Raw genomic sequence first — 57671 nt, forward strand, 5'->3', positions numbered from 1 at the left:
TCGTTTAGGATTGCAATGCGGCTGTCAATATAGAAAAAAGAAAAAAAGCCGAAAACATGCTTCGGCTTTTAAAATGGCGGGCTATCTTTTCCTACTCTCGAACCACTCTCATTTTTATAACTTTGATGATTAGATGACTCATCTTCAAAAGACCAGTCTTCTTCAAAGTCATTTGGATGTACTGTAATCATTACTTTCGTTTCTCCAATTACTTCTGCAACCAGTTCCCGTTCTACTTTAATTAAGAACTTTTCCTGACAGTCTGAAATAATCGCTTCTGTACAGTTTGGCTGCTGCAAGACTTCAACTCGAATCTCTTCTTTTGATGAAGAGGGTTCATCTCGGTAGCGAAGACTTATTTTGTCTTTGTACGTCACCGTCTCTGTGAACACTGAAGTCTTTGAATGATCGTGATGAGAGTACCAAACGTTGACATCGAATTTCCCTGTCACTTCAATGGAAGACCCAGTCTTTTTGGCACTGTGAGTGTGGTTAATAACCCAGCAGCCAAGAATACTGGACGGACGATTGGGCGGGATCAGCTGTACTTCTTTCTCTGTACGCTGCTTCCCTTTTGCAATTACTGCCTTCGTAACGACTTGTCGTAGATTCTTCAGTTTTCTTCCTCCTTCGTGGACTTCTATACATCCTATGCAACAGAAGCCCAGAAAGTGAAAAAAATCGAAGGAGAATTTATCTCCTCCGACTAAATAGTTAGGTTAATGGCTTAGGCTGGGTACTTTGAACGTAAGAACCAGTTTGTCCTTTTAAGACATCTCCGCCAGTAGATTCAATGATTTCGTCAGTAACACGATTGGAAATCGTATTTGAAACCAGCTGCAATAAGTCGTTCACATCATTTTGTGATTGTTTAAATTCGATTACTAATGGAATTTCGTTAATTTCATTTTCAATCTGTTCAATTTTCTTTTCAATAATTCCGAGTGCACGCTCTTTATCGTACTCTTGGAAGTTTACTGCTTGTTTTTGTAAAGATTTCAAGCTTGCTATCTTTTCACGTACTTTCGTATTTTCGTTAATATGAGATTCTGTCTTTTTAAATAATTCTACTTGCTCTGTATTCGCGATCATGTGGGCAATCTCTCTTGCCTTATCAATAATATCTTGTTTCGTATATACTTTTTCCATTATGACATCACCTTTTCCTCTTCTTGTACTCCGATATACTCCCCGTCTAATGACCAAGTTTTCGCCTCTACTACGCGAACTTGAACAATTTTACCAATTACACTGGCAGGTGCTCGGAAGTTTACTAACTTACTTTTCTCTGTGTAACCAGAGAGTACATCTTTATTTCGTTTACTTTCACCTTCAACCAATACGTTCACAACTTTCCCTTGATACGGCTTCATAGCCTCTGCGGAAAAATCATTCACTACTTTGTTCAATTTCTGAAGACGTTCTTTTTTCACTTGCATTGGTACATTATCCTGCATCTTTGCAGCAGGTGTTCCTTCTCTTGGAGAATAAATGTAAGTGAAGGCCATGTCAAATCCTACTTCTTTATAAAGCGAAATAGTTTCTTCAAATTGTTCATCTGTCTCATTTGGGAATCCAACAATTATATCCGTAGTAAGTGTCACATTCGGGATTGCCCGCTTAATTTTTGAGACAAGTTCCAAATAGTGTTCCCGTGTATATTTCCTAGACATAATTTTCAAGATTTCACTAGAGCCTGATTGAACAGGAAGATGGATATGATCGACTAAATTCCCGCCCTTAGCAAGTACTTCAATCAAATGATCATCGAAGTCACGAGGATGACTAGTGGTAAAACGAATGCGTGGGATATCTATTTTGCGCAAATCATCCATTAGGTCACCTAAACGGTAATCACCGTCCTCAAAGTCTTTCCCGTATGCATTCACGTTCTGCCCTAATAAGGTGATTTCCTGATAACCAGCAGCTGCTAATTGCCGGACCTCTTGAATGATATCCTCGGGCCGTCGACTACGTTCCTTACCGCGCGTATAAGGCACGATACAATACGTACAGAATTTGTCACATCCATACATGATGTTGACCCAGCCTTTTATATTGCCTTTACGGACTCTTGGCAGGTTTTCAATGATATCTCCTTCTTTAGACCATACTTCTACGACCATTTCTTTTGATAAGTAAGCTTCTCTCAAGATTTCAGGCAACCGATGAATATTATGTGTCCCAAATACCATATCGACTTGATCGTAAGTCTTTAAGATTTTGTTTACAACAGATTCTTCCTGAGACATGCAGCCACAAACACCAATTAGCATATCAGGACGCTCGAGCTTTAACGGCTTTAAATGCCCCAGTTCACCGAATACTTTATTCTCAGCATTTTCTCGAATTGCACATGTATTAAGTAAAACGATATCTGCATTATCCACAGTCTCTGTTGGTTCATAACCAAGCCCCACTAATATTCCCGCAATTACTTCCGTGTCATGTTCGTTCATTTGACAACCGTAAGTACGTATGTAAAATGTTCTGCCTTGTCCCATACCACGAAATTGTTCATCTATTGAAAAGTCGTCGTGGTAGGATATTTCTTCACGCCCGCGTTTCTTCGCATTCTTTAAGGATGGAGGCGTGTAAACTGATTGGAAATACTGACTATAATCTTTTTCTTTAGTTGTAGGTGCTTGACCTGCAAGGCGTTGCTCTTCATTCATATGATTTTCCCCTCTCTTGATTCTTTCATGCTTGCCGAAACCAAACAGTAGGTAACCTCTATTATACTGAAGCAATTCACGTCTGTATATCAAGATAAGGGATTGTCCCCCATTTGTCACAGAAAAAAACTGCAGAGAGAACACCTCTGCAGTTTTTAGATTCATAAAGATTGCTGTCTTGTTCTTTTTTCAACAAATAATTTGAGAGCAGTGCGACCCTCTCCATTAATTTCAATATCTGCAAAAGCCGGTGCACAGATTAAATCACTTCCGCTTGGAGCTACAAATCCACGAGCAATTGCGACTGCTTTTACCGCTTGATTTAAGGCTCCTGCCCCCACCGCCTGCATTTCAGCAAACCCCTGATCTCTAATCACTGCAACAAGAGCGCCTGCTACTGAGTTAGGATTCGAGCGAGAAGATACTTTTAATGGATTCATGATTCTTCCTCCTTGTTTAATATGGTGTATGGAATGCAGTTCTCCATGCACCATCCTATGAAGGTAAGACAACAATTAGACGCTGGAATTATGGTCTAAAAGGAGAATCTTCATTGATCATGATTCGTTCAATCGAACTTGCGCGTCCTGTTTGGTCATTGATGTCAATAATAACGCCATTCAGTTGGGCTCTTCCTTGTTTAGGCACTTGAAAACGAACAGGCATATTTGTTTGAAAACGGTAGATGACATCTTCTTTCTTCATCCCGAGAATTGCATCGTATGGCCCTGTCATACCAACGTCTGTAATGTAGGCAGTACCTTCAGGTAAAATGCGGCTATCCGCTGTTTGCACATGTGTGTGTGTACCGACAACTCCTGAAGCACGACCATCTAAATGCCAGCCCATTGCAATTTTCTCGCTTGTCGCCTCTGCATGAAAGTCAACAAAAACGAGAGGAGTTCTTTCTTTAGCTTCTTTAATAAGTTCGTCTGCTTTCTTAAAAGGATCGTCATGGGGAGGTAAAAATGTTCTGCCATGTAAGTTAAGTACGGCTAATGTAACACCACCACGATCTATATACGTCATTCCCTGACCAGGTGCTTCGTCTGAAAAGTTTGCAGGACGTATGAGTGAATCGGTTTCGTCGATAAAATCATATATTTCTTTATGATCCCACGTATGATTTCCCATCGTCACAACATCTACCCCCGCCCGAAGTAAATCATCAAAAATCGCCTTTGTGATTCCCCTTCCAGAAGCCGCATTTTCTCCGTTCACTATGACAGCATCCGGTTGATACTTGCGTTTCAAACGCGGTAAATAGTCAAACACCATGTCTCTCCCAGGTGAACCAACGATATCTCCAATAAACAAAATCTTCATCTTTATTCCTCGTTTCCAAAAGAAAAAGGCTCCCGGCAATTAGCAGGAGCCCTTTTTCCTTATTTTGCGTACTCAACCGCCCGTGTTTCACGCAGAACGGTAATCTTGATATGACCAGGATAATCCAATTCCTCTTCAATCCGCTTTCGGATATCGCGTGCTAATCGATGAGCCGTAATGTCGTCAATGACATCAGGCCGTACTATGATTCGTACTTCGCGACCTGCTTGAATCGCAAATGATTTTTCAACGCCTTCATAAGACTCAGAGATTTCCTCTAGTTTTTGGAGACGTCGGATGTAGTTTTCAAGTGTCTCGCTGCGTGCCCCTGGGCGAGCAGCTGATAGTGCGTCTGCTGCTGCAACGAGCACTGCAATTACAGACGTCGCTTCTTCGTCACCATGATGTGACGCAATACTATTAATCACTACAGGATGCTCTTTGTACTTGACTGCAAGTTCTTTACCAATTTGGACGTGACTGCCTTCTACTTCATGGTCAATTGCCTTACCGATATCGTGAAGTAAACCAGCACGACGCGCTAATGTGACGTCTTCGCCAAGCTCTGCTGCTAATAAGCCAGCCAGGTAAGCAACCTCTGTCGAGTGTTTAAGAACATTTTGGCCATAGCTTGTACGGAACTTCAAGCGACCTAAAATCTTAATAAGGTCTGGATGTAAATTGTGAACACCGATGTCAAATGTCGTTTGTTCTCCAGTTTCCCGGATCAGCTCATCGACTTCCCGTCTAGCCTTGTCCACCATCTCTTCAATTCGAGCTGGATGAATGCGTCCATCTGCTACCAGTTTTTCAAGAGCTAGTCTCGCAATCTCACGTCGAACTGGATCGAAACCAGACAGAATAACTGCTTCAGGAGTATCATCAATGATTAGATCGATTCCTGTTAATGTTTCCAGCGTACGGATATTCCGTCCTTCACGACCTATGATACGGCCTTTCATTTCATCATTTGGCAGATTGACGACGGATACAGTCGTTTCTGCAACATGATCTGCTGCAAACCGTTGAACGGCAAGAGATAGAATTTCACGTGCTTTCTTTTCTGATTCTTCTTTTGCACGTTGTTCGGATTCTTTTGTCATCACTGCGATATCTGTAGAAAGTTCTCTTTCCACATCATCGAGGATTAGATGTTTCGCCTCATCACGCGTCAAAGCTGAAATTTTCTCAAGCTCTGTCTGCTGTTTGGCAACAAGTTCTTCCGCCTTGCGCTCCATCTCTTCAATATGCTGTTGTCTTCCGGATAGCGCATCGTCTTTACGCTCCAGACTTGCTTCTCGTTTGTTGAGAGAGTCATCTTTACGGTCCATATTTTCTTCCCGCTGCAAAATACGGTTTTCCTGTTTCTGAAGTTCTGATCTTCGTTCACGGATTTCCGTTTCTGCCTCAACACGCAATTTGTGATTTTCATCTTTCGCTTCAAGAAGTGCTTCTTTTTTCATTGCCTCCGCTTCGCGCTTCGCCTCATCAATAATTGTTTCAGCGGAGTGCTTTGCACCTGTCACTTTTGATTCATTCACGTTTTTGTTGTAGAAAAACATAACAACTGCACCGACGATGAGACCGAGCAAAGCGGAGATGATATAAATACCCATTCAGGTCACCTCCTCTTGCTTATTTTTTTCATTTTCAGTCGGCTTGTACATCAGCTAGCAATATACTGCCAAATTCTTTTCAAATGGTGAGAATTATACAATTCTAATTGTATCGGTGTCATATTCCCATGTCAAGACGGGAGAAGAGATGATTCTTCCATTCTAACCAGGTTCAAGGAAGAGCCAAATAAAAGTAGATTTCACTTAAAAACCAGCATCCCTTTTCAGAGAATGCTGGTTTTAGTATCGCTCGTATTAAATTATTCTTTTTCGTCAAAAAGTTCTAATTCATCTTCATCGTCATCATGCGCAGCAATCACATAGTTATCGCTCGTCAAGCCATAGCTGCTACGGATCTTGTCGGAAATTTCAGATCGGATTGCAGTATTTTCTTTAAGGAATTGTTTTGCGTTTTCGCGGCCTTGACCCATACGCTCACCTTCATAAGAATACCAAGCACCGCTCTTCTGGACGACTTCTACCTCGACACCTAAGTCAACGATCTCGCCTTCTTTTGAAATTCCTTCTCCATACATAATGTCGACTTCAGCTGTCCGGAAGGGCGGAGCCACTTTATTTTTAACAACACGAATACGCGTTTTGTTACCCATTATTTCATTTCCGTGTTTAATTGCTTCACCACGGCGAACTTCTAAACGTACAGAAGAATAGAATTTAAGCGCACGCCCACCCGGTGTAACTTCAGGATTTCCGAACATGACGCCTACTTTTTCTCGGATCTGGTTAATGAAGATTGCAATCGTTTTGGACTTATTGATAGCACCAGATAATTTACGTAACGCTTGTGACATTAAGCGTGCTTGTAAACCAACGTGCGAATCTCCCATTTCGCCTTCGATTTCCGCTTTTGGTACAAGAGCAGCTACAGAGTCAATAACAATCATCTCGACAGCGCCGCTTCGTACGAGTGCCTCGGCAATTTCAAGAGCCTGCTCTCCTGTGTCTGGCTGTGACAATAGAAGTTCATCGATATCCACGCCAAGCTTTTGTGCATAGACAGGATCCAATGCGTGCTCTGCGTCGATAAATGCAGCTGTACCGCCGTTAGCTTGTACTTCTGCAATCGCATGAAGTGCAACAGTTGTTTTACCTGAACTTTCAGGCCCGTATATTTCAATAACGCGCCCTCTAGGATATCCGCCAACTCCAAGTGCGGAATCTAATGCGAGTGAACCAGTAGAGGAAGTCGCGATTTCCCTATCCGTCTTTTCGCCAAGTTTCATAACTGAACCTTTACCAAACTGTTTTTCTATTTGTTTAAGTGCCTGATCTAATGCTGATTTACGATCGCTCAAAAAAATTCCTCCTTCAAGGTGTTTTCTAACTATCTCTAGTATACTCTTTTCGAGAAAAAGAAACAAGAAAAAAGCGAACGAGTATTCGATTTTTTAATTGAATTCTAGTTTTAATTGAGAATTTCACCTGAATTCGAATTTTAATTGAGAATAAGTGATAAAATCCGTATTTTTAAATTGAGTTAGATTCTAAGTCGCGAATGAGATAGTAGAGAGCGTAATTAGCTGCCCGTAACCGATTGGAATTTCGTGATCCCGATAATCTAAGCTGGAAAGACTTTGAGTGTCCATTTTTAGCAACACCTATCCAAACGGTACCAGCTGCAGCTCCATCATGCTGATCTGGCCCGGCTGCACCTGTCAGTCCAATTCCTATGTCAGTTTGAAAACGTTCCCTAACCTTTTCTGCCAACGCTTCCGCACATTCTGAACTAACCACTCCATGCTCATCGAGTAATTTTTCATCGATACCCAGCTGATTAACTTTCGCTTCGCGCGTGTATACAATCATCCCGCCCTTTAAGGAAGAACTGATACCAGGCTCATCACCAAGCAGTGCAGTAAAAAGACCAGCAGTTAAACTTTCCGCAGCTGAGATAGTTAGGCGCATTTCGGTTAACAGAGAAGCCGCTTTAGAAGACAGTGTATCTTCGTCTGTCCCGTAGATGTATTGCCCCACTTGTGAGTATAGTTCAGCTAGAACTGGTTCTATTAATTGCTGAGCCGCGTCCGCAGTATTCGCTTTAGCAGTTAATCGCAATGTGACAGCGTCTTTAGAGGCTAGAGGTGCGATTGTTGGATTCGTTTGTGCTTCCAATAGTTTTTGTACTCGATGTTCAAGTTCAGCTTCACCGATTCCATAGAACTTAACGACCTTTGATACAATTATATCTTGGCTGCCTATAGCATGTTGCAAAAACGGGATAGCCTCATTCCTAAACATCGGCTCCATTTCGTGAGGAGGCCCCGGAAGCAATATGTATGTTTTATCATTTGCTTTGGCTGCCATTCCCGGTGCCATTCCGAACCGATTTTCAAGTACAGTCGAACCTGAAAGAACAAGTGCTTGCTTTTTATTGTTCTCTGTCATTTCCCTGCCTGTCCGTTCAAAATAAGCTTGAATGGACTGCAGCGCATGTTCGTTTGAAATAAGTTCGGCACCTATGTGTTTCGCGATGGTCTCTTTAGTCAGGTCATCTTTAGTTGGGCCGAGTCCTCCCGAAAAGATAATTAGATCGGCTCTATCCTCCGCTATGCGAATCGCATTTTCTAATCTTTGTGGATTATCTCCCACAACTGTCTGATAATGAACATCAATTCCATTGTCAGCAAGTAAAGCCGAGATGAATTTAGCGTTTGTATTTGTAATTTGACCGAGTAACAATTCTGATCCTACTGCTATGATTTCAGCACGCATAGAAATAATCTCCCTTACATGGACTTCGTTAATACATTTTTGTTTTTCATGAAATAATCAGCACCTGACCAAACTGTAAAGAATAGACAAATATATAACATGATTGTACCAAACGGAACATGGATAGCTTCAAAGAAAACATTATTTAACAACAAAGAAGAAATTGCTAATATTTGAGTTACTGTTTTAATTTTACCTAGTTGGTTAGCAGCCACTACTTCACCTTCACCTGCTAACAACAAACGTAACCCCGTAACTGCGAACTCGCGGCTTATGATAATTATCACAACCCAAGAAGGTGCTAATCCAAATTCAACCAAGATGATAAAAGCAGCAGAGACTAATAACTTATCTGCCAGGGGATCCAAAAACTTACCCATGTTTGTAACTAAATTATACTTGCGGGCAATATATCCATCTAACCAATCGGTAACTGAAGCGAAGATGAACAGCAGTCCGCCAATGAATTGTTCAACCGATAACTCCGTCCCTCCGATTGAAAGTTTCCCCATTCCAAAGTCAGCTAGCATGAACACGATAAATACCGGAATTAGTAAGACACGTGAAACTGTAATTTTATTAGGTAAGTTCATAAGACAACGCTCCTTTAAAGTAAATTTACTCTTTGAAAAATCCTGCTGAACAGCAGGACTTAAAGAAAATAGTCATCTTGGCAGATGACTATTTCATTTTTTATATTCAATAATAATATTTTGAGTAACAGCGTCATTCGGATAAGCAAGTGGCTGTCCGTTTACAAGGATCTCTGTAAACTGTGTGCGACCGACTCGAATTCTGGCAGATTGTTGGTCTGACAGGTCCAGTTCTTCTGCTTCACCATTTTTCATAACCCGAGCACCTTGTTTAAGAAGTTCTTGGCCACTTGGATTTGTGACGCCAATCCAAGATTCTCCGCCTTCTTTCACTTTAACAGATAATTTGAAGGCATCAGCACTTTCTAAAGTGAAAGTCGTTGTTGCACCATTGACAGCTGCTTGGGTAAGCTTTTGTTCTGGCTTTTCTTCTTTCGATTCCTCTGCAGGTTCTTCAGGTTTTTCTGCATCTTCTGCTGAATTTGCATCTTCACCATCTGTATCCGAACTTTCCCCTGCATTTTGATCATCTGGTTTCTGATCAACTGTGATTTCATTGGATGTTTCAGCTTCATCATTGTTTTGAGTATCTGCTTGATGTTTGTAAAGGAAAATAACGACAACAAGAATGACGATAATGAACAAAGCAGCGATAATTTTCGGCAAGACTTCATTAAAACCGCTAGATTTCATGTAACTCGGCTTCTGAGATATTTGCGGAGCACTGCGTTGAACTTCTTCCTCCCTCATTTGTACTGAGGATTCGTTCTCACGATAAAGTGACAACATTTCTTGTGCATCAAGACCAACAGCTTCGGCATATTGTTTGATGAATGCCCGAACATAAAATGATCCTGGCATGATGCTGTAATCTTCATTTTCAATACCAGCTAAATACCGTTTCTGAATCTTCGTAATTGCTTGTAAGTCATCCAAGGTGTAGCCTTTTGCATTTCTCGCCTCTTTTAGACGATTGCCTAATTCGGACAACTTTATCACCTGCCTGTTTTAAAAATTGAACATCCCAAAGCCGCCTGCGCCATCACGGCCAGAATTCATCTCGTTTTTCTCGATGACTTCATATGTAATCTCTTGTTCTGGGGTATTACGCAGTTCGATAATATAATCAAAGTCTTCAATAGAATATTCTGAGTGCTGAACGAACATATCTGGATGCTCTACAACTTTTGTAGAAGGAAGTCGCATCATTTCGCGAACTAATTGCATATGTCGTTCGTCTTCAGCTTTTCTCGTTACAATTCCGTCTAAAATAAAGATATTATCCTTTGAAAATTCATCGCCCATCAAACTGTTTCGGACTGTCTGCTTTATCATCGTAGAAGATAGAAAAATCCATTTCTTATTCGCACAGACACTGGCAGCCACAACTGATTCTGTTTTACCAACTCTAGGCATACCTCGTATGCCTATCAGCTTATGACCATCTTGTTTGAAGATTTCTGCCATGAAGTCGACTAAAATACCTAATTCACTACGCAAGAATCGAAATGTTTTGCGCTCCTCCGAATTCCGATGAATGTATCGTCCATGTCGAACTGCAAGAACGTCGCGCAGCTTAGGTTCTCTGATTTTACGAATCTCAATTTGCTCCATAGTAGAAGCAATCAGCTCAAATCTTCTAATCTGATCATCGTCTTCTGTTCGTACTAGCATACCACGGGTATTTCCATCTACTCCGTTGATGGTGACAATGTTGACTCGGAGCATTCCTAACAAAGAAGCAATATCCCCCAAAAGTCCGGGACGATTCACTTGTAGATTATATTCCAGATACCACTCACCCAATGGAATCCCTCCTTAGTCTATACACCATTCATTGGACAGGACGTAAAACAAACAGCTTAGTTTCTATAATAGCTGAATTGGAGCTTGAGTGAAAGTGAAAACTAAAACAAGGAGATCCATTTGAACCAGAACTGGTCATATATACCAGCCGCCATTCAACTTTAGGACCTCCCCAGTCATATAGTCAGCTTTTCCACTTGTTAAGAAAGAGACAAAATCAGCAACTTGCTCGGGATGACCCGGAACCATTAATGGTATTTCCTGCATAACTAATTCTCTCTCGGCGTCTGGGATTTCTTCATTCATTCGGGTCTCAATCCAGCCAGGTGCTATCGCATTTACCCTGACGCCGCCATATGCAGCTTCTTTTGCATAGGCCTTCACAAACGCATGTTGCGCCCCTTTTACAGCAGAGTACAACACTTCGCCTGCAGCACCCGTATTGCCCCAGATAGAGCCTATGAACACAACGTACGACGCAGTGAACGACCTTAAGTCACCAGAAAGTAAACTAATCAGCCGAATTGGACCTTGAACATGGACCCGCCACAGTGATTCCATATCCGCTTCTGATGTTTCTGTCAGTAGTTTCATCATCGATTGACCATTCGCTACGATAATCGCTTGTATTCCTTTTATCTGATCTGCAAGAGTCTCCGCTGCACCTAATTCCTCAAAATTACAATGCATACATTTGAACATCGATTCAGGATACTTTTTGATAAGCTTATCCTGAAGCATTTTCACTTTTTTTTCACCATGATTATAATGCATATACAATGACCAGCCTTCAGAAGCTAACTTCGTGCATATAGCTTCTCCAATTCCTCCAGATGCACCGAGCACAAGGGCCCGGCGTTCTGTACTCACTTGGACTGCTCCGTTGGACGAATTGTCATGACAGTCTGTCCATCTTCGTAGTAAAAATCATTAAAGGCTTCTTTTAATTGGTCAAGCGTCAGTCCTTCTAAAACTGGGACTACGTCAAATAAATTCATGTCATTGAAATTGTAGTGCGTAAACTGATTGGCAATGTATTCAGGTGAATTAAGAGCCCGCATGAATAACCCGATTCTCTTTTTACGTATTCTTTCAAGTTGCTCTTCTGTGATTGCCCAATTATTTTTCGCATCATTCAAAACACTCAAAATGAGCTCTTCCAACTGTTCTGGTTTTTCAGTATCTGATCCAATCGCTGCGAATCCGAATCCATTTTCAAGATTGAATTCATAAGAAAAAGATTCATCAATTAAGCCCTGATTATATGCTTCCGTAAAGAAGTCAGAAGACCTGCCGAACAATATATCCAATGTAACATCCGATGCCAATTCACGAATAAGCATGTTTTTTCCAGACATGTTTGTATTTCTACATTTGGAACCAATCATTAGTTTAGGTTTAGATACATCCATGAAAAGTTCTTTGCGCTTTTCATCCGAGTGATCCGGTTCTTCGGGGAAACTGCGGACAATCGGTTCTGGATCTTCAAAACTTTTTACTAGCTGGTCTTGTTCCACAAACTTCAGCATTTCTTCAGGATCTACATTACCTACAGCGAAAAACACCATATTTGAGGGATGGTAAAATGTTTCATAACACTGATATAAATGATCTGCTGTTATATCTTGTATTGTCTCAACTGTGCCAGCAATGTCTATTCGTACAGGATGGTTTTCAAATAAGTTTTCAATCGTTCCGAAGTATTGACGCCAATCCGCCTGATCATCATACATTGTGATTTCTTGTGCGATGATTCCTTTTTCCTTTTCAACTGTTTTTTCAGTGAAGTAAGGCTGCTGAACAAAATCCAGTAATGTCTTCGTATTTTCATACAGTTCTGTTGTTGAAGAGAACAAATAGGATGTGCGTGTGAAAGAAGTAAATGCATTTGCGGCTGCCGCATTTTCACTAAACTTTTGGAACACATCGCCTTCTTCTTTCTCAAACATCTTATGCTCTAAAAAATGCGCAATTCCATCGGGAACCGTAACCAGCTCATTTCCACCGCGCGGAATGAAAGTTCTGTCCACTGAACCATACTTCGTTGTAAATGTAACGTAGGTTTTCGAAAACCCTTCTTTAGGAAGTACGTATACGTTTAAACCATTCGCGAGTTGCTTATGATACAACGTTTCCTGCAACTGTTCAAAGTGAATTTTATTCATGATCGATTGCCTCCCGTCCAGAAAGAAGATACGTGATTTCTTTCGTCAATGTTGACGCCATATTTTGAATATCTTCTTTTGTAACCATTTTCCACTTTTCAATAAGTTGATTTGCAGAGAAATCTTCATCCAACAACTTATATTGATCGTATATTTCAATTTGCCCTTTTGCAGAGTCAAATGCACTGCGGATACTGTTAGATAGAAGAGACAACGTTTGATGGATTTCCAAGTCAGTGATAGATCCTTCTCGGATTGCATCAATTTGTTCTTCGATCAGTTTCGCAGTCTTTTCCTCTTCATTTGCGTCGATCCCTGACATAATGTAGAGCAACCCATATTGAGAGGCATAAGAACTAGAGCAATAGTAAGCGAGACTTTCTTTTTCTCTAACATTGATAAACAGTTTACTGTGAGCAAAGCCGCCAAGTACGCCGTTCATCATCTGCATTTTAGGATAATCGGGATGCTTGAAAGTTACCGGTGTGCTATATGCCAAATTCAGCTTTCCTTGTTTCATGTCTTGCTTTTCACGAATATGTTTTGGGACTACATTGCCTTTTCCTTCAGAACTTTTTAAATCTGACACTGTTTTACGTGAGCCCGACGCGAAAGGTAATAATGTGTGTGCACGGTCAGTCAACTGATCCGTATCAACATCTCCCAGGATATAAATATCGATTGTATCTTCTTTCAACATCCGGTCATATGTGTCCTTAAGTGATTTGCCGGTTACAGTTGAAACGGACTGTTCTGTCCCATAGGCAGATTGAGAAGCCGGTTCTCCAGAACGAATGAGTTCAAGCATCCGCTTATTCGCAAATCGCGTTTTGTCGTTATAAACAGATCCGATACGATCTATGACAGTTTGTTTTTCTCTTTCCACTATCGCTTGGTCAAACTCCCCGTTCACTAAGTTGGGGGCAAATAAGCTTTCTGTTACTAAAGACAACAGCTGTTCAAAAACGGCTGCATCTGGATTGCGCAAATACTCTTCGTTGACACACTCTGCATAAACCGTCAGGATATGTTCATTTCCACGTTTTCCTGTATCTGTATAGAATACAGCTCCATACAGTTCTTCTAACGCTTGACGAAGCTTGGTGCGCGTTGGATACTGAGCGGTTGAATCTTCAAGTACATTGGCAAGCACGGTGCGTGCTGCTGCGGTTTCTTCAGTTAATGGTGCCGTGAATTTAATCGCTAGACTCACTGTTTTAAACTGTGCAGTCTGTCGCGTATATAAATTCACACCAGACTGAAGTTCTGTTTTTTGGAACATACAAAAACACCTCAATCTATAGGATACGTACATTAGGTTTCTCAAGCTGCAAGAGCCCTTTATTAGTATGCTTCTTTCCAACTTCACTATACATTTCCAAACGTTTTCATACAAGTGAATGGATTTAAAAACCCGCTTGGAATGTCTTCAGATACAGACATTCCAAGCGGGTTATGATTATCGTGATCCTTTGATGTACGGATCCCCAATTGCTTTCGGTCCATTGGCTTTTCCGATGAATCCGGCCAGAGCAATAATCGTAAGCGCATAGGGTAAAATATACAAGAATACAGAAGGTACATTTTCCATAAACGGTATCCCAGAAGAACTGATTGCCAACGCTTGAGCAAAGCCGAAGAACAAGGCAGCACCCATGGCTCCAATTGGATGCCATTTACCAAAAATCATAGCGGCTAATGCCATGAAACCTTGACCGTTTATCGTTGCATGACCAAAGTCATTTGTGAACGTTTGTGCATAGACAGCCCCGCCAATACCCGCAAGACCACCAGATATAACTACAGCAAGATAACGAATTCGGTTAACTTTAATTCCCATTGTATCTGCGGCCATTGGGTGTTCCCCAACAGAACGAAGACGCAATCCGAATGGAGTCTTAAAAATGACAAACCATGCAAGTATAGCAACTGCAATCGCTAAAATTGAAGATCCATAAACTGTTTTGAAAAACATAGGTCCTAATACCGGTATATCCTCTAGATAAGGAATGTTAAACCGGGGAATCTTCTTTTGGATGAAATCCGTTTGTCCTTTTCCAAAAATCATTTTCACTGAGAAAAGTGCAATCGCGATACCTAGTAAATTGATCGCTACACCAGATACAACCTGATCTGCACGAAAAGTAATGGATGCGACTGCATGCATTAGCGAGAATATCGCCGAAACAAGCATTGCTGCTAATATTGATATCCATGGCGTCCATGCGCCAAATGTATCAGCAAAAAATAAGTTAAAAACAATTCCTACGAACGCACCCATTACCATAAGCCCTTCTAATCCGATGTTAATAACACCAGACCGCTCAGAGAACACACCACCGATAGCGGTGAAAATCAGAGGCGCAGCATACGCAATTGATAAAGGCACGATGATATACAAAACTCCAAGTATAGTACTCATCTTACTTCGCCTCCTTTTTCTTACCTAGACGTTGCAATCCAACACGAATTATATAACCGGATGCTACAAAGAAGATAATGAGCGCAATGACGATTGATACGATCTCAATTGGTATATTCGCAGCGTTCGGCATGTTGTTTGCACCGTATTTTAGAGATCCGAACAAAGTTGCTCCAAATACAACACCAAGCGGAGTATTGGCACCTAGAAGGGCAACCGCAATTCCGTCAAATCCGATACCTGTAAATCCACCACGAGAAGACATATTACCAAATGTCCCTAGTGCTTCCATTGCACCCCCAAGACCTGCGAATGCTCCTGAGATCACCATAGCCATAATGATGTTTTTCTTAACGTTCATCCCAGCGTACTGTGCCGCATTCTCGTTAAATCCAACAGATTTAAGTTCATATCCCAGTTTCATTCTCTCAAGGATGAACCACATGATGAATACCATGAATAATGCAATAAAGATACCATAATGCAGTGTTGAAAAGTCTGTAATTTCGGACAAGAAATCCGATCTTAATGATGCTGTATCATGAATTTTATCGGTTTTGAATCCGCCTTTCGCCACTACTTTTATGAGTGCGTTAACAAGATGTAAAGCGATATAGTTCATCATAATTGTAACGATTACTTCGTGAACTTTTAAAGTTGCTTTAAGCAAACCTGGTATTAGTCCCCATAATGCACCAGCAGCCGCGGCTGCGAGCAATGCGAGCGGTAAATGAATGATTTTCGGTAACTCTACTGCCATTCCTACATATGCAGCTGCAAACCATCCTACAATTAGCTGACCTTCAACACCAATGTTGAAAAGTCCTGTACGGAATGCAAAGGCAACCGCTAGACCAGCAAGAATATACGGACTGATTTGTCGAATTGTTTCACCAATTGCATAAGTATCTCCAAAAATACCATTCCATAGTGCAATATACCCTGCAACAGGATCGTATCCACTCACGAGCATGACTACTGCTCCGACGAGTAACCCGAGAATAATTGAAATTACGGGTACAAGAATATTGATTAATCGATTAGACATGATCGTCTTCACCTTCTTTCAATACAGCACCTTCACTGCCTTCAACAATTTCATTTTTATTATGCCCTGCCATGAACAGACCTAGTTCTTGCTCTGTAGTTTCAGCTGGAATCACTGTATCCACAATTGCACCATCATAAATGACAGCAATTTGATCGGATACATTCATTACTTCATCAAGTTCAAACGAAATAAGAAGAACAGCTTTTCCTTGATCGCGTTGTTCAATCAGTCTCTTGTGAATAAATTCGATTGCACCAACATCTAGCCCTCGAGTAGGTAGTGCAGCTATTAAAAGGTCAGGATTCCGATCCACTTCGCGTCCAATAATAAGCTTTTGCTGATTTCCACCTGAAAGAGCGCGTGCAAGCTCATGCTCACCTTGTGTACGAACATCGAAGTCTTCAATTAATTTGTTTGCATGTTTTGTCACTTCTTTGTAATTCATAAGACCATTAGAAGAGTATGGCTTTTGATAATAGGACTGCAGCGCTGCGTTGTATCCAACACTAAAGTCTAAGATCAGTCCGTGTTTATGACGGTCTTGCGGGATATGTCCTAAACCTGTTTCAGTAATTTGTCTTGGCTTTTTATTGGTGACGTCTTTATCACCTAAAATAATTTCCCCTGACTTCACTTTACGCAGACCTGTAATGGCTTCAATCAGTTCAGATTGTCCATTGCCGTCAATTCCAGCCAGACCGACAATTTCGCCTCTGCGAACAGACAAGTTCAACTTCTTCACTTTTTCGATTCCGCGATAATCTGTTACGACTAAATCTTGGATCTTCAAAATTTCCTCTGTAGGATGAGAAGGACCTTTTTCTGTTTTAAATGTTACTTGACGACCCACCATTAAAGTCGCAAGTTCTTCAGGATTAGATTCCGCTGTTGTAACCGTTCCGATTCCTTCACCTTTACGGATTACAGTTACACGGTCAGACACAGACATAATTTCTTGAAGTTTATGAGTGATAAGAATAATAGATTTTCCTTCTTCAATCAGTCTGTGCATTATTCTGATTAATTCATCTATTTCCTGTGGTGTTAACGATGCAGTCGGCTCATCAAAAATTAGAATTTCCGCACCACGATAAAGCGTTTTCAGAATTTCCACTCGTTGTTGCATTCCAACTGAGATATCCTCAATCTTTGCGTAGGGATCTACATTTAAGCCATATAGCTTTGAGATTTCTGCAACTTCTTTAGCAGAATCTTTAATGTTGATCATACCCATCTTTGTGGGTTCGCTTCCGAGAATAATATTTTCAGTAACTGTAAGATTCTCGACTAACATGAAGTGCTGGTGAACCATTCCAATGCCTAGATTATTTGCAACATTAGGGTCTGTGATATTCACACTTTTCCCGTTAACTTTAATTTCCCCGCCGTCAGGCTGATAAAGGCCAAATAATACGTTCATCAGTGTCGATTTCCCTGCACCATTCTCGCCGAGCAGCGCATGAATTTCGCCTTTTTTCAACTGAAGAGTAATGTTGTTATTGGCATAGAAAGTACCGAATTTCTTTTGTATATTCAGCATCTCGATGACGTAATCCACTGATCTCACTTCCTTGCTTATAATTTCGTATCTCTTGATTAGTTAAATTGACACAATAAAAGGTTCAATTATGAACCTTTTAGTCTATCAACTTAGGTTTTACACGCATATAAAAACAACGAAGGCCGGAATTAACCGGCCCTCATCTATCATTTACAAGATTGTCTTACTTTTCACCTGGTACTTCGATTTCACCATCTGAAATCTTTTTGTCATACTCATCGATTTTAGCAAGTACGTCTTCAGGAATTGCACCGCGAGAATCTGCAAGCGCTACACCTTCGTCATGTAAACCGTAAACTTTTGTTTCACCGCCAGGGAATTTACCTTCCATAGCCAACTTAGCGATATCATTTACAGCATTGTCAACACGCTTCAACATTGAAGTCAATGTAATGTTGTCATCGCCAACTTGTCCTTCATCATACTGGTCAGAGTCAACTCCGATTACCCATACATACGCATCTTTGTCAGCTGTTTTGCGTTCCTTCGCTTCACTGAATACTCCGTTACCAGTTCCGCCAGCTGCGTGGAAGATGATGTCTACGCCTTCAGAATACATACGGTTTGCAGTAGCTTTACCAAGCTCTGCCTTATCAAAAGCACCTGTGTATTGAACGTCTACTTTAAGATCTGGCTTTACTGCTTTAACACCTTCAAGGAATCCAACTTCAAAACGTTCGATAACTGGAATCTCCATACCGCCAACAAAACCGATTTTATCGGACTTAGTCATTAGAGCTGCGGCAACACCTGCAAGGTACGCTCCCTCTTGTTCTTTAAAGAGAATACTTGCAACGTTTGGCTGATCAACAACTCCATCGATAATTGCGAACTCTGTATCTTTTTGTTGAGTAGCAATTGAATCAATTGCATCTTCCATAAGGAATCCTACGCCGAATACTAAGTTGAAATCACGACGTGCAAGAGCGTTCAGGTTTGTTGTATAATCTGCATCACTCTGAGATTGCAAATAGTCAAAACCGCCATCGCCTTTTTTCAAGTCGTTTTCTTCACCAAACTCCTGGATTCCTTTCCAAGCTGATTGGTTGAATGATTTGTCGTCGATACCGCCGACATCAGTAACCATAGCGAGAGAGAAATCAGATGTATTGCCTCCGTCAGAAGATGAACCTTTGTCACTTCCGTTGCTTTCTTCTTTGTCTGAACCACAAGCTCCCAATACCGTACCTGCAGCAAGTACAAGGGATAGTGCAAGACCAAATCTGCGTTTACTCATTTTGTGACCTCCCTATTTATATGTTGGTATGATTATGGCGAGATTCGCCTTATACCCGTTTTCGGACTACATGGAAACTGAATTTGTCTGCGCGAAAGTAGTTCTTAGAAAGCAGAACCATTTCACCATTTTCCGTGTAGTGTTTTTGCAGTAATACAAGCAATGGTACATCTACCCCACACCGCAGTATGGAAGACGCTTCTTGATCATATCCTACTGGTTCAATATGCGCAATCGCCTGGGTAATATGTATCCTACCGTCTTTTTCAAGCGCATCAAAAATTGAGTTCTTCATAAGCCCAGTTGTGTCCGACTGAATATTTAGAGCATTCACTTGATCAATGCAGTAAACAACGGGTTCACCATCTGCCGTTCTAACTCTTTTTATTGTAACAATGGAATCCTGTTCGTTGCAACCAAACTTTTCAATACTATCTTCCGTAGCGATTGAATTTGATACTTCCAAAAAAATAGTGCCCGGCTCCATACCAGCCTTTCGTATCATGGAAGAGACGCTGGATAGCTCCTCAATACCTGAAGAAAATAATGGTCGCGCTTTCAAAAACGTTCCTACCCCATGTTTTCGGATGATCACTTTCTCTTCTTCCAAAACCCGGAGAGCTTCACGTAATGTTGCACGGCTTACACCAAGCGTTCTAGCCAGTTCAAACTCCGAAGGGAATTTTTCGTTTTCTTTAATTATCCCGGCTTCAATGTCTTGCTTAATATGCTCGATGACTTGGACATATAAATGTCGCTGGTCTGCCTTTATCATCAACCCATCTCCCTCCGGTCGAGGTCAGACCTCTGATGTGTAACAACGTTCGTTTCACACATACTATAACATTACCGGAGGAGAAAATAAACATACTTTTAGAAATAAATATTTTCATATAGGCTTGGATTGTCCTATTTCTGACAAATTTGTACGTTATAATTCTGTTGATTCTTTACCTACCAACACTTGTCGAGGCTTGCTGCCTTCAGGCGGGCCAACGACCCCACGCATTTCCATCTGATCTACAATGCGGGCTGCTCTTGAATAACCTACCCGAAAACGTCTTTGCAACAAAGATACTGAAGCTGTTTGCATTTCAACTACTAAATTGACAGCATCGTCATATAATTCGTCTGTTTCTTCAAGTTGTGAAACCTCTTCAACTTCAGTAGGAATCATCTCTTCTTGATACTGCGCTTTTTGTTGTTGAATAACGAAGTCCACAACAGACTCAACTTCTCGATCTGATACAAATGCCCCTTGGACTCGCGTAGGTTTGGAAGCACCCGCCGGCAGGAATAGCATATCTCCTCTGCCCAGTAATTTTTCTGCTCCTCCGCTATCCAAAATGGTGCGGGAGTCGACAGCTGATGAAACTGCGAATGCGATACGGGATGGAATATTAGCTTTAATAATTCCGGTAATGACATCCACACTCGGACGCTGAGTAGCGATAATCAAGTGAATTCCCGCCGCTCGTGCCATTTGAGCAAGTCTGGTAATAGCATCTTCCACTTCATTCGATGCGACCATCATCAAATCTGCAAGCTCATCGACAATGACAACGATGTAAGGCATTTTAGGATGCTTTTCATCGTTTTCTTCGTTCCACACATCGATATGTTCATTATATCCTTCAATATTCCGAGTGCCCGTATGTGAAAAGAGTTCGTATCGACGCTCCATCTCAGCAACAACTTTCTTCAATGCCTGTGCTGCTTTCCTAGGATCCGTAACAACAGGAGCAAGCAGATGAGGAATCCCGTTATACACGTTTAATTCAACCATTTTTGGATCAATCATCATCATTTTCACTTCATGCGGTTTTGCTCGCATGATAATACTAATAATAATTCCGTTTACGCAAACACTTTTACCACTGCCTGTAGCACCAGCAATTAAGACGTGTGGCATTTTGTTCAGCTCAGACAGCATCGCTTCTCCTGTAACATCTCTACCCAGTGCAATCAGAAGCTTAGAATCCGGTCGATTATTTTCTTTCGCTTCCAATACTTCACGCAAGCTCACAACAGCTACTGCAGTATTAGGTACTTCAATTCCTACTGCAGACTTGCCTGGAATAGGTGCTTCGATTCGTATACCGCTTGCTGCAAGTGCTAATGCTATATCATCTGCTAAACTGACAATGCGGCTTACTTTTACACCAGTATCAGGCAGCACTTCATACTTAGTGACAGCTGGCCCTAAATGCACCTGCGTTACACGTGCCTTCACACCGAAACTGTGGAATGTTCTTTCCAGCTTTTGTGCATTTGCCTGTATTGCATTGTATTCACCCGATTGGTCATTCTCAGGTGGTTGTTTTAATAAATTAAATGAAGGCAGCTGATAAGACTCATTCTCTTCCTCACCAGAAACACCTTGATACGTATTATTTTCTGTCTCAGTCGGGATAATTTCCTCTTCGGAAGGTTTCACTGACTTTTTAGTATCCTCATGTATTGCCGGCGCCGGTTCAGTCCGTTCATTAAATGCCGAAATAATAGGCTGCACGTAAGGTTCTTCTGGCATAATCCCCGTTGGAATTGTCTCGTTATCTGACTTAATAGCATCAGCTGATGTATTCTTATGTTTACTTGAACGAGTTGCCGGTGTAGTTTTAGGTTTTTTTGCCGGAATTGCTTTTGGTTTTGAACGGAAGTCTATATTCGATATTTTATTTTTAACGCTCGAAAATACAGAGGGAAACCACTCAGCTAGGTAAGGAGCTAAAGCTTTCCCCGTAACAAGAATAAGACCGGTCAGCAATAACAGGACACCTGCAACTGCGGCTCCTGCAGAATCGAATAACGAATAAAACATTGCAAAAAGAACAGCTCCGATAAATCCACCGCCTAGTGATCCACTTCTGGTACTAATGCCGCCATTTGAAATGAGAACTTTCCATGTTTCCTTTAAAGCGGAATCAGATAAAAGCACTCTGCTCGAATAGAGCTCCTTGAACAATAGAATATGACTGAACAAAAGCAAACTGCCTAGTATACACAGACACCCGCCTACAATACGATTTTTCCAGCCAAGTTCCCCACGTTTCACCATAAACAGTACCGCTTGGAGAATGAGCATAAGCGGAAAAGCACCATGCCAATTACCAAACAAAAGCCTGCTGAAGGAACCTAGACCCCGGCCTACTGGACCGAATTCAAACATGATAATAACAGCAAGTGCCAGCATAGTTAAGCCAATCACTTCAAAGAGTAAAGGATTTAAGGGGCTTTTCCCTTTCCCTTTTTTCTTGGATGCATTGCGTTTCTTTTTCTTTTTGGAGACTTTCTTAGACATGCTTTTCCTCCTTTCTGCCAAAAAAGGATTTCCTGCCTGAAGGCACGGAAATCCTTAAGAAGATGCATTCGATCAATACTCCATAATAATTGGGATAATCATTGGACGCCTCTTTGTTTGTTGATACAAATAGGAACTAAGCGTATCCCGGATCTCTTGTTTAATGTTTGTCCATTCAAACGTCTCTTTATTCACATACTTTTCTACAATCTTGCGGATTAGATTAGATGCTTCTTCTAGCAGCTCTTCAGATTCGCGTACGTATACAAAACCGCGTGAAACGATTTCAGGACCTGCAGCAATGCGTTTTTGCTTACGGCTTAAAGTAATGACGATAGTAAATATACCATCTTGAGAAAGAAGTTTCCGGTCTCTCAATACAATATTCCCAACATCACCTACACCAATACCGTCGATTAATACATTTCCTGCTGTAACCCGACCGCTCATGCGGATCTTGCCATTTTTATATTCGACGATATCGCCTTTGTCAGCAATGAAAATTTGGTTTTTTTGCATTCCTGTCTGTTGGGCAAGCTTAGAGTGAGCAATCAGCATTCTGTATTCCCCAGTGATTGGAATAAAGTTTTTAGGCTGCATTAAGTTCAACATCATTTTTAAATCTTCTTGACTGCCGTGACCAGAAACGTGGACATTCCGAGCAGACGTTAACACAGTGGCTCCTGCTTTTGCGAGCTCGTTCATCATTGAATACACCGATACTTCAGAACCTGGTGACGGTGTTACAGTAATCAAAACAGTATCTGTATCTTTGATGCGGATATCCCGATGATGTTTTCGAACGATTTTTTCCAGTGCTTCGAGTGGTTCACCCTGGTTACCCGTCATAATTATCACGACTTCGCTGTCATCATAATTACCGATATCTTTTACTGAAATGACAATGTCGTCACCTACATTTAAGTAGCCCAGTTTAACACCGACTTCGAAGTAGCTTTCCAAGCTCTTTCCTACAACAGCAACTTTCTTGCCTGTTTCAAGTGCTTTGTCCAGTACTTGTTGAATGCGAAGGAAGTTCGAGGCATAAACCGCTACTAAAATTCGTCCTTCAGCTCCATAAAACGTTTTAGACAACTGTGTTTCAATTACAGTTTCAGAAGTTGTATATCCAGGCCGTTCAGCTTCTGTTGAATCTGACATTAATATAAATACGCCTTCTTCTCCAAGCGCCGCCATTTTTCCTAGGTCAGGCTTATACGGTCCTTTAGCAGCTTGGTCAAACTTGAACTCTCCTGTATGGACAATTGCGCCTTCGCTTGTGTGGAACACAATACCAAGTGCATCTGGAATACTATGAGTTGTGTTAAAGAATGTTACATATGTCCTTTTGAAATTCATCCGGCTTTTAGTAGATACTTCAAAGAACTTAACATTCGACGGCGCAGGCATTACTTTTAAATGTTCTTTAGCGAGTGCAAGTGTCAGTTTAGAACCGTAAACTGGTGCTTGTACTTTTTGAAGTAAGTAAGCAATTGCTCCAATTGCGTCTTCATGACCGTGTGTTAAAAAGATTCCTTTTACACGATCTTTATTTTCTTCAAGGTATGTCATATCTGGAATTACAAAATCGATTCCTAGCATTTCTTCTTCAGGGAACATCAGGCCAGCATCGACAACAAATAATTCGTCGTCAATCTCCACCACATACATTGATTTCCCTAACTCTCCTACTCCGCCAAGCGGAATAACTTTAATTACTTCATTTTTGACTTTTGTCACATTGTTTCCTCCTATATAAAATTCCCGCGCTAAACGACTAGTTCTCATTATACTTGACATAGCAGTTCTGCACAAACAAAAAAAGCCGGCACTGTCACCGGCTACTCCATATTTGAACGGGTTACTTGCCTGAATCTATCTAAAACAGAATCTAAAAACGAATCTTTTTTCAGTATTCCGACGAGTGGGAGTCTAACATCCCCAACTGGAACACCTACTTTTTTTAAATAATATTTAATTGGAACTGGGTTAGGCTTTGAAAACACAGCTTGGAATAACGGTAATAATGCTTGATGCATAGAAGCTGACTTCGCATTTTTTCCATCGTTAAAATCTTGGATCATCCGTTGTATCTCCAGCCCCACAATATGCGATGCTACGGATATAATTCCATCTCCTCCGATGGCGAGCAATGGAAGAACTAATGCATCATCGCCACTGTATACCTTAAATGTTTCATCCGTCCCATTAATAATCTCAGCCATTTGTACTAAATCACCGCTTGCTTCTTTTACTGCTTGAATATTGGGTATTTTAGAAAGTTTAATGACAGTATCTGAAGTCATATTTACTCCGGACCTTCCAGGTATGTTGTACAACAGCACAGGGAGTACCGTACTAGCTGCAATTGCTGTAAAGTGTTCATAGATTCCTTCTTGGTCTGGCTTATTATAATACGGTACCACAGACATAATGCCATCAGCACCGAGTCGTTCAGCTATTTTGGTTGCTTCGATTGAACTTCGTGTATCATTTGTTCCCGTCCCTGCAATTACAGGGATACGTTTGTTTACAACTGATATCACATGAGCAAGCATCTGCTCTTTTTCTTGTTCTGACAGCGTTGGAGATTCGGCAGTCGTTCCATTAACGATAAGTGAATCCGTCCCGTTTTCCAACAAGTGATGAATGAGTTGCGTAACTGCCTCATAGTCAATTTCACCTTCATGGTTAAAAGGAGTGACCATCGCTGTTCCAATCGAACCTAGCCTCATTCGCCTCATCCTTTACATATCTCTAGTTGTCAATGTTCCTCATGATTCTTAATAAGTTCCTCTGCAATCTGCACAGAGTTTAACGCAGCGCCCTTCAATAAATTATCCGCAACAATCCACAAGTGGAATCCTCTTGGATGATCAGGATCTTTCCGTATGCGGCCAACGAATACTTCATCCCTATTTTCTGCAAATAACGGCATCGGATACGTTTGAGTTGCTGGATCATCCTGTATAACAATGCCAGGTGAAGAACTAATCGCACGACTGAATTGCTCTGCAGAAATACCATCTTTGTCGATTTCAACGTAAACGGACTCTGAATGTCCAGTAACTACAGGCAGCCTGACGCATGTAGCAGAAACAGCTATCGACTTATCGTTAAAGATCTTTTTGGTTTCGTTCATCATTTTCCATTCTTCTTTCGTATACCCCATATCATCAAAGACGTCTATTTGCGGAATGGCATTAAAAGCAATTGGATAATGGCGTTCAGCAGAAGCACTTGGCAATTGAGAAGCCTGATTCGTAGAACGGCTATCAAATTGCCCGCTTTGTGACTTCAATTCTAAGATAGCATCCGCTCCTGCACCGGAAACTGCCTGATAGGTAGAAACAATAATTTTTTTGATGCCGAATACTTCTTTAATTGGTTTCAAGGCAACGACCATTTGAATCGTTGAGCAATTTGGATTGGCGATTAACCCCTTATGGCCATTCAATGCCTCAGGATTCACTTCAGGCACCACAAGTGGAACCTCTGCATCCATTCTAAAAGCACTCGTATTATCTATAACAACTGCACCTCGACGAACTGCTTCAGGAGCAAGTTCTTCTGAAATAGATCCTCCTGCACTGAAAAATGCATAGTCAACCCCTGTGAATGACTCAGGCTTCGCTTCTTCTATTGTGAATAACCTTCCACCTGCTTGAATGACTGTACCCGCTGAACGAGAAGAAGCTAGTAGCTTCACTGAACGGAATGGAAATTTCCGCTCAATGAGTTTATCCAGAATTTTAGCGCCGACAGCGCCAGTGGCACCAACGATTGCAATATTGTAAGTCTGCATGATGATTCTCCTTCTTTAACCGGATATTTCTTAAGTTAAAAGAAAATATCGATATATCGTATTTCAGGAATTATACCATAGCCATGAATAGTTGGATAACTTAAATTTCAGTTGAGTGGAAAATGAGCAGGGGCTGTAATTGTTTCTTTTCAATAGCTGCAGACGCCGCTTCGACTATTAACGAGAAATCAGAGATGAGGGAATTCGGTTTTTTAAATGGATCGTCTTGACCGAATGGTATGAAGAATACATTTTTCATATTGAGTAACTTCACTAAATTTGCTGCGTTTAACCCTAACGCATCATTCGTGGAAATCCCAAGTAATACCGGGGAATTGTTTCGTAACGTTGCTTTTGCTGCCATGAGAACAGGCGAGTCTGTCGCGGCGTTCGCAAAACGACTCATCGAATTCCCTGTCAGTGGTGCAATAATCATACAATCGACTGGTGTAGAAGGACCAAATGGCTCGGCGCCGGCAATGGAGGAAATCACTTTTTCTCCAGTAGCCTGCTCAATCTTTTCAATCCATTCTTCCCCTGTTCCGAATCGTGTAGCTGCTGTTAGCACAGAATGAGTAATTATCGGTACAACAGTAGCTCCAGCATCTTGAAGCTTAGCAATCATCGGGAGTAATTCTTCGTACGTACAATGGGACGCTGTAATCCCTAGACCTATTCGTTTATTCTGAAGCATTTTTACTCCTTTCCTTTGCACATCCTTAGAAGTGTTTCCGCCAGATAACTTGCCGCTTGTTGCGGGAAGTGTTTACCAGGCAGACCAAGGTGTAACGTATAATATGCAGAGGTCACTCCGTCACGTAGGCAACCGGGCTTTGATGCAAGATCGAAAATCCTGAGAGTATTGTCGGATGCTATACTTAGCCATTGCGCAGGGATTGTATTGATCAAATAGGGTGGTTCAAATACGGCATCATCTGATAACTCTTTTACGTTAAAACCTAATGCAGATGCCTCGCCTAGCTGTGCTTCAGATCGTGCAAAAATAGTTATATTTGCCCCGCCAGCCACTAAAACATGTGCAAGCATTCTCCCGACGCGACCGAAGCCCGCAATCTGAAAGTCGGTATTTGAAATCGGCTTATTGGTTCCCAAGTAGAATTCTTTAATAAATCCTTCCGCAGTTAAATGTGCATTTTTCCAAACAAATCGTTCATCTTTCAGGTAATTCTGCACATGATGTCCTTGTGGTTCCAATTCAACCAACTGCGCTTCTTTAATGATCCCTGTAAAAATCATGATAGGGGATTCAAATAATTCAGCAGAGAGAAACCCTTTTAATCCTTGTATCGGCAGCACCACATGGGTGGGACGCAATTCCTTAATTTTGATGGAAAGCGCATCCGTCACCCTATCACTTGGATAGACAGAAACATCTAAACCTTTCTCCTTTAAAAATTGAGCGCACTCTTCCATTCTTCGATCTTCACCAATCAATAACCAGCGAGATTCATTCATCGAATTCTGCTCCATCTAAGAAATGAGTACGACCGAACAATATTCTATGTTCGCCAATTAGAACGATTTCACTCCAGGGGATATATTGCTTAGATGTCTCCTTTTTTTGCAGAAACGGGATTTTTGCAGCTCGATCACGTATTTCAAATCCTATAATTTTACCGCTAGATCGATCGAATAATAAGTCAGTATCTGCAAGAAACCCATAGCGTATTCCTTCCTCAACTTGGATCAGCTCTTTTTGAGCCAGTTCAGACAACAGCACATGCATTCCTCCTAGACCATTTGATACTAGTCTATGATGAAACATGCAAAAAGCTGACAGTGAGTTCATAAATAATGATTTGGTGATATTATCGAAATTGCAGGAGACTGCCCTAACAACCGTTTCGCCATATGTGTAACATCTTTTACTGTAACCTCTTGAACACTTGCGATTACTTCTTCCTCAGATCGGTGCTCACCCAGGATCAATTCATTGTTTCCATTTCGATGCATATGCGCTTCGACACTTTCCAGTCCGATTAAGTAACTCCCCCTCATTTGTTCTTTAGCATTATGGAGCTCTTCTTCTGTTACACCAGTTTCAATAATATCTTGAATGACGGATTGAACAGTATCGTAAAGTAGTTCTTCGTTGTCAGGAGACGATGCACAAGCAATCACAAAAGCTCCATCCTGTTCGTGAGAGGCGTAGTAGGAATAGACGGAATAAGCTAGCCCCTTCTCTTCTCTAACTTCTTGGAATAAGCGTGACGACATCGTGCCACCTAATATACTATCCAGCAGAACCAAACTGTAGATATTCGGATCTTTCAATTTAAGTCCAGGATAACCTAAAAACAGATGGGATTGTTCAATATCTTTCACCTTTCGTACTTCTCCAGTATTGAACTGGGCTTTTTCGATTAGGTGCTGGGGCTGTTTCTTTTCTTCAATCGTTATCCTTCCAAACTCCTGTTCAATCGTTGTAATCAAGGAATTTGTGAAATTTCCCGCCACAGAGATAACAATCCTATCAGGGGTGTAAAATCTATCCATAAACGAAATGAGATTCTCGCGTGTAAAGGATTTTACTCGTTCTGGTGTTCCGCCTACCGGTTTCCCGATGGAATGATTCGGGTACATAAGCGCCCATAATCGTTCATCCGCATCTTCTTCTGGAGAATCTTCAACAGATGCAAGTTCATCTACAATAACTGATTTTTCTTTTTCCATTTCTGCACTGTCCAATTTTGAGTTCAGCAGCATATCGGCTAAAATCTTAATCGCCTCTTCAGCCTTATCTGTCAAAACCGTTGTGTAATAACAAGTAGCTTCTTTCGTCGTAAATGCATTTATATCTCCACCGAAAAGATCAAATTCCTGAGCAATTTGTTTTGCATTTCGCTCGGTGGTTCCCTTAAAGAGCATATGTTCAATGAAATGTGCAATCCCTTCTTCTCCCGGAAGTTCTTCTGCTGACCCTGCTTTGACCCATACACCTATCGAGACCGAGCGGGCGTGCGAGATCGTCTCACTAACAATACGTATTCCGTTATCTAACCTTTTCATCATGACCATACTTCGTACCTCCTTAACTTTGAAAAACAAAAAAGCCTCCCTCTCACTACTGTGGGAGGGAGACTCTTGGTGATACAGATTATTCGCCTTTTTGTTCTGCTTTTTCTTTTTCCTCTTTAATAACCACTTTACGGGACAAATTCACGCGGCCTTGGTTATCAATTTCGATGACTTTGACGAAGAGCTCATCGCCCAACTTCATAACATCTTCTACTGATTTTGTACGTTCTTCTTGAATTTCAGAGATGTGAAGCAATCCGTCTTTACCTGGGAATAGCTCAAGGAAAGCACCGAACTTTTCAATGCGCTTCACTTTCGCCATATAATATTCTCCGACTTTTGCTTCTCGGACGATATTTTCAATCATCTTCTTAGCTTTGTCGTTCATTTCCGAATCAGGAGAAGAGATATAGATTGTTCCATCTTGTTCTGTATCGATTTTAACGCTAGTTTCTTCAATAATTTTATTGATAACTTTTCCGCCAGGTCCGATTACATCGCGGATTTTGTCCGGATTAATGTGAATCATAATAATCTTAGGCGCATATTTTGAAAGTTCTTGAGCTGGCTGAGCAATCGTTTGCAGCATATGATCTAAAATCTTCATACGGCCGATTTTTGCTTGAGCCAAAGCTTCTTCCAATATCTGACGGGAAAGTCCGTCAATTTTAATATCCATTTGAAGAGCAGTAATCCCTTCAGCTGTACCCGCAACTTTAAAGTCCATATCCCCTAAATGATCTTCCATTCCTTGGATATCAGATAAGACAGAGTAGTTATCATCTTTTTTAACAAGTCCCATCGCAATTCCTGCAACTGGTGCTTTGATCGGCACACCAGCATTCATCATTGCCATAGTTGATGCACAAATTGATGCCTGTGAAGAAGAACCATTAGATTCGAGTACTTCTGCTACAAGACGGATTGTATACGGGAATTCTTTTTCATCTGGAATAATTGTTGATAATGCACGTTCACCTAGAGCACCGTGACCAATTTCACGACGGCCTGGAGCACGGATTGGACCCGTTTCTCCAACACTGAAGTTCGGGAAATTATAGTGGTGCATGAATCGTTTTGTTTCCTCTAACCCAAGACCATCAATAATTTGAACTTCGCCTAGTGCACCTAATGTACAAACACTTAGTGCTTGTGTTTGCCCACGCGTAAACAAACCTGATCCGTGCGCTCTTGGAAGAATTCCTGTTTCAGATGAAAGCGGGCGAATCTCTTCGAGTCCCCGGCCATCCGGACGGATCTTTTCATCTGTAATTAATCGGCGAACTTCGTCTTTAACAAGTTGTTCAAGCACGTTACGTACTTGCTTCATTGTTGCGTCATCCGCTTCGTTTTCTTCATAACGCGCAATCACGTCGCTTTTGACAGCCGAAATCGCTTCTTCTCTTGCATGCTTTTCTTCTGTTTGAATAGCTTGTACTAATTCAATATGACAGCTTTCTTTGATCGCTGCGAAAAGATCTTGATCGAGTTCGAACAATTCGATTTCCATCTTCTCTTTACCAACTTCAGCTATAATCTTTTCTTGGAAAGCAATAAGTTTTTTGATTTGCTCGTGTCCAAAAATAATTGCTTCCAGCATAATGTCTTCAGATACCTCTTTAGCACCTGCTTCTACCATGTTGATTGCATCTTTTGTTCCAGCAACAACTAAATCTAATTCACTTTCTTCAAGTTGCTGAGTTGTAGGGTTAATGATTAACTCCCCATTAATACGTCCTATTTGAACGCCAGCAATTGGACCGTCAAATGGAATATCTGAAATTGAAATTGCAAGTGATGATCCCAGCATTGCAGCCATTTCAGATGAACAATCTTGGTCCACTGACATGACCATCGAAATTACTTGTAAGTCATTGCGGAAACCATCAGGGAATAACGGACGAATCGGACGGTCAATAAGACGGCTAGTTAAAATCGCTTTTTCGGAAGGACGGCCCTCACGCTTAATGAATCCTCCTGGAATCTTCCCTACTGAATATAGACGCTCTTCATAGTTAACTGTAAGTGGAAAGAAATCGAGTGCTTTTGGCTTCTTAGAAGCGGTAGCTGTGGAAAGTACAGCAGTTTCTCCGTAGCGTACAAGAACAGCCCCGTTTGCTTGTTTCGCGAGTTGTCCTGTTTCGATCGTGAGCTCTCTGCCAGCCCAATCCATAGTAAACTTCTTGTGTTCTGTCATGATTGATCTCCTCTCGGTTTACATCCTGTGAATACGTAGTATGTATTACGTAATAGTGTATCAAATTAAGCATTGGTTTGCGAAATATTTCAATAAACAATGATTGATATGAAAAACTGGCGCAGTTACACCATACGTTTGCATAGAAAAAAGCGGGCAAAGCCCGCTTTTTCGGTTGTCAATATTAACGGCGTAAGCCGAGTTTAGCGATTAGATCACGATAACGTGCAACTTCGTTTTCACGCAAGTATTTCAAAAGACGACGACGTGTACCGACCATCTTGTAAAGACCGCGGCGTGAGTGGTTATCCTTCTTGTGTGAACGCAAGTGCTCGTTCAAGTTGTTGATCTCTTCAGTAAGGATAGCGATCTGAACATCCGCAGACCCTGTGTCGTTTTCATGAGTTTTGAATTCGTTAATCAATTCATGTTTACGCTCTTGTGTAATAGCCATCCTATTCACCTCCCATTCTTTAATATCCCCAAGTCCCAAGCAACCGTTGGTGAATCGTGATGCCAAGGAAAGGTTCGTATACTTTGTATACTTTCTTATCATAGCATGCAGATCTATGCCTTGCAACTGTCAGTAATTATTAGTAAGTATCTTTTTTGCTGTTTGTTTGTCTTCAGCAATTTGCTGTTTCAGCATGTCAATGGAATCAAATTTTAGTTCAGAGCGGATATGATCAATCCATTCCACAATTGCTTCTTTTCCGTAAAGATCCTCATCAAAATCGAATACATTTACTTCTATTGTTTTACGAGCTTCATCAGGATGATCAAATGTCGGCTTTACTCCGATGTTACAAACCCCATCATAAGCAGTTCCATCGACTATAAAACGCACTGCATACACCCCATTTTTAGGTACGATTAATTCTTGTCCTGGAATAATGTTAGCTGTCGGAAAACCAAGAAGTCGTCCACGCTTGTCACCGTCAACAACAGTTCCTATAGAGCGGAAAGGTCTGCCTAGTAGTTTGGCTGTTTCAGATACTTTGCCTTCTGACAGCAAGTTTCGAATCCTTGTAGAAGAAACTTTTTCATCGTCTTCAGCCACTTTGTTAACTGATGTCGTACCGAATTCCCCATTGGCCAGCTTTGTCATTTGTTCCATAGTTCCTTTACCTTTAGCACCGAATGTAAAATCAAATCCGGCAGTTACATGACGGACATTTAATCTTTTCAGCACGTCATTTACGAACTCTTCGGGAGTCAAATCGGCGAGATCTCGGTCAAACTTTGCGATGAAAAGTGTTTCAATTCCCATATCGTTTAAGATTCTCTTCTTTTCCTCTAACGGTGTGATATATCCAATCTTTCCTTTTTCTCCTGCAAATAAATGTGACGGATGCGGGTTGAATGTCATAACTGCTGGGGTAACACCTAATTCTTTTGACGTGTCAATCGCTTTCTGGATAACAGTCTGATGACCTTTATGTAATCCGTCAAAAAATCCAATTGCCATTGAAAATTCTTTGTTTGTAATCGGCTTTATTTCTTTTGCAATTTGCAGCTCAATGACTTCCACTAGTTATTCCTCCTTTCCAATATTAGCTGGAAACATCTTCACAGGTTTCATTAACCCCTGCTTTTCAGGATGCGGTGCATATATCGCAAGCGCTTTGCCTGAGGAAGTGAAAACAACCTCTTCTATAGATTTCAAAATTGAATGCAGCGGAAGTACTTGTCCATTTAAAATTTTCGGCAGCAAGTCGCCTTCAATTTCAATGGTTTCAATTGTGCTAAGCGCAGACTCTAGCGGCCTCAGGAAAGCTTCCAATTCATCACTATCTTTCATATCCTGAACTTGTGAAAGAGTTTTGCAATCTTCTTGTGTAAAAGTACCGGATGCTGTCCTTACCAGTGATGACATATGAGCAGGATAACCAAGCTGCTCTCCAATTTGAACAGCAAGCGTGCGAATATAAGTACCTTTACCGCATTTCACACGAATGGAAAAACGAGGTTCGACCCCATCGAATAATTCATCATCACTAAGCAACTCAATTTCTTGAATTATTACAGTTCGTTCCGGACGGTCAACTTCTATTCCTTTTCTAGCGTATTCATACAGTTTACGTCCATTTACTTTCACAGCGGAATACATAGGCGGGATTTGAGTGATGCAGCCTGTCAATGATTCTAACGCGCTCAAAACTTGTCGGCGAGTAATTTGCTTTACCGACTCATCTCTTTCCACTATTGCACCATCCGAATCCTCTGTCTCAGTAGCTGTACCAATTGCAACTTCCGCAATGTACTCTTTACCTGAGTCGGTAATGTAGGATGCTACTTTAGTAGATGTCCCAATACAAATTGGCAGTACGCCTTCTACATTTGGGTCTAGTGTACCCGTATGCCCAACCTTCTTAGTGCGCAAAATTTTTCTTAATTTAAATACACAATCATGAGACGTCATTCCTTTTTCTTTCCATAACGGTAAAATCCCATTCACTTCATCGCCTCCCTCACAAATGATACATAACGGCATACGCAAATGTAAAAAAGGGATCGGAAATCCATATGGATACCGATCCCTTCAGTTTAAATATCCGACTCGTCATCCTTCACTTCACGCAGAAGCGATTCGATTCGGTTGCCGTATGTGACGGATTCATCAAACGCGAAATCGATCTCTGGTGTTTTTCTTAACCGGATTCGTTTTCCGATCTCAGAACGGATAAATCCTTTTGCTTTCTTAAGACCTTCTAGCGACGCCTCTCTCTCGGAATCTTTTCCAAGGACAGAAATATAAATCATCGCTTGCTGCAGGTCCCCTGTTACTTCCACATCGGTCACTGTTACAAAACCGACGCGTGGATCTTTGAGTCGCTGACCAATTATGTCACCGAGTTCTTTTTTCATTTGTTCAGCAACACGGTTTACGCGCATTGACATGGAGTTTCACCCCGCTTCACTATCCTGGATAATCTATCTGTATTTCAGTTAGTTCCCATTCCGGATTGGATTCCAGAAACTTTTGTACACGACGAATTTCTCGCTCCGCAACATCTGTGGAAGATGATATGGCAACAATCCCAATCGTTGTACGCTGCCAAAGATCCTGGTGGTCCAATTCGGCAATAGAAACATTATACCCATTTTTAACTCGATCTATCATACGCTTTAGCACAGATCGTTTGTCTTTGAGAGAAGCCGCCATCGGAATAATGAACGAACACTCTGCAGAAACAATCACACGCGCTTAACTTCTTGCATGATGTAGGCTTCGATAATGTCGCCTTCTTTAATATCATTGAAGTTCTTAATGGTAATACCACATTCATACCCTTTAGCAACTTCTTTTGCATCGTCTTTAAAACGTTTCAGTGTATCAAGTTCGCCTTCAAATATCATAATGTTATCACGGTAGATACGGACACCCGAATCTCTTGAGATTTTACCATCAGTGACATAACTACCAGCGATTGTACCCACTTTAGATACCTTGAACGTTTCACGAACTTCAACCTGCCCGATGACTTTCTCTTCAAATTCTGGATCGAGAAGTCCTTTCATTGCAGATTCAATTTCTTCTACAACTTTATAAATGACGCGGTGCAGACGAACGTCTACTCCTTCTTCATCAGCAGCACGTTTCGCATTGACATCCGGACGTACGTTAAATCCGATGACAATCGCATTCGATGCCGCAGCAAGAGAAATGTCAGACTCGTTAATAGCTCCGGCACCAGTGTGAATGATTTTAACATTAACACCTTCTACATCGATCTTCATAAGAGATGCTGCCATCGCTTCTACAGTACCTTGAACGTCTGCTTTAACGATCAGGTTGATTTCTTTCATTTCGCCTTCTTTCATCTGTTCAAACAGGTTATCCAATGTTACGCGTGCTTTTTCGGTACGCTGTTCTTGGATTGCTTCTCCAGCACGGGTTTCACCGATTTGGCGAGCTGTTTTCTCATCTTTAAAGACAACGAAACGATCACCTGCTTGAGGCACATTGCTAAGTCCAGTGATTTCAACTGGCGCTGAAGGACCGACTTCTTTAACACGACGGCCTACGTCATTGATCATTGCACGCACACGACCATAAGTGTTACCTACAACGATTGGATCTCCAACGTGAAGAGTACCATCTTGGACGAGTAATGTAGCAACTGCTCCACGACCGCGGTCTAGTTGCGCTTCAATAACTGTACCTTTTGCACGAACTTTAGGATCTGCTTTAAGTTCGCCGACTTCAGCTACTAGTAAAATCATTTCGATTAGTTGATCAATTCCTTCGCCTTTCAACGCCGAAATTGGAACAAAAATTGTGTCCCCGCCCCACGCTTCTGGTACTAAGCCATGTTCTGTCAACTCTTGCATAACACGATCAGGGTTAGCAGATGGTTTATCCATCTTATTCACTGCTACAATTATTGGCACTTCAGCTGCTTTGGCATGGCTAATCGCTTCTACAGTTTGCGGCATAACACCGTCATCAGCTGCCACTACTAATATAGTTAAATCTGTAACCTTCGCACCGCGAGCACGCATAGTTGTGAATGCTGCGTGTCCAGGAGTATCAAGGAATGTAATCTTCTTGCCGTTAGACTCAATTTGATAAGCACCAATATGCTGAGTGATCCCGCCTGCTTCTCCTTGAGTTACCTTAGTATCACGGATGGAATCGAGCAAAGTAGTTTTACCGTGGTCAACGTGTCCCATAATTGTTACAACTGGAGGACGCTCAATCGCTTCAGTTGCTGATTCAGCTTCATCTTCGTCTGAATCTGGATCTTCGAAGTAAATTTCAAGGTCAGTAACATCGATACGGATTTCCTCTTCTACTTCTACGTCATACTCCGCACATATTAGTTCAATTGCATCTTTGTCTAATTCTTGGTTTATAGTAGCCATTACGCCTAGAAGGAAGAGCTTCTTAATGATTTCAGAAGGTTCACGTCCAAGTTTGTTCGCTAGTTCACCAACAGATAAAGACTCATAAAACGTGATTTTTTCCGGCAATGGCTTCTCTACTTTTGGCATTGGGTTCGCTGGACGATGTCTGCGTCGTCCTTGGTTAATACCTCTAGCAGGCGGACGGCCTCCACGACGGTTGCCTCCACCGCCTTGACGGTTTTGTGATGAAGGTCCTTGGTTCGGACGATTTTGCCCACCTTGGCTTGTATTGGATCCAGCAGTTGCTGGACGGTTGGTTGATTGTCCTTGTGGACGATTCGTGTTGTTGCCTTGCCCCTGTGGACGGTTGCCAGTTTGGCCTTGTGGGCGATTACTATTTTGTCCCTGTGGACGATTTGCAGATTGTCCGCTTTGTGAGCGATTGTTTGATGTTTGGCTTTGTCCTTGTGAACGGCTGCCGTTTTGTCCTTGTGGACGATTGTTGCTTTGTCCTTGTGGACGATTGCCAGTTTGGCTTTGCGGGCGATTACCCGTTTGAGTTTGACCTTGCGGACGGTTTGAGTTTTGTCCCTGCGGACGCGGTGAACTCTTTGTAGTAGATTTGTTATTATTTGCAGGTGAAAACTTCTTATCTAACTTTTCTGCTGAGCCCGGATCGATCGTTGACATGTGATTTGTAACTTCCACATTCATCTTACCAAGTTCTTCAATGACTTCTTTGCTAGATTTGTTAACCTTCTTCGCGTATTCATGTACACGTATTTTCGTCATTAGCCCACCCCCGTTATAGTTCGTTGAGGAGCCCAGACAGCTTTTTGGCAAAACCACTGTCCGTTACCGCGAGGACAACTCGCGACTCTTTTCCGATTGCATGCCCGAGTGCTTCGCGGCTCCCGAAAACATGCTTCTCAACGTTGTAGCTATTACATTTGTCTGACAGTTTTTTCATCGTATTGTCAGATGCATCTTCTGATAGTATAACAAGTTTCGCCTGCTGTGCTCGAACTTCTGACACTACAAGTTCTTCACCCGTAGTTAGTTTCCTAGCACGAGCGGCTAACCCAAGTAATTGATATATTTTTGTTTCTGTTGAAATCATTTAATAGCCTCTCTCCGAATCGCGTGTAATAAATCATCATACACCTGTTCTGGAACAGCACTGCCTAGCTGACTCTCGATTGCATGAGTCATTTTTGCTTTTTCAACAGCAGCTTCAGATTTCGATACATATGTCCCGCGTCCAGATTTCTTACCAGTCAAATCGACTGATATTTCCCCTTCTTTTGTGCGGACAATCCGGATCATTTCCTTTTTAGGAAACATGTCTCCAGTAGCTGCACACTTGCGCAACGGCACTTTTCTTTTGTTGACTGCCATGCGTATGCACCCTTTCATGACTCCGTATTAATTTTCGTCTTGATACAAGTCAATTGTTTCGTTATTTTCTTGTAAATCTTTATTTGGTTCATGTTGCGCTTCATCGTCTGAATACACATCTACCACTTCAGAATCAACCGCAGATTCATCTAGCTCTTCTTCGAAGCGAGGATAAATTCCTAGTTCACGAGCATCTGTTTCACTTTTGATATCGATTTTCCAGCCAGTCAATTTTGCTGCTAAGCGAGCATTTTGACCGCGTTTACCGATTGCCAGTGATAATTGATAGTCTGGAACGACAACAGTAGTGGAACGATCTTCTTCTTTGACTTGAACGTCCAAAACCTTTGAAGGGCTAAGGGCGTTCGCTACAAAGACTACTGGATCTTCTGACCATTCTACAATATCCACTTTTTCTCCATGAAGTTCGTTGGAAATCGATTGAACACGTGCACCGCGTGCACCTACACAAGAACCTACTGGGTCCACTTCTTCACTGGAAGTATAAACAGAGATTTTAGAGCGATCTCCCGCTTCTCTTGCAATCGATTTAATTTCTACGATGCCTTCAAAGATTTCAGGTACTTCCATCTCGAATAAACGGCGCAATAGCCCCGGATGTGTACGCGATACGAATACTTGCGGCCCCCGTGAAGTACGTTCAACTTTCGTGATATACACTTTAATGCGTTCATGAGGGTTGTATGATTCAGAAGGGATTTGCTCTGTCATCGGCAGAACAGCCTCCACTTTACCTAGTCCTACGTATAGATTGCGAGCATCGAATCGTTCAACAATTCCGTTTACGATATCGTCTTCACGATCAATGTACTCCTCGTAAATCAGACCGCGTTCTGCTTCGCGTACCCGTTGTGTAACGACTTGTTTTGCTGTTTGTGCTGCAATTCGACCAAAGTCACGCGGAGTCACTTCTTGCTCAACAATGTCTCCCGCTTCATATGCTGGGTTGATAAGCAACGCATCTTCCAATGAAATTTGCAGACGGTCGTCTTGTACTTCTTCTTCTACTACATCTTTTCGTGAATAGACTTTAATTGTTCCCTGACCTAAATTCAGGTCAACTCGAACGTTTTGAGCCTGATTGAAATTGCGCTTATATGCTGTTACTAATGCTGCTTCAATTGCGTCGACTAGTATTTCCCGGGATATTCCTTTTTGCTTTTCCAAAGCTGTAAGTGCATCGAGCAGATCACTACTCATTCTTCATCACTCCTGAATGATTCAATTATGCAGAAAAGTCGATTGCATATCGTGCAACAGCAATCTTTTGTTTGTCAATTCTGACTGTCAACGTACGAGTTTTAATACGGATTTGAAGTTCAATTACATCTGATTCGTTGGACAATAGATGTCCTTCGAATTCCTTTTTACCATCAATTGGTTCATAAGTTTTTACGTAAATATATTGACCGACCGCTTTTACAAAGTCTTCCTCTTTCTTAAGCGGACGTTCTGCTCCAGGAGAAGAAACTTCTAAAAAGTAGTTTTGCGGAATCGGATCTGTTCGATCTAATTCTTCGCTAAGACGCTCACTAACTTGCGCGCATTGGTCAATATCGATACTTCCATCCTGCGTGTCGATGTAAACGCGCAAGAACCAATCTCGTCCTTCTTTTAAAAACTCAATGTCTACTAGTTCAAGTTTCAACTCATCGACTATAGGAAGAACTAACTCTTCAACTTCTTCAGTAATTTTACTCATCTTACCCCTCCCTTGCAGGTTCTAATTTGCTGACATAATAACGGCAGACAACAGAAAAGAGCGGGGAATCCCACTCTTTTCGCGAAAGACTATAGCAAAAGTTGTTTCAATTGTACCATACGTTCATACCCCGCGCAAATTTTCTAGATGTACGTCAGAACAATGACAGCTGGTTCATTTCCGGTAATCCATCTAAGCATCCTAGCGTGTCCATATATTCTGTCACCGTTTTCGATACCCTGCCCCGTCTCTGGAGATCTTCTTTCGATAGAAACTCTCCATCCTCTCTTACTTCCACAATTGTGTTTGCAACGTTTGTGCCTAGAGAAGGAATCGCGTTAAATGGCGGTATCAGCGTATTGCCGTCGATGATAAATTCAGTAGCCGATGACTTGTACAAATCCGGCTTAGCAAACGAAAATCCTCGTTCACACATTTCAAGTGCGATTTCCAATACAGTTACTAAGCTTTTTTCTTTAGGGGAAGCATCTAGTCCTTTGTCGTAAATCTCTTTCGCTTTAACACGGATTGACGCAGACCCTTTAATCATCGTTGCTAAATCGTAATCGGTTGCTCTTACAGTAAAGTAAGTTGCGTAATACATAATAGGATGATGAACTTTAAAGTAAGCAATACGAAGGGCCATCAACACATAAGCAGCTGCGTGAGCCTTTGGGAACATGTACTTAATTTTTTTACATGAAGCAATATACCAAGCCGGTACATTGTTCTTTTTCATTTCTTCTTCAAACTCCGGCGTTAACCCTTTTCCTTTTCGTACAAACTCCATAATCTTAAATGCAATTGCAGGTTCGAGTCCTTGGTAGATTAAATACACCATGATATCATCACGGCACCCAATTACTTCAGCTAGTACACAAGTTTTGTTTTGGATTAATTCCTGCGCATTGCCAAGCCATACGTCAGTTCCATGAGACAATCCAGATATCTGAATCAGTTCAGAGAAGGTAGATGGTTTTGTTTCTTCAAGCATTTGACGAACGAATCGAGTACCGAATTCCGGTACACCAAGAGTACCTGTTTTACAGTTAATTTGCTCCTCAGTAACGCCAAGCGACTCTGTCCCGCTGAATAACGCCATAACTCCTGGATCATCGGGCGGAATAGTCTTGGGATCCATTCCAGACAAATCTTCCAACATTTTAATCATCGTTGGATCATCGTGACCTAGGATATCCAGTTTCAGCAAGTTATTATCGATGGAGTGAAAGTCAAAGTGAGTCGTTTTCCAACTCGAACCTACATCATCTGCCGGAAATTGAATCGGTGTGAAATCAAAGATATCCATGTTGTCCGGTACAACAATAATTCCGCCTGGGTGTTGTCCTGTATTTCGCTTGACGCCAGTACACCCTTGAACTAGCCGATCTATTTCCGCGCCTCTTAAATTGATACCATTGTCATTCATATACCCACGCACATAACCGTATGCAGTTTTTTCGGCAACTGTACCAATCGTTCCTGCACGATAGACATAATCTTCACCAAATAGTTCTTTCGTATAGTTGTGTGCCTTGCCCTGATATTCACCACTGAAATTCAAATCGATATCCGGCACTTTATCTCCGTTGAACCCTAGGAATGTTTCAAACGGGATATCGTGTCCATCTTTTGTATACGCAGTGTGACATGTTGGACATTCTTTGTCCGGCAAATCAAATCCAGAACCAACAGAACCATCCGAAAAGAATTCAGCTTGTTTGCAAGTAGGGCATACATAATGAGGCGGCATTGGATTCACTTCAGTGATTTCCATCATTGTCGCTACCAAAGAAGATCCTACAGACCCACGTGAACCAACAAGGTAACCATCATCAAGCGATTTTTTAACTAACTTATGTGAGATTAAATAAATTACAGCAAAACCATTACCTATGATGGATTTCAATTCTTTTTCAATCCGGGCTTCTATAATTTCAGGTAATGTTTCCCCATAAATTTCATGTGCCATTGAATAAGTTAGATTCCGCACGTCTTCATCAGCACCCTCAATTTCCGGAGGGTATAAATCATCTTTGATCGGCTTGACATCCCCAACACGGTCCACGATGGCGAGAGGATTATCAATCACTATTTTTTCAGCTGTCTCTGGTCCTAAAAACGCAAATTCTTCCAGCATCTCATCGGTCGTTCTGAAATGGACAGCCGGCAATTCATGACGATTCATTGGATTTGCCCCACCTTGCGAACGAACTAACACTTGGCGATACGCGGCATCTGTTTCATCAATATAATGAACATTTCCTGTTGCCACTACTGGAAGTCCAGTCATCTTCCCAAGTTTAATCATTTTCCGCATGATATCTTCTAAATTCCATTCATCCCGGATGAGATCCAATTCAATCAAATGGTTGTACACCGGTTTCGGATGAAGTTCTAAATAATCATAAAAACCAGCTACTTCTTCAGCTTCTTCTAACGATTTTTGCATAAGCGCTTCAAAGACTTCCCCTTTGTCGCAGCCTGAACCGACAAGAAGCCCTTTTCTATATTTCACGAGTAAGGATCGTGGAATTCTTGGCACTCGATAGAAATAATCCATGTGAGAGAATGAAACAAGCTTAAATAAGTTCTTCAATCCTTCGTCACTTGTAGCAAGAAGCGTACAATGATTAGGTCGCGAACGCTTATATGCATCCCCTTCACCGACGTTCTTGTTAAAGTCGTCTAGCCAAGTAATTCCTTTTTCAGACGCATCCTTCATCAGTCTGACAAATAGATGGGCAGTCGCTTCAGTATCGTAAATGGCCCGGTGATGCTGGGTTAAGTCGATATCGAACTTTTTGGCCAGTGTGTTCAGACGGTGATTTCGGAGTTCAGGATATAAAAGACGTGCAAGCTCAAGAGTATCGATTGTAGGATAGTTTGCAGTCTCAATTTCTGCTTTTTTGCATGACTCATAAAAGAAGCCCATATCAAAGGAAGCATTATGAGCAACCAGAATAGAATCTCCAATGAATTCTATGAAATCTCTCATGACTTCCGAAACTTCAGGGGCATCCTTAACCATGTCATCCGTAATACCAGTCAATTCAGTTGTTGTTGAAGACAGCGGATGATGAGGGTTGCTGAAACGTTCGAATGTATCAATAATTTCCCCGTTTTTAACTCGAACTGCAGCTAGTTCAATAACCGTATCGTACACTGCTGACAATCCTGTCGTCTCTACGTCAAATACTACAAATGTATCTTCTTCAAGCAATCGATGCTGTTCGTCATAAACAATTGGAACCCCATCATCGACGAGGTTCGCTTCCAATCCAAAGAGAACCTTTACGCCGTGTTTTTTTCCAGCATTGTATGCCTCTGGGAAAGCTTGGACGTTAGCGTGGTCTGTAATTGCAATTGCAGGGTGTCCCCATTTTGCGGCTTGGGCAACGAGAGCACCTGCTGAAGAAACACCATCCATTTGGCTCAGCTTTGTATGCGTATGTAATTCAGCGCGCTTACGTCCTTCAGGTGCCTTATCTTTTTTCACAACAGGTGCCACTTCCATAATGTCTTGCGCCATCATGATCAGGTCACGAACGAATGTATCATTTTGAATACTGCCGCGGGCTCTAACCCATTTACCTTTAGTAAGAGCTTTCATCAGTTCTGCATCCTCATTATCTCGCGAGAACATTTTCACTAGAATGGAGTCTGTGTAATCTGTAACTTTGAGTGTTAGTAATGAGCGTCCGCTTCGTAATTCTCTGACTTCTGCATCAAATACAAAGCCTTCAATTGCTACACGGCGTTCTTCATCTTGAATTTCTTTTATCTCCATAAGCGGTTCATCGGCACGAATCGGGGTTCCAAGTGAAATTGGACCACTTGGCAATTCTCCACTTTCTTTTTTCGTCGTTTCACGTTGTTGCATGGCTTCCAAGGCTTTCTGGGCATAAGCTTGTTCCTCAGCTTTCCGTTCTTCAAAGAAAGCAATACGTGCTTGTTCTTCTTCAACTGGAACATCAGAAACTGTAAAGTCAGGATAAATTCCAGCAAATCCAAATGATTGGTAGGCATCCGAAATTAGGTGTCCGTATTTGTTCTTCAATGTTTGCTGCTGAATATTATTCAAGCAACAAATTGTGAGCTTATCTCCAGACAAGACAGGCATTTGTGTCGTTAAGGCTTCCCGAATTGGCGGTGACATATCTCCAAGTTCGTCTATAATTGCCGGCCAGTAAGCTAGAATCATTTCCGCATTTTGTTCTACTACTTTAGTAGTTACATGCAGTCTTATTGAAGCAATGTTAGAAAAAGCCTCAGTTACTCTTTTTTGAAAAAGCTGGAACACTTCAAACGGCAACGGTTTTTCAAGAGTCGCTGTGAACTGCCAAACTCTTGACTTTTTAAAGATATCTACACGTTCTAGTTCTGCACCTTCAAAGTGAATTACAAATGCGTCTTCTGTAAGACCGATTTGCTGAAGCAACATTGTCATTTTTGTTTTCGAGTCCATGAGGTTCTCCTTTCTCGTAAAAAGAAGGGAAGGACCGTTATCCGGCCTTCCCATGTCTTTACTCAGTTCTGAAAAATTCTTGCAGCCTTCCTGTCACTTCTTCTTTTCTCCATAATACAGGCTCACCAACCGCTCTAAATGTAACCTCGACCGAACCTTCAGTTGCGGCTTTCCCCACCACGACTCGCACTGGAATACCCAACTGATTTGAAGTTTGAATCTTTTCTTCAGCACTTACATTACGATCATCAAATAACACTCGATATCGATAACCATTCATAACTGAATGAAGCTCATCAGCCAACTGCTGCTGCATTTCGTCATGACTATCTTCAATTAGTAAATGAATGTCGTATGGTGCAAGCTGGATTGGCCATTTCAACCCAAGCGAATCACTGAAATGCTCTGCTGTTGCCGCGAATAGCCGGTTCATATCCATATAGTAATAGCCTGTCAGAATTTCTAATGTGTCCTTATTTGCTACATTAATCTTAGTAAATACAGGTTCTGGTTCGATAATACGTGCAAATGTTACGCCTGAAGCAAAAGTCAGTGTTCCATTTCCATCTGGTGAAGACTCGCCTTCCTGGACATATCGAATGTCTACATAACGATCAATAGTAAAATCACGATCAGGATTGACATTCTCTAAAAACGTATCTTTCTCGTTCGCTCCACAAAGACCATATTCTACAGATGATATTCCATAATCCGCATATACTGGGAATCCAAATGGTAATTGAACGGGCCCCAAATTCTTCTCGTCAACACCCAGAATCTCTTTAACTTCATTGAATTCTAATCGTCTTATATTTGATGTCCCAAAGCTTTTTTTGAGTTTCATTTCATTTAGCTGGTGATCTGCCCTTATGAGAATAATTGCAGATTCTTCTTTAACCTTATATAAATAAGCTCTTATTAACTGGGATGGATCTAGTTTCAGCAATTCACCAAGTTGGTCAATCCCACTGCCGTTGCCATTAATTTTTGCTGCTTTTTTCTGTTTAGCAGGATTTTCTATTTCTTCACTGACAGAACCAGCAAGTTCCACTTTTTCCGTATAGGAAGAATTGGTACTGATAGCAAACTTTTCTTCACCACATTCCGATAATGCGATGAATTCATATTCATTTATACCGTTTTCATTCACAGAGTGAATCACTCTGAATGGGAGTCCGATTTTAGTTGCAATCGTAGAAAAAACAGAATAAAGCGTGGCTCCATTCTGTTTCGCTTCAACTGAATCTGTGTGAAATGAATATCCACTCATTAACGCATACTCTTTAGAATACATTAAACCGGAATTATGACTAGATGGCTTCGCTTTTCTAATTTGCTGTTTCATATGGAATACAGAAATTGGAAGTTGTTCAGAACTAATCACTTCTTTAGCAATGAGTGATAGCAATACCATTTCATCTGACTTTCCAGTTGAGTGCCCAAACTGTTCGGATGGCAAATCTACTTCCAAAACCTTCGCAGCTTCCATTTCGTCTCGAATCATTTTTTTTATGCTTTCAATGACTTTTCTGGCTAATGGAAAGTATGCGTATAGTCCTTCCGAGGTTTCTTGCACATACCCCGACTGAGTAAGAAGCTGGTCTGCCTGACAGTTGCTTGAAGTTTCGGCAGTAGGTATAAATACGCCTGATTGTTTCATCTTGCGTCACCTCCATTACTCTCTGATCAAAAAGTTCTTCTTATTTTAGAAGAAGAACTTTTGAATATCGTTCCATGTCACAACTAGCATGAGTAACATGAGCAACATAATTCCTACAAAGTGAACCATACCTTCTTTTTGACGATCGATTGGTTTACCTCGAACCGCTTCGAATAAGAAGAACAATAACCGGCCGCCATCAAGAGCAGGTAGAGGCAGAAGATTCATGATTCCCAAGTTAATGCTTAATACGGCTGCCCAATTCATGAGATTGTATATTCCGTACTGCGCAACTTCTTCCGTCGCTTTGTAAATACCAACTGGACCTGATAGAGCATCTAAAGTGAATTTACCAGTAATCAACATACCGAGTAATTCAAATATTTTCTTAATCCAGAACCATGTTTGTTCTGCGCCATATGCAACGGCTTTGATAGGATTCTTTTCAACTGGGCTCGTATAGTAAACCCCAATTTGACCGAACTTCTGTCCAGCGTCTTCTATCTCTTCAGGTATAACTTTAAGATTTACAATCTCTCCGTTACGCTCCACTTCTAAATTCATGGATTTACCCGGATTGTCTTGGATTTGTTCAGTAAACTCTGTCCAACTCTCCACTGATTTACCTTCTACCACTTTTACGTAGTCACCTTTTTCAATTCCTGCAGATGCTGCGGGGCTGTTATCTTGCACTTCTGTAATGATTGGCTCATTTGTAGGCACACCATTAAGTAAACCTAGTGCAAGGAAGATGAAAAACGAAAGAATAAAGTTAAATACGGGACCTGCCAAAATTGTAAGAAACCTTCCCATTAAAGGCTTCGAGTCGAATTGGCGGTCTTTTGGAGCAATTAGAGTTTTTTGTCCTTTTTCGTAAATCACTGCAGTACGTGAAACCGGAAAACGAACTAAACTTCCATCCTCATCGTACCCCTTGATAAATAGCTCATCATTCAAATCCGCTATTTCTGTTTCAAGAAACAGTACGTCGGGGTTTGATACGTTTGAATTCAAGTATATTTTTGTTACTTCGTCTTTTGTATTTAACACTAAGCCTACACGGTAACCAGGAAGTAATTCGACAGTGTCAAAATCTTCTCCAGCCATCCGCACATACCCTCCGAGAGGAAGTAATCGCACAGTGTAAAGTGTTTCACCTTTTTGTATACCGATTATTTTCGGTCCCATCCCAATTGCAAATTCACGAACCATAATTCCGGCTCTTTTAGCAAAAAGGAAGTGCCCAAATTCATGAAAAAATACTAATGAGCCGAAAATAATTATGAACGAGATAACTGTCTCCATTTATACCCACCTTTTCAGCTCATTGGCTGTTATACTAAATACCTTATTTTATCATGGAATGTACGATTTTACGAGTGAGTATATCGGTTTCCATTATTGTTTCTAAGTCTGGGTTATGGATTGTATGATGTTGCTCCATCACACGTTCAACAAGCTCATCTATTTGTACGAATTGGATATTCCCTTGCATGAATTGTCCGACCGCCATCTCATTTGCCGCATTCATGGCAGTTGGTAATGTTCCTCCAGTCCGTCCTGCTTCATAGGCAAGAGCAAGCGCCTTATAACGATTTAAATCTAACGTTTCAAAGTGCAGTGTACCAATTTGCTCAAGTCTCAGCTGTTGTGGATTTTTCATTGGAATCCTTTCCGGATAAGACAGGGCGTATTGAATCGGCACGCGCATATCTGGCGACCCTAATTGGGCCATAACACTCGTATCATCAAATTCAACCATTGAATGAATAATACTTTCCTTGTGGAGAAGTGTATCAATCTGATCGTAAGGAAGATTGAAGAGATGATGAGCTTCTATTACTTCTAAGCCTTTGTTGAACATCGTAGCAGAGTCAATCGTCAACTTATTGCCCATTGACCAATTCGGATGCGCCAGAGCCTGCTTAAGAGTTACATCGGCAAGTTGGTCGCGTGTTAAGTCACGGAAACTTCCGCCGGAAGCTGTAATGACAAGTCTAGTAATCGATTTCGGATTTTCACCATTAAGTGCTTGAAATATTGCTGAATGCTCACTATCTACTGGTAAAATAGAAACGCCATAGCGCTTCGCTTCGGCCATTACAATTTCCCCTGCAGCTACAAGTGTTTCTTTATTTGCGATAGCAATAGTAATCCCCTGTCGAATTGCTGCAAGTGTCGGCTTGAGTCCTACACTGCCTATCACCGAATTCAGCAATACATCCGCGCCTGTATTTGCTGCCACTTCCTCTAGCCCATCCGAGCCATGCAGAAAACGTATTGAAGGGAATTCTTTTTGCAGTGTTTCAGCATCTGCCTTTTCCATTACTGATATGAGGGGTGGTTTATGGGAATTCGCAATTTCCCTCACCTTATTAATATTTCGACCAGCAGAAAGTGCAACCAGCTCAAATTGGTCTGGATGGGCGGCAAGTACTTCAAGTGTTTGTAGTCCAATTGAACCAGTGGCTCCCAGCAGGCTAATCTTTTTTTTCATCCTAAACATCCCTTTCAATTAACTGACAAAGTGCAACAAGTGTAGAAGTGGCAGAACAAATAAAAGACTGTCAAACCGGTCGAGTATTCCACCATGTCCCGGCAGTAATTTACCTGAGTCTTTCACATTATAATTACGCTTTAAAGCAGACTCGACTAAGTCGCCCAGCTGCCCGATGATAGAAGCGATAACAGTAATACCAATTAGTAGTAAATAAGATGAGGCCACGGGCTGTATTAACTGGAAAATGATTGCAAAAACTACAGCGCTTATAATTCCACCTATAAAACCTTCTATCGTTTTGTTAGGTGAAATATCAGGCCAAAGCTTATTTTTACCAATTTTCCGACCAACGAAATACGCTCCGGAGTCTGTTGTCCATACAATAACCAGTGCATAAATGATAAATATTAAGCCTGCTTCGCGTGTTGCGGTAAGATAGAAAAATCCCAATCCTACATAGAATGCCGACATTACAGAAAAAGCTGCATGCGCAAATGTAAATTGATTCTTTACAAGTACAGTATAGACCAATAAGAGCAAGATAATGATAAATGCGACTTCAAGTTTCGTATATCCAATAGTTCCTAAAAATCTCAGAGCTATATCATTCGGTAATAAAAGAATGGCAGTAAGCAGCCATGTAAGTATTCCCTCTGGCGAGAGTAACTTAATGGATTGCATTTTTAAAATTTCATATAGCCCTATCGTAGCGATAGCGTATACAAGTACCGTAAAAGGAATTCCTCCTACAATTACAAAAGGAATGAAAACTGCTGCTGCTATGATAGCAGTTAGTATTCGTTGCTTCATTTGATTTCATCCCCTTCAAGACTTCCAAATCGTCTATTGCGTTTTTGATAATCTTCTATTATTTCCAGCATGTCTGTCTCACTGAAGTCTGGCCAAAGTACTTCTGTAAATGCAAGTTCAGCATAAGCTAACTGCCATAGCATGAAGTTTGAAAGACGTACTTCTCCACTCGTCCGAATAAGAAGATCAGGATCAGGCAGATGAGCTGTCATCATAGCTTCTGAAAGAGAATCTTCTGTAATTTGCTCTAGTTGAATGGTTTCTTCTGACAGTTGGTTAGCTAATGTCTTCACTGCTTCAGTGATTTCAAATCGACTTCCGTAGTTCATAGCAAAATTCAAAATCATGCCATCGTTTTCAGCAGTAGCCACCATCGCTTTTTCTATGGCCTCTTTCGTGTGTGAAGGCAACAGTTCCGAACTGCCAATCATTTCAACCTTCACATTGTTCTCAACAAGTTCCGGCAGATATGTACTTAGAAATTCTCCTGGCAGTTTCATAAGGAAATCGATCTCTCGTTTAGGCCGTTTCCAATTCTCTGTTGAAAATGCATAAAGGGTCAATACGCGAACACCTAAATCATTTGCAAATAAAGTTGTCTTCCTTACAGTTTTCATACCCTCATGATGCCCTGCAATTCTTGGAAGTTTTCGTTGCTTCGCCCATCTACCATTTCCATCCATAATAATGGCGACATGTGCAGGCATCGGCTTCTCTTTCACACTTGTCAGCCGGTCTTGTAATGTCGACGGGACAGCCGTCGTCTTTTTTCGTAGCAGTTTATCGAACATAATTTTTCCTCCACTCGACGACGTTTCAAATCATTCATCCTCTTTATCCTAACAAAATACAGGATAATTTGCATGTTAAAAAGGACGTCCTAAAATTAGGACGTCCTTTGAAAAAGAAAGTTCATGTTTAGATTTCCATAATTTCGTTTTCTTTGTCGTCTGCAATGCTATCGATTTTAGAGATGTACGTATCGGTAAGCTTTTGGACTTCATCGTTATTACGGCGCAATTCATCTTCTGTAATTTCGCCATCTTTTTCGAGTTTCTTCAACTCGTCATTAGCATCGCGGCGAATATTACGAATTGCAATTTTAGATTCTTCAGCGTCTTTTTTGACCTCTTTAACGAGTTCTTTACGGCGCTCTTCAGTCAATGCAGGCACAGCCAAACGAATCACTGATCCATCATTGGAAGGTGTAATTCCAATGTCTGACTTTAAAATTGCTTTTTCTATATCACCTAACGTAGTTTTGTCGTAAGGCTGTATTACCATAAGACGTGCTTCAGGAACCGAAATTCCGGCCATTTGGTTAAGGGGTGTCGGTGCACCATAGTATTCAACTGAAATACGGTCCAACAATGAAGCATTGGCACGTCCTGCACGAATTGAAGCAAGTTCTCTTCCTAGTGAACTAATTGCTTTTTCCATTCTTTCGGTTGTTTGACCCATTACTGCTTTCGGCATGTTTAGTTCCTCCCGACGACTGTACCGATTGTTTCACCACATACAGCCTTTTTTATATTTCCTTCTTCCATAATTGAGAATACTACGAGTGGTATATCATTGTCCATACAGAGTGTGGAAGCCGTTGCATCCATTACTTGCAGTCCTTTACTGATGACTTCGATATACGTTAGCTGCTCAAACTTCACAGCACTAGTATCAATCATTGGATCTGCTGAGTACACACCATCCACATTATTTTTACCCATTAAGATGACATCTGCCTCAATTTCAGCTGCACGAAGTGCCGCAGTTGTATCTGTAGAGAAATAAGGGTTCCCTGTTCCTGCTGCAAAAATCACAACTCGTTTCTTCTCTAAATGACGAATTGCCTTCCGGCGAATATAAGGTTCGGCAACTTGACGCATATCGATGGACGACATAACACGAGACTCTGCACCTAACTTTTCAATTGCATCTTGAAGTGCTAAGGCGTTCATTACTGTTGCAAGCATGCCCATATAGTCGGCAGTCGTTCTATCCATACCCATTTCGCTTCCGACTTTACCGCGCCAGATGTTACCTCCACCTACAACAACCGTCACTTCAACACCAAGATCTAAAACTTCTTTTACTTGAATTGCAACCGATTTAACAATTTCCGGGGAAAGACCAAATCCTTGTTGTCCAGCGAGTGCCTCGCCACTTAATTTTAACACGATTCGTTTATATTTTGGAGTGTTCATATGTATCCCCCATCTTCTTGGTTTTCTTAAAAATAGGGAACACAAAATGTGTCCCCTACCATTAGTATGAGTTAAATTAGTTTCCTTTGTTCACTTGGCTCATAACTTCATCAGCAAAGTTATCTTCACGCTTTTCAATTCCTTCGCCAACTTCATAACGAATGAACTCTGTTAATTTACCGCCAGTTGATGTAACGAACTCTCCAACTGTTTGATCGGAATTTTTAACGAATGCCTGATCAAGAACACAAATCTCTTCAAAGTACTTACGAAGACGTCCTTCAACCATTTTAGCAACAATATTCTCAGGCTTGCCTTCGTTAAGAGCTTGTTCAGTAAGAACTTTACGCTCATGCTCGATTTCTTCTTCAGAAATTTGATCATGAGAAACGTATTTAGGATTCATTGCAGCGATGTGCATTGCAACGTCTTTTGCAGCTTCTTCGTCTGTAGTGCCTTCAAGTGTTGTAAGAACAGAAATACGTCCACCCATGTGAAGGTAAGCACCGAAAGCATCGTTATCAGTTTTTGTGCGGATTTCAAATCGGCGAAGAGTAATCTTCTCACCGATCTTCGCGATTGCGTTCGAAATGTAGTCAGCGACAACAAGACCGTTCTCCATAGTTGAAGCAGTAGCTTCTTCTACAGATGAAGGCTTTGTAGAGAGCAAGTGATCAGAGATTTCTTTAACCAATGTTTGGAAAGCTTCGTTTTTCGCAACGAAATCTGTTTCAGCATTAATTTCAAGAATAATTGCTTCGTTTCCGCGAACTTCAATTGTTGTTGTTCCTTCAGCCGCAATACGATCTGCCTTTTTCGCAGCGCTTGAAAGACCTTTTTCACGCAAAAAGTCTAATGCAGCGTCCATATCTCCATTTACTTCTGTAAGAGCTTTTTTACAATCCATCATTCCAGCGCCTGTTTTTTCACGAAGTTCTTTTACCATTTGTGCTGTAACTGCCATGTTGAATTCCTCCTATAAAAACTATTAATTTTTTAGTTTATTTCTCTAAAAAAGACGATAAGGGGATTGGCCGCTTATCGTCTTTGATTTTTCAGTTACTCTGCAGTAACTGCTTCTGTTTGTTCTGCTTGAGCAGCTTCTTCGTCTTCACCTTGTTTAGATTCAAGCAATGCATCTGCCATTTTGCTAGTCAAAAGGCGTACCGCACGGATTGCATCATCATTTGCTGGGATGACGTAGTCAATCTCATCAGGATCGCAGTTTGTATCAACGATACCAACAAGTGGGATATTCAATTTATGAGCTTCCGCAACAGCGATGCGCTCTTTACGTGGATCTACTACGTAGATTACGTCTGGAATTGATTTCATGTCACGAATTCCGCCTAGGAATTTAATTAGACGTTCGTGTTCTTTTTTAAGTTGAGAAACTTCTTTCTTTGGAAGTACGTCGAATGTACCGTCTTCTTCCATTTTCTCAATTTGTTTCATACGGCTGATACGCTTTTGAATTGTACCGAAGTTTGTCAAAGTACCGCCCAACCAACGTTGGTTGATATAGTACATTCCAGCACGTTCTGCTTCTTCTTTGATAGCATCTTGTGCTTGTTTTTTAGTACCAACGAAAAGAACTTTTCCGCCGTCAGCGCCAACTTGACGCATGAAGTTATAAGCTTCTTCAAGCTTTTTAACTGTTTTTTGTAGATCGATGATGTAGATTCCGTTACGCTCAACAAAGATGAATTTCTTCATTTTTGGGTTCCAGCGACGTGTTTGGTGTCCGAAATGTACACCTGCTTCGAGTAATTGTTTCATTGAAATTACTGACATAATTATTGCCTCCTGTTTGGTTGGATTCCTCCGTATACTTCATCCGCAGAGCTACCTTTCGGCACCGTCTCAAAACGTCCGTACACGTGTGTAGTAATACCACTACTTAATATAACACAAGCTCTCTTATCATTGCAACAGTTATTCTTTAAACTTCATGATAAGTTCAACTTCCGTTTTTCCTTTTCCTAGTTGGCTTGCAATTTCTGTTGTCGTTAATCCTTGTTCGCTAAGTCTGTATACTTTTTCAAATTCAGTTTCTTTTGCTCGATTATCACTAATGAAGAGCGAATCGACATTAGCAGATGATGCTTGCTGCTGTGAAGTGCGATACGAATTCAAGACTTTTGAAGTTGAAGGCTTTGTATTAAAATAAGAAGAAGCGGCGGCTACTTCGTCCCTATAATCCGTTTGAATTGTTTTCGATTCAAATGTCATTTCACTTTTATCTTCCCTATGTTTCGACAACTGTTGAATCAGTCGTTCATTCTCTTCCTTTATTTCAGAAATATATAGGGCAAAACTGTCTTCCATCTCTTTCATAATTTGTTTTTGCTTTCTTTCTGTTTCGTCCACCTTGGCGGCTCTCAAATAGAGTAAAACGATCATATAGAATCCAGCTATTTGGAGTACAAAAAGCACAGCGATTAAGATACCTGTCATATTATCACCCTGTATAGTCTACGAAGCTTCCTTTATAAGGGTGGCTTACGTGATTGTCTTCATAATCATCCATTGTATTATGTTCATTTTTATTATCCGAGTCATGCTGTGGATCTTTTGACTGCTGTTTCGCTTTTTCGGCTTGTGAAGACTCTATAACTGTCGTACTTAACTTCATCACTTCTTGATCGATTTGAACTGTATTATGATGCTGGCTGAGAATTGATTGCTGATTTTTTTGTTCTGTAATTTTTCCAGCTTCAAACGTTTTCGGGATTGCAATTTGAAGCTCAATCGCTTTTAAACTCATAATATCCCTCTATCTTGCACTTCAGGCAACAATACTTTTCGAAGTTTAAAAAGCGCTTTTGAATGAATTTGGGAAATGCGCGAGGTGGATAAATTAAGTATTTCACCAATTTCAGTCAAGGTCATTTCATCTGTATAAAAAAGACTTAAAACAAGTTGTTCGTTGTTATTCAAGTCTTTTATCTTCTGAATCATTTCACTAAGAAGTTCAGTTTTCACGGTATGCTGTTCTGGTGTTACCATTTTTTCATCTTTTAAGACAAAGCTTTTGCCTGTATCCTCTTTATCGTCATTCATTCGCTCATCGATAGAAAGCACACTTGAAAAATAGTGTTCTCGAACTGTTTGATAGACGTCCGCAACATCCATTCCAGTATCTCGAGCAATTTCTTCAGGTGTTGCCGTTCTCATTAGTTTTTGTTCCAATTTGCTGATTTTTTCTTCTAGCTTCTTAGACTTTTCCCGAGACGATCTGGGCAGCCAATCCTCTTTTCTTAAGCCATCTAAAATGCTCCCGCGAATCCTAAAAGAGGCATATGTATCAAACTTTAAATCACGACTGGGATCGAATTTAGTCAACGCATCAAATAAGCCTTGATAACCTAGACTTTTCACATCATCTCTGGATACATTCCGGGGCAATCCAGATCCTATTCGTTGAACATGATAATTTACAAGCGGCATATACTTTCGAACAAGCGCATCTCCAGCATCAGGATCACGTTTGCTTAACCATAGGTCCCAATACGTATCTTCAGATATGTCCTTTTTTGGCATAGAATCCCTCGCTTTCGGGCTACATGTATTTTATTTTCTGATCTTTTAGCCATTATATCAAAGAGACTAGCCTAAGGACAGTAAACATAGGGCTTTACAGACAAAAAGGCAGTAGTTTCCTATATAGAAACCACTGCTACTTAATTATCAGATTACTTTTGTACCGGCGTTTACCGTTCGAATATGCAATACGCTTTCAGCAGGGTCAAATTCGATTGTCCGACCGCTTGAACCACCTGTATCTTCTGCTACTAAAGGGATTGAAAGTCGAGAAAGTTCTTTTTTCACAGCTTCTACATTGCGCGGTCCTATACGAACTGTATCATTTGAACCAAATTGAAACATCTGTGAACCGCCCGCAATTTTTGCTTTCAATGACATTGGACGGCTGCCTTCTGTTTTAAGCCGTTCCATCAGTGAGTAAATCCCGGTATCCGCAAATTTAGCTACATTCACTAAATCCCCCTTAGCAAGGGCGCTATCCGGTAACATTACATGTACCAGTCCCGCGATTTTACGTCGTTCATCATATAGCACGACCCCGACGCAGGAACCGAGGCCAGATGTGCGGATGGTGTTGGGTTCCTGTACAATATTCATATCTGCAATGCCGACACGAACGACCGTTTTGACCATTTCCATCTTACATCACACCCAGTGATTTAAATATCGCTACGTAAGACTGCGGATCGGGAAGCAAGAAAAAGTGCCCGTCCACACTCGTGTCTTTTAATCCGTGCTCCACAATTTTTGTATCTATCACAATCACTTCATCGCTATATTGGGAAACTTCAATCAAACCGAAGCTTACAATTGCGCCAACCATATCAACACTCAGCGATGGCACTGTTGGATATATTTTCAAACCTGTGAAGTCAGACAAAGCAGACAGATAAGAACCGGAAAGAATATTGCCTAATTCTTGCATGGCCGAAATTCCTATCTCATCTATTGATTCCGGATTGGAAAAGTCGAATTCGGCATCTCCAATTAATCGGCGAATAAATCGATTGGCCGATTCAATGGGAAGGACAAAAAACATACTTCCAGACAAGTCCCCTTCTATCCTTAAAAAGATTCCCACTACAACATTTTCAGATCCACCAGCAAGATCAAACATTTCATCAAAGGAAACAAGCGTAACTTTAGGTACATTCATTTCAATTTTCCGTTCTAGCATTTCAGAGAGTGAAGTTGCTGCGTGAGCTGCTCCTATATTGCCGATTTCTTTTAAGACATCCAGGTGCATATCTGAAATAACGGGATTATTTCTCATCGGAACTCTCATTTCTGATAGGTTGTAAAACGGTATTTAAATTCAACATAACGAGCAATCGTTTGTCTAGTTTTGCAATCCCCTCAACAAATTCAGACTCAACAGACCCAACCACTTCCGGCTGATTTTCGAGCGCATTTCTCGGAATATCAATTACATCGTTTGCATCATCAACAATTAGTCCTGCATCAAAGTCTTCCAGATTTACGATAATAATCCGTGTATTGTCGTTGTATTCGATTATAGGCAAGTCGAACCGTTCACGTAAATCGATAATAGGGGTAACCATCCCGCGTAAGTTGATAACTCCTTTTACATAAGCAGGCACGCCTGGAATTCTCGTGATTTTCAAAAGCATTAGCTTTTCAATTGATTGCACGACGTCTACCGTAATCGCATATTCTTTGTCCAACAATTGGAATACAATCGTTTTCAATAAATCGTCCTCAGTATAAGCTGCCATTCGTTTTCCTCCTACTTATTTTATAAGCGCATTACAATCCACGATGAGTGCAACTTGACCATTACCAAGGATTGTTGCACCTGATAATGCGAAAACACTCTGCAAGTAGTTCCCTAATGATTTAAGCACGATTTCTTGTTGGCCGATAAATGAGTCCACAACGAGTGCTGCCAAGTTTTCTCCTTTACGAACAATCACAACTGATTGATGTTCCTCTGGTCCTTCCGGAAGTCCTGTAGCGAAAATTTCACGAAGATCCACGAGAGGAACTATTTTGCCGCGGAAGTCAATTACCCGCTGATTATGAGCGTTTAAAATATCACTGTTTTGTATAATTGCTGTTTCAATAATTGAAGACAAAGGTATAGCAAAAATTTCATTTTTCAATTCTACAAGCATAACTGAAATAATTGAAAGGGTCAGAGGGAGCTGCACCCGGAATAATGACCCTTCACCTTCTCTTGAATCAATGGAAATACTGCCGCCTAACGACTCAATCGTACTCTTTACAACATCAAGTCCAACACCTCTTCCAGAGACATCTGTAAGCTTATCAGCAGTTGAGAAGCCCGATGACAGGATTAGTTCGGCAACTTGTTTATCCGTTAAGGAATCAGCAATTTCTTCAGTAACAATTCCGCGCTCTATTGCCTTTTTGAGAACCTTTTGCCGATTCACACCTGCACCATCATCTTCCAGCTCTATGAACACATGATTACCTGAGTGATATGCACGCAGGGTTACAGTTCCTTCTTCAGGTTTCCCATTCGCTGCTCTTTCTGCTGGACTTTCTATTCCATGGTCCAAAGCATTTCGAATAAGATGAACTAAAGGATCACCAATTTCGTCAATAACAGTACGATCTAACTCTGTTTCTGCCCCAATAATTTCGAGATTGATTTGTTTATTTAAATCTCGTGCTAATTGTCGGACCATTTTAGGGAATCTGTTGAATACCGTTTCAACAGGAACCATACGCATATTTAAAATAATGTTCTGTAAATCTCCTGAAATTCGTGTCATCCGTTCCGTTGTTTCGTTAAGCTCTGTATTTTGCAATTCCGCTGCAATGGACTGCAATCGGCCTCTATCTATCACGAGTTCTTCAAATAGATTCATAAGGACGTCAAGACGATCGATATTCACCCGGATTGTTTTATTAGCAGTGTGTGTATTGGCTGCACGTTTTGTTGGAGCGGCTTTAGTTTCGGAATCTTTAACTGCCGCTGGTTTTGCAGGTAAAGATAGCGC

The 57671-nt window shown here is 41.2% G+C and carries 55 protein-coding genes (1 of these 55 only partly in view); all 55 read right to left on the bottom strand.

Features of this window, described 5'->3' with window-relative positions; translation table 11 throughout:
* Nucleotides 1-68 precede the first annotated feature (68 nt).
* Nucleotides 69-668, bottom strand: a complete 600-nt coding sequence (cotE, locus tag QT716_RS03770) for an outer spore coat protein CotE (RefSeq protein WP_317934948.1) — start codon at nucleotides 666-668, stop codon at nucleotides 69-71.
* A 46-nt stretch (nucleotides 669-714) separates the two neighbouring features.
* The gene (locus QT716_RS03775; protein WP_317934568.1) at nucleotides 715-1149 is read right to left on the bottom strand and encodes a RicAFT regulatory complex protein RicA family protein; all 435 of its coding nucleotides are present in this window, start codon (nucleotides 1147-1149) and stop codon (nucleotides 715-717) included.
* Complete coding sequence (gene miaB, locus QT716_RS03780; protein WP_317934569.1) at nucleotides 1149-2675, bottom strand: tRNA (N6-isopentenyl adenosine(37)-C2)-methylthiotransferase MiaB; 1527 nt, start codon at nucleotides 2673-2675, stop codon at nucleotides 1149-1151. Before miaB ends, QT716_RS03775 begins: the two co-directional genes overlap by 1 nt.
* A 161-nt stretch (nucleotides 2676-2836) precedes the next feature.
* The gene (locus QT716_RS03785) at nucleotides 2837-3115 is read right to left on the bottom strand and encodes a stage V sporulation protein S (protein WP_039041983.1); all 279 of its coding nucleotides are present in this window, start codon (nucleotides 3113-3115) and stop codon (nucleotides 2837-2839) included.
* Between the two features lie 88 nt (nucleotides 3116-3203).
* Nucleotides 3204-4001 (bottom strand): TIGR00282 family metallophosphoesterase, encoded by a 798-nt coding sequence (locus QT716_RS03790; RefSeq protein ID WP_317934570.1) that lies wholly within the window; start codon nucleotides 3999-4001, stop codon nucleotides 3204-3206.
* 59 nt (nucleotides 4002-4060) lie between these two features.
* On the bottom strand, nucleotides 4061-5617 hold the full coding sequence (gene rny, locus QT716_RS03795; protein ID WP_317934571.1) for a ribonuclease Y: 1557 nt from the start codon (nucleotides 5615-5617) through the stop codon (nucleotides 4061-4063).
* A gap of 260 nt (nucleotides 5618-5877) precedes the next feature.
* Nucleotides 5878-6933, bottom strand: coding sequence for a recombinase RecA (gene recA, locus QT716_RS03800; protein ID WP_317934574.1), 1056 nt, complete (start codon nucleotides 6931-6933; stop codon nucleotides 5878-5880).
* Nucleotides 6934-7105: 172 nt separating this feature from the next.
* Nucleotides 7106-8350: a competence/damage-inducible protein A gene (locus QT716_RS03805; protein ID WP_317934575.1), complete on the bottom strand. Its 1245-nt coding sequence runs from the start codon at nucleotides 8348-8350 to the stop codon at nucleotides 7106-7108.
* Nucleotides 8351-8364: 14 nt separating this feature from the next.
* A complete protein-coding gene (gene pgsA, locus QT716_RS03810) occupies nucleotides 8365-8943 on the bottom strand; it encodes a CDP-diacylglycerol--glycerol-3-phosphate 3-phosphatidyltransferase (RefSeq protein ID WP_317934576.1) in 579 nt (192 codons plus the stop codon).
* 93 nt (nucleotides 8944-9036) lie between these two features.
* The gene (locus QT716_RS03815) at nucleotides 9037-9933 is read right to left on the bottom strand and encodes a helix-turn-helix domain-containing protein (protein ID WP_317934577.1); all 897 of its coding nucleotides are present in this window, start codon (nucleotides 9931-9933) and stop codon (nucleotides 9037-9039) included.
* A gap of 18 nt (nucleotides 9934-9951) precedes the next feature.
* On the bottom strand, nucleotides 9952-10749 hold the full coding sequence (locus QT716_RS03820) for a DUF3388 domain-containing protein (protein ID WP_317934578.1): 798 nt from the start codon (nucleotides 10747-10749) through the stop codon (nucleotides 9952-9954).
* A 135-nt stretch (nucleotides 10750-10884) separates the two neighbouring features.
* Entirely contained in the window at nucleotides 10885-11619 is a 735-nt protein-coding gene (gene ymfI, locus QT716_RS03825; RefSeq protein ID WP_317934580.1) for an elongation factor P 5-aminopentanone reductase, read from the bottom strand.
* Nucleotides 11616-12914 carry an EF-P 5-aminopentanol modification-associated protein YfmH gene (gene yfmH, locus QT716_RS03830; RefSeq protein ID WP_317934581.1) on the bottom strand — a complete coding sequence of 433 codons (1299 nt, stop codon included), beginning with the start codon at nucleotides 12912-12914 and terminating at the stop codon, nucleotides 11616-11618. The genes ymfI and yfmH overlap by 4 nt, the downstream gene beginning before the upstream one ends.
* On the bottom strand, nucleotides 12907-14196 hold the full coding sequence (gene yfmF, locus QT716_RS03835) for an EF-P 5-aminopentanol modification-associated protein YfmF (RefSeq protein WP_317934582.1): 1290 nt from the start codon (nucleotides 14194-14196) through the stop codon (nucleotides 12907-12909). The genes yfmH and yfmF overlap by 8 nt, the downstream gene beginning before the upstream one ends.
* A 177-nt stretch (nucleotides 14197-14373) precedes the next feature.
* Nucleotides 14374-15336, bottom strand: coding sequence for an ABC transporter permease (locus QT716_RS03840; RefSeq protein ID WP_317934583.1), 963 nt, complete (start codon nucleotides 15334-15336; stop codon nucleotides 14374-14376).
* Between the two features lies 1 nt (nucleotide 15337).
* On the bottom strand, nucleotides 15338-16384 hold the full coding sequence (locus QT716_RS03845) for an ABC transporter permease (RefSeq protein ID WP_317934584.1): 1047 nt from the start codon (nucleotides 16382-16384) through the stop codon (nucleotides 15338-15340).
* The gene (locus tag QT716_RS03850; protein ID WP_317934586.1) at nucleotides 16377-17945 is read right to left on the bottom strand and encodes an ABC transporter ATP-binding protein; all 1569 of its coding nucleotides are present in this window, start codon (nucleotides 17943-17945) and stop codon (nucleotides 16377-16379) included. Before QT716_RS03850 ends, QT716_RS03845 begins: the two co-directional genes overlap by 8 nt.
* 166 nt (nucleotides 17946-18111) lie before the next feature.
* On the bottom strand, nucleotides 18112-19185 hold the full coding sequence (locus tag QT716_RS03855) for a BMP family lipoprotein (protein WP_317934587.1): 1074 nt from the start codon (nucleotides 19183-19185) through the stop codon (nucleotides 18112-18114).
* Between the two features lie 49 nt (nucleotides 19186-19234).
* On the bottom strand, nucleotides 19235-19963 hold the full coding sequence (locus QT716_RS03860) for a GntR family transcriptional regulator (RefSeq protein ID WP_317934588.1): 729 nt from the start codon (nucleotides 19961-19963) through the stop codon (nucleotides 19235-19237).
* 153 nt (nucleotides 19964-20116) lie between these two features.
* Nucleotides 20117-22486, bottom strand: a complete 2370-nt coding sequence (locus QT716_RS03865) for a DNA translocase FtsK (RefSeq protein ID WP_317934590.1) — start codon at nucleotides 22484-22486, stop codon at nucleotides 20117-20119.
* Nucleotides 22487-22558: 72 nt separating this feature from the next.
* On the bottom strand, nucleotides 22559-24226 hold the full coding sequence (locus QT716_RS03870; RefSeq protein ID WP_317934591.1) for a ribonuclease J: 1668 nt from the start codon (nucleotides 24224-24226) through the stop codon (nucleotides 22559-22561).
* 101 nt (nucleotides 24227-24327) lie between these two features.
* Nucleotides 24328-25221: a 4-hydroxy-tetrahydrodipicolinate synthase gene (dapA, locus tag QT716_RS03875; RefSeq protein ID WP_317934592.1), complete on the bottom strand. Its 894-nt coding sequence runs from the start codon at nucleotides 25219-25221 to the stop codon at nucleotides 24328-24330.
* Nucleotides 25222-25250: 29 nt separating this feature from the next.
* Nucleotides 25251-26291 (bottom strand): aspartate-semialdehyde dehydrogenase, encoded by a 1041-nt coding sequence (locus QT716_RS03880; RefSeq protein WP_317934593.1) that lies wholly within the window; start codon nucleotides 26289-26291, stop codon nucleotides 25251-25253.
* A gap of 100 nt (nucleotides 26292-26391) precedes the next feature.
* A complete protein-coding gene (locus tag QT716_RS03885; protein WP_317934594.1) occupies nucleotides 26392-26985 on the bottom strand; it encodes a dipicolinate synthase subunit B in 594 nt (197 codons plus the stop codon).
* A gap of 2 nt (nucleotides 26986-26987) precedes the next feature.
* Nucleotides 26988-27767, bottom strand: a complete 780-nt coding sequence (locus tag QT716_RS03890; protein WP_317934595.1) for a hypothetical protein — start codon at nucleotides 27765-27767, stop codon at nucleotides 26988-26990.
* Complete coding sequence (locus tag QT716_RS03895) at nucleotides 27760-28032, bottom strand: YlmC/YmxH family sporulation protein (protein ID WP_317934596.1); 273 nt, start codon at nucleotides 28030-28032, stop codon at nucleotides 27760-27762. Before QT716_RS03895 ends, QT716_RS03890 begins: the two co-directional genes overlap by 8 nt.
* A gap of 65 nt (nucleotides 28033-28097) precedes the next feature.
* A complete protein-coding gene (locus QT716_RS03900; RefSeq protein ID WP_317934598.1) occupies nucleotides 28098-29330 on the bottom strand; it encodes a M16 family metallopeptidase in 1233 nt (410 codons plus the stop codon).
* A 79-nt stretch (nucleotides 29331-29409) separates the two neighbouring features.
* Nucleotides 29410-31527, bottom strand: coding sequence for a polyribonucleotide nucleotidyltransferase (gene pnp, locus QT716_RS03905; RefSeq protein WP_317934599.1), 2118 nt, complete (start codon nucleotides 31525-31527; stop codon nucleotides 29410-29412).
* A 184-nt stretch (nucleotides 31528-31711) separates the two neighbouring features.
* Nucleotides 31712-31981: a 30S ribosomal protein S15 gene (gene rpsO / locus QT716_RS03910; RefSeq protein WP_317934600.1), complete on the bottom strand. Its 270-nt coding sequence runs from the start codon at nucleotides 31979-31981 to the stop codon at nucleotides 31712-31714.
* A gap of 129 nt (nucleotides 31982-32110) precedes the next feature.
* A complete protein-coding gene (locus QT716_RS03915) occupies nucleotides 32111-33058 on the bottom strand; it encodes a bifunctional riboflavin kinase/FAD synthetase (RefSeq protein WP_317934602.1) in 948 nt (315 codons plus the stop codon).
* A gap of 3 nt (nucleotides 33059-33061) precedes the next feature.
* The gene (gene truB, locus QT716_RS03920; protein WP_317934604.1) at nucleotides 33062-33985 is read right to left on the bottom strand and encodes a tRNA pseudouridine(55) synthase TruB; all 924 of its coding nucleotides are present in this window, start codon (nucleotides 33983-33985) and stop codon (nucleotides 33062-33064) included.
* 89 nt (nucleotides 33986-34074) lie between these two features.
* Nucleotides 34075-34428, bottom strand: a complete 354-nt coding sequence (gene rbfA / locus QT716_RS03925; RefSeq protein WP_317934606.1) for a 30S ribosome-binding factor RbfA — start codon at nucleotides 34426-34428, stop codon at nucleotides 34075-34077.
* 19 nt (nucleotides 34429-34447) lie between these two features.
* Nucleotides 34448-34729 carry a DUF503 domain-containing protein gene (locus QT716_RS03930; RefSeq protein ID WP_317934608.1) on the bottom strand — a complete coding sequence of 94 codons (282 nt, stop codon included), beginning with the start codon at nucleotides 34727-34729 and terminating at the stop codon, nucleotides 34448-34450.
* Nucleotides 34726-37170: a translation initiation factor IF-2 gene (infB, locus tag QT716_RS03935; RefSeq protein WP_317934609.1), complete on the bottom strand. Its 2445-nt coding sequence runs from the start codon at nucleotides 37168-37170 to the stop codon at nucleotides 34726-34728. Before infB ends, QT716_RS03930 begins: the two co-directional genes overlap by 4 nt.
* A gap of 13 nt (nucleotides 37171-37183) precedes the next feature.
* The gene (locus QT716_RS03940; protein ID WP_317934611.1) at nucleotides 37184-37498 is read right to left on the bottom strand and encodes a YlxQ family RNA-binding protein; all 315 of its coding nucleotides are present in this window, start codon (nucleotides 37496-37498) and stop codon (nucleotides 37184-37186) included.
* On the bottom strand, nucleotides 37495-37776 hold the full coding sequence (rnpM, locus tag QT716_RS03945; protein WP_317934612.1) for an RNase P modulator RnpM: 282 nt from the start codon (nucleotides 37774-37776) through the stop codon (nucleotides 37495-37497). The genes QT716_RS03940 and rnpM overlap by 4 nt, the downstream gene beginning before the upstream one ends.
* Nucleotides 37777-37803: 27 nt before the next feature.
* A complete protein-coding gene (nusA, locus tag QT716_RS03950; protein ID WP_317934614.1) occupies nucleotides 37804-38997 on the bottom strand; it encodes a transcription termination factor NusA in 1194 nt (397 codons plus the stop codon).
* 25 nt (nucleotides 38998-39022) lie between these two features.
* Complete coding sequence (gene rimP / locus QT716_RS03955; RefSeq protein WP_317934616.1) at nucleotides 39023-39499, bottom strand: ribosome maturation factor RimP; 477 nt, start codon at nucleotides 39497-39499, stop codon at nucleotides 39023-39025.
* Between the two features lie 154 nt (nucleotides 39500-39653).
* Nucleotides 39654-44021, bottom strand: a complete 4368-nt coding sequence (locus tag QT716_RS03960; RefSeq protein WP_398292291.1) for a PolC-type DNA polymerase III — start codon at nucleotides 44019-44021, stop codon at nucleotides 39654-39656.
* Nucleotides 44022-44025: 4 nt separating this feature from the next.
* A complete protein-coding gene (locus QT716_RS03965) occupies nucleotides 44026-45627 on the bottom strand; it encodes a proline--tRNA ligase (protein WP_317934619.1) in 1602 nt (533 codons plus the stop codon).
* A 45-nt stretch (nucleotides 45628-45672) separates the two neighbouring features.
* A complete protein-coding gene (rseP, locus tag QT716_RS03970) occupies nucleotides 45673-46932 on the bottom strand; it encodes an RIP metalloprotease RseP (RefSeq protein WP_317934620.1) in 1260 nt (419 codons plus the stop codon).
* Between the two features lie 43 nt (nucleotides 46933-46975).
* Nucleotides 46976-48124, bottom strand: a complete 1149-nt coding sequence (locus QT716_RS03975) for a 1-deoxy-D-xylulose-5-phosphate reductoisomerase (protein ID WP_317934622.1) — start codon at nucleotides 48122-48124, stop codon at nucleotides 46976-46978.
* Between the two features lie 18 nt (nucleotides 48125-48142).
* The gene (locus QT716_RS03980; RefSeq protein WP_317934623.1) at nucleotides 48143-48937 is read right to left on the bottom strand and encodes a phosphatidate cytidylyltransferase; all 795 of its coding nucleotides are present in this window, start codon (nucleotides 48935-48937) and stop codon (nucleotides 48143-48145) included.
* Nucleotides 48934-49728: an isoprenyl transferase gene (locus QT716_RS03985; protein WP_317934625.1), complete on the bottom strand. Its 795-nt coding sequence runs from the start codon at nucleotides 49726-49728 to the stop codon at nucleotides 48934-48936. The genes QT716_RS03980 and QT716_RS03985 overlap by 4 nt, the downstream gene beginning before the upstream one ends.
* Nucleotides 49729-49855: 127 nt before the next feature.
* Nucleotides 49856-50413, bottom strand: a complete 558-nt coding sequence (frr, locus tag QT716_RS03990; protein ID WP_317934626.1) for a ribosome recycling factor — start codon at nucleotides 50411-50413, stop codon at nucleotides 49856-49858.
* A gap of 2 nt (nucleotides 50414-50415) precedes the next feature.
* Nucleotides 50416-51138, bottom strand: coding sequence for a UMP kinase (pyrH, locus tag QT716_RS03995; RefSeq protein WP_317934627.1), 723 nt, complete (start codon nucleotides 51136-51138; stop codon nucleotides 50416-50418).
* 76 nt (nucleotides 51139-51214) lie between these two features.
* A complete protein-coding gene (gene tsf, locus QT716_RS04000; RefSeq protein WP_317934628.1) occupies nucleotides 51215-52102 on the bottom strand; it encodes a translation elongation factor Ts in 888 nt (295 codons plus the stop codon).
* 95 nt (nucleotides 52103-52197) lie between these two features.
* A complete protein-coding gene (gene rpsB, locus QT716_RS04005; protein ID WP_317934629.1) occupies nucleotides 52198-52932 on the bottom strand; it encodes a 30S ribosomal protein S2 in 735 nt (244 codons plus the stop codon).
* Nucleotides 52933-53073: 141 nt separating this feature from the next.
* Nucleotides 53074-53595 carry a hypothetical protein gene (locus tag QT716_RS04010; protein ID WP_317934631.1) on the bottom strand — a complete coding sequence of 174 codons (522 nt, stop codon included), beginning with the start codon at nucleotides 53593-53595 and terminating at the stop codon, nucleotides 53074-53076.
* A 4-nt stretch (nucleotides 53596-53599) separates the two neighbouring features.
* Nucleotides 53600-53905 (bottom strand): hypothetical protein, encoded by a 306-nt coding sequence (locus QT716_RS04015; protein WP_317934633.1) that lies wholly within the window; start codon nucleotides 53903-53905, stop codon nucleotides 53600-53602.
* Complete coding sequence (locus QT716_RS04020) at nucleotides 53902-54681, bottom strand: FliA/WhiG family RNA polymerase sigma factor (RefSeq protein WP_317934634.1); 780 nt, start codon at nucleotides 54679-54681, stop codon at nucleotides 53902-53904. The genes QT716_RS04015 and QT716_RS04020 overlap by 4 nt, the downstream gene beginning before the upstream one ends.
* 147 nt (nucleotides 54682-54828) lie before the next feature.
* A complete protein-coding gene (locus tag QT716_RS04025) occupies nucleotides 54829-55323 on the bottom strand; it encodes a chemotaxis protein CheD (protein ID WP_317934635.1) in 495 nt (164 codons plus the stop codon).
* A gap of 1 nt (nucleotide 55324) precedes the next feature.
* Nucleotides 55325-55957 carry a chemotaxis protein CheC gene (locus QT716_RS04030; protein ID WP_317934636.1) on the bottom strand — a complete coding sequence of 211 codons (633 nt, stop codon included), beginning with the start codon at nucleotides 55955-55957 and terminating at the stop codon, nucleotides 55325-55327.
* Nucleotides 55947-56420, bottom strand: a complete 474-nt coding sequence (locus tag QT716_RS04035) for a chemotaxis protein CheW (protein WP_317934638.1) — start codon at nucleotides 56418-56420, stop codon at nucleotides 55947-55949. Before QT716_RS04035 ends, QT716_RS04030 begins: the two co-directional genes overlap by 11 nt.
* Nucleotides 56421-56435: 15 nt before the next feature.
* A protein-coding gene (locus QT716_RS04040) for a chemotaxis protein CheA (protein ID WP_317934640.1) crosses the window boundary here: on the bottom strand, nucleotides 56436-57671 show its 3' portion. 807 nt of this gene lie beyond the right edge of the window; only the last 1236 of its 2043 coding nucleotides appear in the window; its start codon lies off the right edge, out of view — the gene reads right to left on this strand; the stop codon is at nucleotides 56436-56438.

The sequence above is a fragment of the Sporosarcina aquimarina genome (assembly GCF_033253705.1).
Lineage (GTDB): Bacteria > Bacillota > Bacilli > Bacillales_A > Planococcaceae > Sporosarcina > Sporosarcina aquimarina.

Bases quoted from the DNA above. Each gene is read 5' to 3' on its own strand.
- QT716_RS03975 (WP_317934622.1), bottom strand. From the start codon at position 48,124: ATGAAAAAAAAGATTAGCCTGCTGGGAGCCACTGGTTCAATTGGACTA.
- QT716_RS03985 (WP_317934625.1), bottom strand. From the start codon at position 49,728: ATGTTCGATAAACTGCTACGAAAAAAGACGACGGCTGTCCCGTCGACA.
- rseP (WP_317934620.1), bottom strand. From the start codon at position 46,932: ATGGAGACAGTTATCTCGTTCATAATTATTTTCGGCTCATTAGTATTT.
- QT716_RS04020 (WP_317934634.1), bottom strand. From the start codon at position 54,681: ATGCCAAAAAAGGACATATCTGAAGATACGTATTGGGACCTATGGTTA.
- QT716_RS03940 (WP_317934611.1), bottom strand. From the start codon at position 37,498: ATGATTTCAACAGAAACAAAAATATATCAATTACTTGGGTTAGCCGCT.
- QT716_RS03840 (WP_317934583.1), bottom strand. From the start codon at position 15,336: ATGAGTACTATACTTGGAGTTTTGTATATCATCGTGCCTTTATCAATT.
- QT716_RS04030 (WP_317934636.1), bottom strand. From the start codon at position 55,957: ATGAGAAATAATCCCGTTATTTCAGATATGCACCTGGATGTCTTAAAA.
- tsf (WP_317934628.1), bottom strand. From the start codon at position 52,102: ATGGCAGTTACAGCACAAATGGTAAAAGAACTTCGTGAAAAAACAGGC.
- yfmH (WP_317934581.1), bottom strand. From the start codon at position 12,914: ATGAATAAAATTCACTTTGAACAGTTGCAGGAAACGTTGTATCATAAG.
- QT716_RS04025 (WP_317934635.1), bottom strand. From the start codon at position 55,323: ATGGAAATGGTCAAAACGGTCGTTCGTGTCGGCATTGCAGATATGAAT.
- QT716_RS04035 (WP_317934638.1), bottom strand. From the start codon at position 56,420: ATGGCAGCTTATACTGAGGACGATTTATTGAAAACGATTGTATTCCAA.
- pyrH (WP_317934627.1), bottom strand. From the start codon at position 51,138: ATGAACACTCCAAAATATAAACGAATCGTGTTAAAATTAAGTGGCGAG.
- dapA (WP_317934592.1), bottom strand. From the start codon at position 25,221: ATGAGGCTAGGTTCGATTGGAACAGCGATGGTCACTCCTTTTAACCAT.
- frr (WP_317934626.1), bottom strand. From the start codon at position 50,413: ATGCCGAAAGCAGTAATGGGTCAAACAACCGAAAGAATGGAAAAAGCA.
- infB (WP_317934609.1), bottom strand. From the start codon at position 37,170: ATGACGAAAATACGTGTACATGAATACGCGAAGAAGGTTAACAAATCT.
- QT716_RS03785 (WP_039041983.1), bottom strand. From the start codon at position 3,115: ATGAATCCATTAAAAGTATCTTCTCGCTCGAATCCTAACTCAGTAGCA.
- pnp (WP_317934599.1), bottom strand. From the start codon at position 31,527: ATGACAGAACACAAGAAGTTTACTATGGATTGGGCTGGCAGAGAGCTC.
- yfmF (WP_317934582.1), bottom strand. From the start codon at position 14,196: ATGTTCCAAAAAACAGAACTTCAGTCTGGTGTGAATTTATATACGCGA.
- QT716_RS04015 (WP_317934633.1), bottom strand. From the start codon at position 53,905: ATGAGTTTAAAAGCGATTGAGCTTCAAATTGCAATCCCGAAAACGTTT.
- miaB (WP_317934569.1), bottom strand. From the start codon at position 2,675: ATGAATGAAGAGCAACGCCTTGCAGGTCAAGCACCTACAACTAAAGAA.
- QT716_RS03790 (WP_317934570.1), bottom strand. From the start codon at position 4,001: ATGAAGATTTTGTTTATTGGAGATATCGTTGGTTCACCTGGGAGAGAC.
- rpsB (WP_317934629.1), bottom strand. From the start codon at position 52,932: ATGTCAGTAATTTCAATGAAACAATTACTCGAAGCAGGTGTACATTTC.
- nusA (WP_317934614.1), bottom strand. From the start codon at position 38,997: ATGAGTAGTGATCTGCTCGATGCACTTACAGCTTTGGAAAAGCAAAAA.
- pgsA (WP_317934576.1), bottom strand. From the start codon at position 8,943: ATGAACTTACCTAATAAAATTACAGTTTCACGTGTCTTACTAATTCCG.
- rpsO (WP_317934600.1), bottom strand. From the start codon at position 31,981: ATGGCTATTACACAAGAGCGTAAACATGAATTGATTAACGAATTCAAA.
- QT716_RS03960 (WP_398292291.1), bottom strand. From the start codon at position 44,021: ATGGGAAGGCCGGATAACGGTCCTTCCCTTCTTTTTACGAGAAAGGAG.
- QT716_RS03900 (WP_317934598.1), bottom strand. From the start codon at position 29,330: ATGGTCATGATGAAAAGGTTAGATAACGGAATACGTATTGTTAGTGAG.
- rbfA (WP_317934606.1), bottom strand. From the start codon at position 34,428: ATGTCAATGCGCGTAAACCGTGTTGCTGAACAAATGAAAAAAGAACTC.
- QT716_RS03980 (WP_317934623.1), bottom strand. From the start codon at position 48,937: ATGAAGCAACGAATACTAACTGCTATCATAGCAGCAGCAGTTTTCATT.
- rimP (WP_317934616.1), bottom strand. From the start codon at position 39,499: ATGAGTAAAATTACTGAAGAAGTTGAAGAGTTAGTTCTTCCTATAGTC.
- QT716_RS03890 (WP_317934595.1), bottom strand. From the start codon at position 27,767: ATGAATGAATCTCGCTGGTTATTGATTGGTGAAGATCGAAGAATGGAA.
- rny (WP_317934571.1), bottom strand. From the start codon at position 5,617: ATGGGTATTTATATCATCTCCGCTTTGCTCGGTCTCATCGTCGGTGCA.
- QT716_RS03845 (WP_317934584.1), bottom strand. From the start codon at position 16,384: ATGTCTAATCGATTAATCAATATTCTTGTACCCGTAATTTCAATTATT.
- QT716_RS03775 (WP_317934568.1), bottom strand. From the start codon at position 1,149: ATGGAAAAAGTATATACGAAACAAGATATTATTGATAAGGCAAGAGAG.
- rnpM (WP_317934612.1), bottom strand. From the start codon at position 37,776: ATGGCAGTCAACAAAAGAAAAGTGCCGTTGCGCAAGTGTGCAGCTACT.
- QT716_RS03855 (WP_317934587.1), bottom strand. From the start codon at position 19,185: ATGAGTAAACGCAGATTTGGTCTTGCACTATCCCTTGTACTTGCTGCA.
- QT716_RS03880 (WP_317934593.1), bottom strand. From the start codon at position 26,291: ATGCAGACTTACAATATTGCAATCGTTGGTGCCACTGGCGCTGTCGGC.
- QT716_RS03885 (WP_317934594.1), bottom strand. From the start codon at position 26,985: ATGCTTCAGAATAAACGAATAGGTCTAGGGATTACAGCGTCCCATTGT.
- QT716_RS03805 (WP_317934575.1), bottom strand. From the start codon at position 8,350: ATGCGTGCTGAAATCATAGCAGTAGGATCAGAATTGTTACTCGGTCAA.
- QT716_RS03965 (WP_317934619.1), bottom strand. From the start codon at position 45,627: ATGAAACAATCAGGCGTATTTATACCTACTGCCGAAACTTCAAGCAAC.
- QT716_RS03865 (WP_317934590.1), bottom strand. From the start codon at position 22,486: ATGTCTAAGAAAGTCTCCAAAAAGAAAAAGAAACGCAATGCATCCAAG.
- QT716_RS04010 (WP_317934631.1), bottom strand. From the start codon at position 53,595: ATGACAGGTATCTTAATCGCTGTGCTTTTTGTACTCCAAATAGCTGGA.